At 62.0% G+C, this 56,522-nt stretch carries 52 protein-coding genes (2 of these 52 cut by a window edge); 26 read left to right on the top strand and 26 right to left on the bottom strand.

Annotation, left to right across the window (positions count from 1 at the left end; translation table 11 throughout):
• From hflK to cfaB, 6 genes are all read left to right on the top strand, one after another.
• Positions 1-807: the 3' portion of a protease modulator HflK gene (hflK, locus tag HX873_RS04380; protein WP_003213508.1), read on the top strand. It extends 228 nt beyond the left edge of the window; only the last 807 of its 1,035 coding nucleotides appear in the window; the start codon falls outside the window, past its left edge; it ends in the stop codon at positions 805-807.
• Complete coding sequence (locus HX873_RS04385; protein WP_177122417.1) at positions 804-2,699, top strand: cation-translocating P-type ATPase; 1,896 nt, start codon at positions 804-806, stop codon at positions 2,697-2,699. The genes hflK and HX873_RS04385 overlap by 4 nt, the downstream gene beginning before the upstream one ends.
• 107 nt (positions 2,700-2,806) lie before the next feature.
• Positions 2,807-3,058: a hypothetical protein gene (locus tag HX873_RS04390; RefSeq protein ID WP_003213503.1), complete on the top strand. Its 252-nt coding sequence runs from the start codon at positions 2,807-2,809 to the stop codon at positions 3,056-3,058.
• Positions 3,059-3,124: 66 nt separating this feature from the next.
• On the top strand, positions 3,125-3,970 hold the full coding sequence (locus HX873_RS04395) for a DUF692 domain-containing protein (protein WP_087694584.1): 846 nt from the start codon (positions 3,125-3,127) through the stop codon (positions 3,968-3,970).
• Positions 3,961-4,746 carry a DNA-binding domain-containing protein gene (locus HX873_RS04400; RefSeq protein WP_177022406.1) on the top strand — a complete coding sequence of 262 codons (786 nt, stop codon included), beginning with the start codon at positions 3,961-3,963 and terminating at the stop codon, positions 4,744-4,746. The genes HX873_RS04395 and HX873_RS04400 overlap by 10 nt, the downstream gene beginning before the upstream one ends.
• Positions 4,747-4,833: 87 nt before the next feature.
• Positions 4,834-6,018 carry a C17 cyclopropane fatty acid synthase CfaB gene (gene cfaB, locus HX873_RS04405; RefSeq protein WP_003213498.1) on the top strand — a complete coding sequence of 395 codons (1,185 nt, stop codon included), beginning with the start codon at positions 4,834-4,836 and terminating at the stop codon, positions 6,016-6,018.
• A 145-nt stretch (positions 6,019-6,163) separates the two neighbouring features.
• On the opposite strand, the gene cls is transcribed toward cfaB, so the two are convergent.
• On the bottom strand, positions 6,164-7,603 hold the full coding sequence (gene cls / locus HX873_RS04410) for a cardiolipin synthase (protein ID WP_003213496.1): 1,440 nt from the start codon (positions 7,601-7,603) through the stop codon (positions 6,164-6,166).
• Positions 7,604-7,733: 130 nt separating this feature from the next.
• Between cls and HX873_RS04415 the strand changes: the two genes are divergently transcribed.
• A complete protein-coding gene (locus tag HX873_RS04415) occupies positions 7,734-8,255 on the top strand; it encodes a DUF3617 domain-containing protein (RefSeq protein WP_003213494.1) in 522 nt (173 codons plus the stop codon).
• 142 nt (positions 8,256-8,397) lie between these two features.
• Here HX873_RS04415 and HX873_RS04420 read toward each other — a convergent pair whose 3' ends face one another.
• From HX873_RS04420 to folE2, 7 genes are read right to left on the bottom strand one after another with little or no spacing between them, the layout of a single operon-like run.
• Entirely contained in the window at positions 8,398-9,735 is a 1,338-nt protein-coding gene (locus HX873_RS04420; RefSeq protein WP_177122418.1) for a dihydroorotase, read from the bottom strand.
• A 2-nt stretch (positions 9,736-9,737) separates the two neighbouring features.
• Positions 9,738-10,298, bottom strand: a complete 561-nt coding sequence (locus HX873_RS04425; protein WP_087694587.1) for a DapH/DapD/GlmU-related protein — start codon at positions 10,296-10,298, stop codon at positions 9,738-9,740.
• Positions 10,295-10,720: a phosphoribosyl-AMP cyclohydrolase gene (gene hisI, locus HX873_RS04430; RefSeq protein WP_177009033.1), complete on the bottom strand. Its 426-nt coding sequence runs from the start codon at positions 10,718-10,720 to the stop codon at positions 10,295-10,297. Before hisI ends, HX873_RS04425 begins: the two co-directional genes overlap by 4 nt.
• A complete protein-coding gene (locus tag HX873_RS04435) occupies positions 10,717-11,601 on the bottom strand; it encodes a metal ABC transporter substrate-binding protein (protein WP_102604031.1) in 885 nt (294 codons plus the stop codon). Before HX873_RS04435 ends, hisI begins: the two co-directional genes overlap by 4 nt.
• Positions 11,602-11,612: 11 nt before the next feature.
• Entirely contained in the window at positions 11,613-12,479 is an 867-nt protein-coding gene (locus HX873_RS04440; protein WP_003213483.1) for a metal ABC transporter permease, read from the bottom strand.
• Positions 12,479-13,147 (bottom strand): metal ABC transporter ATP-binding protein, encoded by a 669-nt coding sequence (locus HX873_RS04445; RefSeq protein WP_177048288.1) that lies wholly within the window; start codon positions 13,145-13,147, stop codon positions 12,479-12,481. Before HX873_RS04445 ends, HX873_RS04440 begins: the two co-directional genes overlap by 1 nt.
• Positions 13,144-14,040 (bottom strand): GTP cyclohydrolase FolE2, encoded by an 897-nt coding sequence (gene folE2 / locus HX873_RS04450; protein WP_003213480.1) that lies wholly within the window; start codon positions 14,038-14,040, stop codon positions 13,144-13,146. Before folE2 ends, HX873_RS04445 begins: the two co-directional genes overlap by 4 nt.
• A gap of 128 nt (positions 14,041-14,168) precedes the next feature.
• Between folE2 and HX873_RS04455 the strand changes: the two genes are divergently transcribed.
• Positions 14,169-15,392, top strand: a complete 1,224-nt coding sequence (locus tag HX873_RS04455; protein ID WP_003213478.1) for an N-acetylmuramoyl-L-alanine amidase — start codon at positions 14,169-14,171, stop codon at positions 15,390-15,392.
• On the opposite strand, the gene HX873_RS04460 is transcribed toward HX873_RS04455, so the two are convergent.
• Positions 15,389-15,757, bottom strand: a complete 369-nt coding sequence (locus HX873_RS04460) for a hypothetical protein (protein ID WP_003213476.1) — start codon at positions 15,755-15,757, stop codon at positions 15,389-15,391. The two genes, HX873_RS04455 and HX873_RS04460, sit on opposite strands and share 4 nt — an antisense overlap.
• 127 nt (positions 15,758-15,884) lie before the next feature.
• Between HX873_RS04460 and dksA the strand changes: the two genes are divergently transcribed.
• The 4 genes from dksA to HX873_RS04480 are packed head-to-tail and all read left to right on the top strand — an operon-like array spanning position 15,885 to position 19,174.
• Entirely contained in the window at positions 15,885-16,289 is a 405-nt protein-coding gene (dksA, locus tag HX873_RS04465) for an RNA polymerase-binding protein DksA (protein WP_003213474.1), read from the top strand.
• Between the two features lie 27 nt (positions 16,290-16,316).
• Positions 16,317-17,522: a zinc metallochaperone GTPase ZigA gene (gene zigA / locus HX873_RS04470; protein ID WP_177122419.1), complete on the top strand. Its 1,206-nt coding sequence runs from the start codon at positions 16,317-16,319 to the stop codon at positions 17,520-17,522.
• Complete coding sequence (locus tag HX873_RS04475; protein WP_177122420.1) at positions 17,522-18,166, top strand: DUF1826 domain-containing protein; 645 nt, start codon at positions 17,522-17,524, stop codon at positions 18,164-18,166. The genes zigA and HX873_RS04475 overlap by 1 nt, the downstream gene beginning before the upstream one ends.
• Before the next feature lie 45 nt (positions 18,167-18,211).
• Positions 18,212-19,174 carry a GTP-binding protein gene (locus tag HX873_RS04480; RefSeq protein ID WP_177122421.1) on the top strand — a complete coding sequence of 321 codons (963 nt, stop codon included), beginning with the start codon at positions 18,212-18,214 and terminating at the stop codon, positions 19,172-19,174.
• On the opposite strand, the gene HX873_RS04485 is transcribed toward HX873_RS04480, so the two are convergent.
• Positions 19,168-19,566 (bottom strand): DUF3301 domain-containing protein, encoded by a 399-nt coding sequence (locus HX873_RS04485; RefSeq protein ID WP_003213466.1) that lies wholly within the window; start codon positions 19,564-19,566, stop codon positions 19,168-19,170. The genes HX873_RS04480 and HX873_RS04485 overlap by 7 nt on opposite strands.
• A gap of 117 nt (positions 19,567-19,683) precedes the next feature.
• Here HX873_RS04485 and pdxY point away from each other — a divergent pair, with 117 nt between their 5' ends.
• Both pdxY and HX873_RS04495 read left to right on the top strand, forming a co-directional pair.
• Positions 19,684-20,556 (top strand): pyridoxal kinase PdxY, encoded by an 873-nt coding sequence (pdxY, locus tag HX873_RS04490; RefSeq protein WP_003213465.1) that lies wholly within the window; start codon positions 19,684-19,686, stop codon positions 20,554-20,556.
• Positions 20,557-20,637: 81 nt separating this feature from the next.
• On the top strand, positions 20,638-21,684 hold the full coding sequence (locus HX873_RS04495; RefSeq protein ID WP_177050695.1) for a hypothetical protein: 1,047 nt from the start codon (positions 20,638-20,640) through the stop codon (positions 21,682-21,684).
• A 27-nt stretch (positions 21,685-21,711) separates the two neighbouring features.
• Here the strand turns inward: HX873_RS04495 and HX873_RS04500 are convergent, their stop codons facing one another.
• Positions 21,712-22,197, bottom strand: coding sequence for an acyl-CoA thioesterase (locus HX873_RS04500; protein WP_003213461.1), 486 nt, complete (start codon positions 22,195-22,197; stop codon positions 21,712-21,714).
• Positions 22,198-22,492: 295 nt separating this feature from the next.
• Here HX873_RS04500 and HX873_RS04505 point away from each other — a divergent pair, with 295 nt between their 5' ends.
• Positions 22,493-24,256 (top strand): cation:proton antiporter, encoded by a 1,764-nt coding sequence (locus tag HX873_RS04505; RefSeq protein WP_003213459.1) that lies wholly within the window; start codon positions 22,493-22,495, stop codon positions 24,254-24,256.
• Positions 24,257-24,336: 80 nt separating this feature from the next.
• Here the strand turns inward: HX873_RS04505 and HX873_RS04510 are convergent, their stop codons facing one another.
• From HX873_RS04510 to uvrD, 3 genes are all read right to left on the bottom strand, one after another.
• Positions 24,337-24,744 (bottom strand): SMI1/KNR4 family protein, encoded by a 408-nt coding sequence (locus HX873_RS04510; RefSeq protein WP_003213456.1) that lies wholly within the window; start codon positions 24,742-24,744, stop codon positions 24,337-24,339.
• A gap of 136 nt (positions 24,745-24,880) precedes the next feature.
• The gene (locus HX873_RS04515; RefSeq protein WP_003213454.1) at positions 24,881-25,756 is read right to left on the bottom strand and encodes a Tim44 domain-containing protein; all 876 of its coding nucleotides are present in this window, start codon (positions 25,754-25,756) and stop codon (positions 24,881-24,883) included.
• Between the two features lie 191 nt (positions 25,757-25,947).
• Positions 25,948-28,131: a DNA helicase II gene (gene uvrD, locus HX873_RS04520; protein ID WP_003213452.1), complete on the bottom strand. Its 2,184-nt coding sequence runs from the start codon at positions 28,129-28,131 to the stop codon at positions 25,948-25,950.
• Between the two features lie 279 nt (positions 28,132-28,410).
• Here uvrD and HX873_RS04525 point away from each other — a divergent pair, with 279 nt between their 5' ends.
• The 3 genes from HX873_RS04525 (at position 28,411) to HX873_RS31705 (ending at position 32,733) form a co-directional block, all read left to right on the top strand.
• On the top strand, positions 28,411-31,284 hold the full coding sequence (locus tag HX873_RS04525; RefSeq protein ID WP_177122422.1) for a GGDEF domain-containing phosphodiesterase: 2,874 nt from the start codon (positions 28,411-28,413) through the stop codon (positions 31,282-31,284).
• A 162-nt stretch (positions 31,285-31,446) separates the two neighbouring features.
• On the top strand, positions 31,447-32,313 hold the full coding sequence (hexR, locus tag HX873_RS04530; protein ID WP_003213447.1) for a transcriptional regulator HexR: 867 nt from the start codon (positions 31,447-31,449) through the stop codon (positions 32,311-32,313).
• A 222-nt stretch (positions 32,314-32,535) separates the two neighbouring features.
• Positions 32,536-32,733: a PA3496 family putative envelope integrity protein gene (locus tag HX873_RS31705; protein ID WP_003213445.1), complete on the top strand. Its 198-nt coding sequence runs from the start codon at positions 32,536-32,538 to the stop codon at positions 32,731-32,733.
• Here the strand turns inward: HX873_RS31705 and HX873_RS04535 are convergent.
• Positions 32,663-33,637: a LysR family transcriptional regulator gene (locus tag HX873_RS04535; protein WP_003213443.1), complete on the bottom strand. Its 975-nt coding sequence runs from the start codon at positions 33,635-33,637 to the stop codon at positions 32,663-32,665. The two genes, HX873_RS31705 and HX873_RS04535, sit on opposite strands and share 71 nt — an antisense overlap.
• Before the next feature lie 194 nt (positions 33,638-33,831).
• Between HX873_RS04535 and HX873_RS04540 the strand changes: the two genes are divergently transcribed.
• Positions 33,832-35,247, top strand: coding sequence for an acetyl-CoA carboxylase biotin carboxylase subunit (locus HX873_RS04540; RefSeq protein WP_003213442.1), 1,416 nt, complete (start codon positions 33,832-33,834; stop codon positions 35,245-35,247).
• Positions 35,248-35,258: 11 nt separating this feature from the next.
• A complete protein-coding gene (gene oadA, locus HX873_RS04545) occupies positions 35,259-37,067 on the top strand; it encodes a sodium-extruding oxaloacetate decarboxylase subunit alpha (protein WP_177122423.1) in 1,809 nt (602 codons plus the stop codon).
• A gap of 69 nt (positions 37,068-37,136) precedes the next feature.
• Here oadA and HX873_RS04550 read toward each other — a convergent pair whose 3' ends face one another.
• Together HX873_RS04550 and HX873_RS04555 are read right to left on the bottom strand one after the other, a co-directional pair.
• Complete coding sequence (locus tag HX873_RS04550) at positions 37,137-38,465, bottom strand: autotransporter domain-containing protein (RefSeq protein ID WP_003213438.1); 1,329 nt, start codon at positions 38,463-38,465, stop codon at positions 37,137-37,139.
• Between the two features lie 111 nt (positions 38,466-38,576).
• Positions 38,577-41,549 (bottom strand): autotransporter domain-containing protein, encoded by a 2,973-nt coding sequence (locus HX873_RS04555; RefSeq protein WP_177122424.1) that lies wholly within the window; start codon positions 41,547-41,549, stop codon positions 38,577-38,579.
• A gap of 87 nt (positions 41,550-41,636) precedes the next feature.
• Here HX873_RS04555 and HX873_RS04560 point away from each other — a divergent pair, with 87 nt between their 5' ends.
• A complete protein-coding gene (locus HX873_RS04560) occupies positions 41,637-41,912 on the top strand; it encodes a helix-turn-helix domain-containing protein (protein ID WP_087694596.1) in 276 nt (91 codons plus the stop codon).
• 199 nt (positions 41,913-42,111) lie between these two features.
• Here the strand turns inward: HX873_RS04560 and HX873_RS04565 are convergent, their stop codons facing one another.
• The 3 genes from HX873_RS04565 to HX873_RS04575 are packed head-to-tail and all read right to left on the bottom strand — an operon-like array spanning position 42,112 to position 43,875.
• Complete coding sequence (locus HX873_RS04565) at positions 42,112-42,783, bottom strand: GNAT family N-acetyltransferase (protein WP_102370186.1); 672 nt, start codon at positions 42,781-42,783, stop codon at positions 42,112-42,114.
• A 13-nt stretch (positions 42,784-42,796) separates the two neighbouring features.
• Complete coding sequence (locus HX873_RS04570) at positions 42,797-43,243, bottom strand: GNAT family N-acetyltransferase (protein ID WP_003213433.1); 447 nt, start codon at positions 43,241-43,243, stop codon at positions 42,797-42,799.
• Positions 43,240-43,875 carry an FMN-binding negative transcriptional regulator gene (locus tag HX873_RS04575; RefSeq protein WP_177020310.1) on the bottom strand — a complete coding sequence of 212 codons (636 nt, stop codon included), beginning with the start codon at positions 43,873-43,875 and terminating at the stop codon, positions 43,240-43,242. Before HX873_RS04575 ends, HX873_RS04570 begins: the two co-directional genes overlap by 4 nt.
• A gap of 90 nt (positions 43,876-43,965) precedes the next feature.
• Between HX873_RS04575 and HX873_RS04580 the strand changes: the two genes are divergently transcribed.
• On the top strand, positions 43,966-45,528 hold the full coding sequence (locus HX873_RS04580; protein ID WP_177054865.1) for a PLP-dependent aminotransferase family protein: 1,563 nt from the start codon (positions 43,966-43,968) through the stop codon (positions 45,526-45,528).
• Between the two features lie 21 nt (positions 45,529-45,549).
• Here HX873_RS04580 and HX873_RS04585 read toward each other — a convergent pair whose 3' ends face one another.
• From HX873_RS04585 to aspA, 6 genes are all read right to left on the bottom strand, one after another.
• Positions 45,550-46,641, bottom strand: coding sequence for a polyamine ABC transporter substrate-binding protein (locus tag HX873_RS04585; protein WP_093203570.1), 1,092 nt, complete (start codon positions 46,639-46,641; stop codon positions 45,550-45,552).
• Positions 46,638-47,672 (bottom strand): histone deacetylase family protein, encoded by a 1,035-nt coding sequence (locus HX873_RS04590; RefSeq protein WP_177068618.1) that lies wholly within the window; start codon positions 47,670-47,672, stop codon positions 46,638-46,640. Before HX873_RS04590 ends, HX873_RS04585 begins: the two co-directional genes overlap by 4 nt.
• A 154-nt stretch (positions 47,673-47,826) precedes the next feature.
• Positions 47,827-48,819: an AraC family transcriptional regulator gene (locus HX873_RS04595; RefSeq protein ID WP_102604046.1), complete on the bottom strand. Its 993-nt coding sequence runs from the start codon at positions 48,817-48,819 to the stop codon at positions 47,827-47,829.
• Positions 48,820-48,869: 50 nt separating this feature from the next.
• Positions 48,870-49,847, bottom strand: coding sequence for an asparaginase (locus HX873_RS04600; protein ID WP_177122425.1), 978 nt, complete (start codon positions 49,845-49,847; stop codon positions 48,870-48,872).
• A 77-nt stretch (positions 49,848-49,924) separates the two neighbouring features.
• Positions 49,925-51,376, bottom strand: coding sequence for a sodium:alanine symporter family protein (locus HX873_RS04605; protein WP_003213417.1), 1,452 nt, complete (start codon positions 51,374-51,376; stop codon positions 49,925-49,927).
• Positions 51,377-51,768: 392 nt separating this feature from the next.
• A complete protein-coding gene (gene aspA / locus HX873_RS04610) occupies positions 51,769-53,193 on the bottom strand; it encodes an aspartate ammonia-lyase (protein ID WP_003213415.1) in 1,425 nt (474 codons plus the stop codon).
• A gap of 181 nt (positions 53,194-53,374) precedes the next feature.
• On the opposite strand from aspA, the gene HX873_RS04615 reads away from it, so the two are divergent.
• From HX873_RS04615 to HX873_RS04630, 4 genes are all read left to right on the top strand, one after another.
• The gene (locus HX873_RS04615) at positions 53,375-54,283 is read left to right on the top strand and encodes a LysR substrate-binding domain-containing protein (RefSeq protein WP_003213413.1); all 909 of its coding nucleotides are present in this window, start codon (positions 53,375-53,377) and stop codon (positions 54,281-54,283) included.
• A 332-nt stretch (positions 54,284-54,615) separates the two neighbouring features.
• Entirely contained in the window at positions 54,616-55,107 is a 492-nt protein-coding gene (gene purE, locus HX873_RS04620) for a 5-(carboxyamino)imidazole ribonucleotide mutase (protein WP_177122426.1), read from the top strand.
• Between the two features lie 12 nt (positions 55,108-55,119).
• Positions 55,120-56,205, top strand: a complete 1,086-nt coding sequence (locus HX873_RS04625; RefSeq protein WP_017476761.1) for a 5-(carboxyamino)imidazole ribonucleotide synthase — start codon at positions 55,120-55,122, stop codon at positions 56,203-56,205.
• A 103-nt stretch (positions 56,206-56,308) separates the two neighbouring features.
• Positions 56,309-56,522, top strand: the 5' portion of a protein-coding gene (locus HX873_RS04630; RefSeq protein ID WP_003213408.1) for a GlsB/YeaQ/YmgE family stress response membrane protein. The gene runs 32 nt beyond the window's last position; 214 of the gene's 246 nt are visible here — the first part of the coding sequence; it begins with the start codon at positions 56,309-56,311; its stop codon lies beyond the right edge, outside the window.

Genomic DNA, 56,522 nt, shown 5'->3' on the forward strand with positions numbered 1-56,522 from the left:
TTGCCCGCCGCGGACCGGGTGATTGAGCGCCGGGTGGAAAACCTGCTGCGTTCCGATGCGGCCACCCAAGCCGATCGCGTGGCCAGTTTTGCCACACCGCTGAGCGATGCCCTGGCCGGCTCCGGTTACCTGCTGACCGGCGATGCCGGCGTGGTGCAACTGGATGTGCGGGTCTTCTACAAGGTCACCGAGCCCTACGCGTTTGTGTTGCAGGGCGATCACGTGCTACCCGCGCTGGATCGACTGGTCACCCGCAGCGCCGTGGTGCTGACTGCGGCGCGGGATCTGGATACGATTCTGGTGGCGCGCCCCGAGTTGATCGGCGCCGACAACCAGGCCGCCGAACGCCGCGAACGGCTGCGTGGCGACCTGGTGCGCGGCATCAATCAACGCCTGGCTGACCTGGCGTCCACCGGCCTTGGCCTGGGCATCGAAGTCACCCGGGTCGACGTGCAATCGAGCTTGCCGGGCCCGGCGGTCAATGCCTTCAACGCAGTGCTGACCGCCAGCCAGCAAGCCGACAAGGCGGTGGCCAATGCGCGCACCGACGCCGAAAAACTTACCCAGACCGCCAACCAGGACGCCGACCGCGCCGTGCAAGTGGCTCACGCCCAGGCCAGCGAACGGCTGTCCAACGCCCAGGCGCAAACCGCTACCGTCGCCAGCCTGGCCCAGGTCCAAGACCCCGGCCTGTTGCTGCGCCTGTACCGCGAACGCCTGCCGAAGATTCTCGGGCAGGCCGGCTCCGTGACCACGGTTGACCCTAAAGACGATTCCCGCCTGATCATTCAGGGAGCCGAACAATGACCGCCCACGCAGCCCCGATGCTCTCGTCGGCCGAACAACGCAGCGCCGCCCGGCAACTGACCCTGGCGATGCTCGCCCTGGGCCTGCTCAGCCTGGGCCTGGTATGGCGCTGGCTGGCGCCGGACCAGACCGGCGTGAGCCAACTGCTGTTGGGCGTCGCCTCATTGCTGGTGGCCGTGCCCGTGATGCGCTCGGCCTGGTACAGCCTGCGGTATCCAAGTTTGCATGGCATCACCGACCAACTCATTGCGCTGGCGATGCTCGGCGCCTGGGCTACCGGTGACCTGCTGACCGCCGCGCTGCTGCCGATCATCATGATCTTCGGCCATGTGCTGGAAGAGCGCAGCGTCATCGGCTCCCAGGAAGCGATTCATGCCCTGGGCAAGCTGACCCGTAGCCACGCACGGTTGGTGCAGGCGGACGGGACGATCCTGGAAGTGGACAACGGCATCCTGAAGACCGGCGATATCGTCGAAGTGCGTGCCGGTGACCGCGTGCCCGCCGACGGCGTGGTGCTGTCGGGCCAGGCCAGCCTCGACACCGCGCCGATTACCGGTGAATCGGTGCCGCTGGAAGCGAGTGTCGGCGTGCAGGTGTTTGGTGGCGCGATCAACCTCGACGGTTTGCTGCGCCTGGGAGTGACCCGCACCGGCAATGAGTCGACGCTGGGCAAAGTCATCGCCCTGATGCAGAGCGCCGAACGTTCGAAGCCGCCGATCACCCGATTGCTGGAGCGCTACGCCGGCAGCTACATGGTGCTGGTGCTGTTGCTGGCGGCGGTCACCTGGTTTGTCACCAATGACGCCCAGGCGATGCTCGCGGTGCTGGTGGCGGCGTGCCCGTGTGCTTTGGTGTTGTCGGCGCCGGCCACGGCGATTGCGGGCATTGCGGTGGCGGCGCGTCACGGCATTCTGATTCGCAGCTCGGCGTTTCTCGAAGAGCTGGCGGACCTGACGTCGCTGGTGGTCGACAAGACCGGCACCCTGACGTTTGGCACCCTGCGTTTGCAGTCCATCGACACCCGTGAGCCGGATCGGCAAGCACTGCTCAATCTGGCGGCCAGCCTCGGCTCGGCCAGCAGCCACCCGGTCAGCCGGGCATTGGCGGGGCTGGCGACTCAAGAGCAGATGCTGGTGTTGTCGGATATTCGCGAGCGCCAGGGCCTCGGTGTCGTCGCCCAGACCGGGCAGGGCGAAGCCGCCCTCGGCCGGCCGGAATTGTTTGAGCAACTGGGCATCACGACCACGGCGGTCCCCAATCACGACGGCCCGATTGCCGGGCTCGCGTTGAACGGGCAGTTCCTCGCTTGGTTGCTGCTGGCGGACAGCGTGAAACCTGAAGCGCGCCAGGCGATGAAAGAGCTGCGTGAATTGGGCCTGGGGCGCCAACTGCTGCTGACCGGCGACCGCCAGAGCGTGGCCGACAGCCTGGCGTTGGAAGTGGGCATCAGCGACGTCGAAGCCCAGGCTTTGCCGGAGGACAAACTCAACCGCGTGCTGGGGGAAATTGGCAGCGGTTTCCGGCCGATGGTGGTGGGCGACGGGATCAACGATTCGTTGGCGCTCAAGGCGGGTGTGGTCGGTGTGGCGATGGGCGCGGGCGGGGCGGATATCGCCTTGGCGTCGGCGGACGTGGTGCTGATCGGCAGCGACCTGCGGCGCCTGGGCACCTGTGTGCGCTTGAGTCGCCAGTGCCGGCACACGTTGCAGGTCAACGTGATCATCGGTCTGGGCTGGACGCTGGCGATCGTGGTGTTCGCCGCATTTGGCTGGCTGGGCGCGGCGGGCGCGATGATTGCGGCGGTGCTGCACAACCTCAGTACGCTGCTGGTGCTGGGGAATGCGGGGCGCTTGTTGCGGTTCCAGGAGCCGTTATTGAAACTCGAGGAATAAATTTTTCAGTCGTGCTGTAACGCCATGGGGGTACCTCACTCTAGTGCTATGTCGAGACTGAACAATCCGTTCAGACCGGCTCCACTACCGATCATGAGGAATACACAATGAACATCAAATCCGCTGCTGCTGGTGCCGCCCTCGCTATCGCCGCTGCTGGCATGTTTGCCGGTGTTGCCACCCAGGTACAGGCAGCAGACGCCCAGGTCCATTGCTATGGCGTCAACGCCTGCAAAGGCCAGAACGACTGCAAAACCAAAGACCACGCCTGCAAAGGCATGGGTTCTTGCAAAGGCCAGGGCTTCCTGTCGATGAGCAAGGCGATGTGCGATCAGAAAGGCGGCAAAGTCGGCGAATAACCGACAACCGAGTGCAACCGCAGCGGGCCCCCCTCCGCTGCGGACACTTTCCCCAGGAGTGTTTTTATGTCCGCTTCCCTTCCGAGTCTGGGTTACGGCCTGGGTTTACGCAGCGAGTACTACCAGCAGATCCTTGAACAATCGCCGGCCGTGGATTGGTTCGAAGTGATCTCCGAGAATTATCTGGTGCAGGGCGGCAAGGCCTTGTACTACCTGGATGCGATAGCCGAGCGTTATCCCCTGGTGATGCATGGCGTGTCCCTGTCTATCGGCGGGCCCCATGCCCTCGATACCGATTACCTGAAACAACTCAAGCAGCTCTCCGAGCGCATCCGGCCGGCGTGGATTTCCGATCACCTGTGCTGGAGCCGTGGCAACGCGCACCAGTTGCATGACTTGCTGCCGCTGCCCTACACCGAAGAAAGCCTGTACCACGTCGCCGCTCGCGTGCGGCAGGTGCAGGATGTGTTGCAGCGCCCGTTCGTGCTGGAAAACGTCTCCAGCTACGTGCGCTCCAAGGCGGATGAGTTTACCGAGTGGGAATTTCTCAACGCCCTGAGCCACCTCACCGGCTGCCAGTTGCTGCTGGACGTGAATAACGTCTACGTCAGCTCGCGCAATCACGGGTTCGACGCCTGGGAATTTATCCGCAACCTGCCGCCCGAAAGCATCCGCCAACTGCACCTGGCCGGGCATATGGATTACGGCGACTACGTGATCGACACCCATGACCATCCGGTATGCGATCCGGTGTGGGCGCTGTATCAGCGGACCCTGGAGCACCTTGGGCCAGTCTCGACCTTGCTCGAACGCGATGACCATTTCCCGCCGTTCCAGGAGCTGCTCGACGAGTTGAACAAGGCCCGCGAGCTGGGCGCGAGCGCGCTGGACAGGAGAGCGTTATGCGCCTGATCGATTGGCAATTGGCCTTTGAGCGGCATTTGCTGGCCGAGTCTTCCACTGCCAGCAACAGCTTCAGCGCCACCTTGATCGGCGGCCCGACCCTGGATGTCGAGACGGGCCTGGCGATTTACCACAACGCCTATCACGCCCGATTGCAGGAAGTGCTGCGCGATGACTTCAGCGCCGTCTGGTATTGGCTGGGGGACGAGGAGTTTGCAGCGTTGGGTTCGGCCTATATCTGCCGTTATCCCTCGGCCCATTACAGCCTGCGCTGGTTTGGCGAGCGGTTCCCCGGGTTTATCGTTGAGCATTATGGCGAGCAAGGTTTGGCGCCTGCCGAGCTGGCGCGGCTCGAATGGGCATTCACCCTGGCCTTTGATGCACCGCAGGGCGAGCCGTTGACCCTGCAAGACATGGCAACGCTGCCGCCCGAAGACTGGCCAGGGCTGCAGGTGCAGTTGGTGCCGTCGGTGCAGCAGGTGCTCTGTGATTTCAACAGCCTGGGCATCTGGCGTGCGAGCAAGGGCGAGTGGGACTTTCCCGGCAGCGAAGCCCTGCCGTTGGCGCAGGTGTGCCTGGTCTGGCGCCATCAGAATGTCTGCCAATATCGCAGCGTTGAACCGGCGCAAGCCTGCGCGCTGACAGGCATGGTCGCCAACGGTTGGAGTTTTTCCGAACTGTGTGCCGAGTTGGCAGTCACTTACCAGGAGGGCGCGCCATTGCAAGCGGTTACCTGGCTGAAACAGTGGGTCCAAGAGGGTTTGCTCCAGCGGCGGGCACCATAGAAAAGCGCTATTGTTTCGATAGCCTGCTAATTTTTCCGTGGATGGTCTACCCTCATTTCAGACGTCTGAAACAAGGGGGGACTACTCATGCTCGCGCAACTTCCACCGGCCTTACAGAATCTCAAGCTACCGCTGCGTCTTCGACTCTGGGACGGCCATGAATTCAACCTGGGCCCGGATCCCAGCGTCACCATTGTGGTCAAGGACCCCATGATGGTTTCAACGCTCAGCCATCCGACGCTCGACTCACTGGGCGAAGCTTTCGTCGAGGGCAAACTGGAGCTGGAAGGCTCCATTTCCGAAGTGATCAGGGTCGTTGACGAGTTGAGTCATGCCTTGGTTGATGACGACGAGGGGAGTCGTCCGGTGCGCTCGATCCACGACAAGGCCACCGACGCAGCGGCTATTTCCTACCATTACGACCTGTCCAACGAGTTCTACCAGCTGTGGCTGGACCGCGACATGGCCTATTCCTGCGGGTATTTCGAAACCGGCAGCGAATCCCTTGATCAAGCCCAACAAGACAAATTCCGCCACCTGTGCCGCAAATTGCGGCTGCAGCCGGGGGAGTATTTGCTCGACGTGGGCTGCGGTTGGGGTGGGCTGGCGCGGTATGCCGCGCGGGAATTCGGGGTCAAGGTGTTTGGTATCACCCTGAGCAAGGAACAGCTGGCGCTGGCCCAGGAGCGGGTGAAGGCCGAAGGCCTGGAAGACCAGGTAGAGCTGACGCTGCTCGACTACCGCGACTTGCCCCAGGATGGCCGGTTCGACAAGGTGGTGAGCGTGGGGATGTTTGAACACGTTGGCCACGCCAACCTGGCTGAGTACTGCAAGATTCTCTACGGCGCGGTGCGTGAGGGCGGCCTGGTGATGAACCACGGGATTACCGCCAAGCACATTGATGGCCGGCCCGTAGGCCGTGGCGCCGGGGATTTTATCGAGCGTTATGTGTTCCCCAACGGCGAGTTGCCGCATCTGTCGATGATGACCGCCGAGATCAGCGACGTGGGCCTGGAAGTAGTCGACGTCGAAAGCCTGCGCCTGCATTACGCGCGCACGCTGGATCACTGGAGCGAGCGCCTCGAAGACAACCTGGAAGCGGCGGGCAAGATGGTGCCGGAGCAAGCCTTGCGCATCTGGCGCCTGTACCTGGCCGGCTGTGCGTATGCGTTTGCCCGGGGCTGGATCAACCTGCATCAGATTCTGGCGGTGAAACCCCATGCCGATGGTAGCCATGAGCTGCCGTGGACGCGGGATGACCTGTACCAGTAAGCAATGGTACCGGTGATCTGAATGTGGGAGCGGGCTTGTGTGGGAGCGGGCTTGCTCGCGAAGGCGTTGGATCAGAAACACATTCAGTGACTGACACTCCGCTTTCGCGAGCAAGCCCGCTCCCACATTGGGTTCGGTGCAAGCCTTACAAGATTGGAGAAATCAGCCGCGCGATCCGCATGCCCAATTGTTGCAGGCGGTGGGTCTGGCGGTTTTCTTCCTGGCTGATTTCATGGGCCAGGGCGAAGTCTTCCAGCAGCATGTGCTCCACCTGGCTGGCGAAGGTGTCATCTACCGTCAGCAACATCACTTCGAAATTCAGCCGGAACGAGCGGTTATCCAGGTTCGCACTGCCGATGGCGCTGATTTCACGGTCGACCAACACCACTTTCTGATGCAGGAACCCTGGCGTATAGCGGAATACCCGCACCCCGGCGCGCACGGCTTCGATCGCATACAGGCTGGAAGCGGCGTAGACGATGCGGTGATCCGGCCGTGACGGCAGCAGCAGGCGCACGTCGACACCGCGCAATACCGCCAACCTCAAAGCCGCAAACACCGCCTCATCGGGAATGAAATACGGGCTGGTGATCCACACCCGCTCGGTCGCCGCATGAATGGCCTCGACGAAAAACAGCGAGCAGGTTTCGTAGGGATCCGCCGGGCCGCTGGCCAGCAATTGGCAGAGTACGCCGTCGTCCGGGTAGGTATCCGGCAGCAGCAGCGGCGGCAGCTCACGCGAGGCCCAGAACCAGTCCTCGGCAAACGACTCCTGCAAGCACGCTACTACCGGGCCGCTGACTTGCACATGGGTGTCACGCCATGGCGCCAGCGGCGGTTTCTTGCCCAGGTACTCATCGCCGACGTTATGCCCGCCGACGAACCCGGTAATGCCATCCACCACCACGATCTTGCGGTGGTTGCGGAAGTTGACCTGGAAGCGATTGAGCCAGCCGCTGCGTGTGGCGAAGGCCTTGACCTGCACCCCGGCGTCTCGTAGCGACTGCACATAACGATGGGGCAGGGCATGGCTGCCGATACGGTCGTACAGCACGAAAATGGCTACGCCTTCGGCGGCTTTTTCCTTGAGCAAGGTGTGCAGTTGGCGGCCAAGTTCGTCGTCATGAATGATGAAGAACTGGAACAGCACGGCGGTCTTTGCCGAGCGAATCGCCTCGAAAATCGCGCTGAACGTAGCCTCGCCATTGATCAGCAAACGCACCTGATTATTCGCCAGGCACGGCATGCGCCCCAGCTTGGGCATGGCCCGTAGCGAAGCGTAGGCCTGGGAGTTGCGCGCGGCCAATGCCTCTTCAACCCATGGGCGCCAGTTCAGCTCGGTGATCGCCTTGTGCATTTCCTGGTTGGCCTGGCGCCGCGCCTGAATGTAGGCGTCGAAAGTGCTCCGGCCAAAGATCAGGTAGGGAATCAGCGTCAGGTAGGGGATGAACATCAGCGACAATGCCCAGGCAATCGAGCCTTGGGCGGTCCTGACGGTCAGCACCGCATGGATGGCGGCGAGGGTGCCCAGAAAATGCAGGGTGGCAATGAAATAGGCGAGCAGGTGCGGGCCAAAGAAATCCATGGACAACGGTACTCCTGACGAACAAGTGCCTAACAGACCATGTTCGGCCACGAATGTCGCTATTTTATTTGCTGTGCAACACTGGCGCTTTTGCGGCGTCTAACGCCGACAATTGCCCAGGAGTTACCCGATGAATGCTCGTCTGCTTGGTTTGGCCATGGTTGTTGGTTTGACGCTGCCTGTGGCGGCGCAAGCGCAGATGTTGGCGCCGGGCTTGTGGGAGTTGACCACCAGCAACATGAAGGTCGATAACCAGGACCTGCCGGACTTGTCGCTGATCCTCGGTCAGCTCAAGCAACAGATGACCCCGGAACAACGCGCGATGCTTGAGAAGCAAGGCATCACCATGGCCGGCAAAGGCGTACAGGTGTGCCTGACCCCGGCCCAGGTGGCGTCCGATTCCATCCCGCTGACCGACCCGCAATCGGGTTGCAAGCAGGAAGTGACGGACAAGACCGGCAACCAATGGAAATTCCGTTTCAGCTGCCCGAAAGCCCAGGGCACTGGCGTGGCGACGTTCCAGAGCCAGCAGGAATTCACCACTACGGTTAACGGTACCTTCAACGCCACCGGCGTACAGCAGAAGGGCAGCCTGGACACCCACGCGCAGTGGTTGGGCAGCAACTGCGGTACGGTCAAACCCCGCGCTTAACCTAAGACATACCCCGATCAAAATGTGGGAGCGGGCTTGCTCGCGAATGCGGTGAATCAGTCACAGGTGTATTGGCTGACCCACCGCATTCGCGAGCAAGCCCGCTCCCACATTTGATTGGATTGCCAGGTACAGAGTCTCTTCAACGCTGGAAATGCAGCGGCAACCCCTGGCAACTGTCGTGCACGCGCCCGTCGTGCCAGGCCAGGTGGCCGGACACAAGCGTGGTGCTGACGCTGTGCCGGAAGCTGCGCCCCGCAAAGGGCGTCCAGCCGCAACGGGCCAGGATCGGCTGGCTGCTGACGGGTTTGCCGTGAGGCTCGGGTTGGATCAGCACCAGGTCGGCCCAATAGCCTTCGCGCAGGTAGCCACGGTCGGGGATCGCAAACAGGTCCGCGACCCGATGGCTGGTTTTCGCCACCAGCGTGGTCAGCGGCAGCAGGCCGTCGGCGACCAATTCCAGCAGCGCCGGCAGGGCGTGTTGCACCAGCGGCAAGCCTGACGGCGCCTCGCGATACGGCAGTTGTTTTTGCGCCCAGGTGTGCGGCGCATGGTCACTGCCAATTACATCCAGACGATCACTCAACAATGCCAGGCGCAGGGCGTTGCGGTCGGCGCGTGTCTTGATCGCCGGGTTGCATTTGATCTGGTGGCCGAGGCGGGCGTAGTCGCGGTCATCGAACAAGAGGTGATGCAGGCAGACCTCCGCCGTGATGCGTTTTTGCGCCAGGGGTTTATCTTCGAACAGCACCAATTCCCGGGCGCTGGTGATGTGCAACACATGCAGGCGCGTGCCGTGCCGCTTGGCCAGTTCCACCGCCAGGGACGAGGAGCGATAGCAGGCCTCGGCATCGCGGATCAGCGGGTGTGCCACGGCAGGAATGTGCTCACCGAAACGCTCGCGGATCCTTTGCTCGCGGGCCAGGATGCTGGGGGTGTGCTCGCAGTGGGCCAGGAGAATGGTCGGCACCTCGGCGAACAGACGCTCGAGGATCTTCGGATCATCCACCAGCATATTGCCGGTAGACGCACCCATGAACACTTTGACCCCGGCGACTTCCCGCGGGTCCAGCGCGGCGACGGTGTCGAGGTTGTCGTTACTCACTCCGAAGTGAAAACCATAGTTGGCCACCGAATGCAGCGCCGCGCGGCGCTTTTTGTCGGCCAGGGCATCCAGGTTCAGGGTCGCCGGGTTGGTGTTGGGCATGTCCATGAAACTGGTGATGCCACCGGCCACCGCCGCACGGGACTCGCTGTAGAAGCTGCCTTTGTCCGGCGCGCCGGGCTCTCGGAAGTGCACCTGGTCGTCGATCATTCCCGGCAGCAGCCACTGGCCTTGGGCGTCGATTTCCACGGTGGCGTTGGCGTTGTCGATGCTGCCGGCGATCTTCTCGATACGGCCATTGGCGACCAGCAGGTCAGCCTCGAATTCCTCGCCTTCGTTCACCAGGCGGGCGTTGCGGATCAGCAGGCGGCTCATGCTCAGAACTCGTTTTGCAGGGCTTTGTAACCCAGTACCAGGTCGACGTTGGTGCGTGCCACGTCTTCGGAAAACTCCGAAGCGCTGACACTCACCGGCGGGAACTGGGACAGGTCGGTGTTGGGGCCGATGCGGGTGGTGGAGGGCACGTAGAACGCGTCGGGCAAATCGCGGCCGTCGACTACAGAGTTGTGCCGCACCACGCAGCCATCGCCGACGACGCAATTGAACAGCACGCTGTTGAAGCCGATGAACACCCGGTCACCAACGGTGCAGGGCCCGTGGACGATGGAGCGGTGGGCGATGGAGGTGAACTCGCCGATGGTTACGGCGGCGCCGGATTTGGAGTGGATCACCACGCCGTCCTGGATATTCGAATTGGCACCGATGGTGATCGGGTCCATGTCACCGTTGGCGTCGACTTCGTCGGCGCGGATCACCGCGTAAGGGCCGACAAATACGTTTTCGCCGATGATCACCTTGCCGCAGATGATTGCGGTTTTGTCGACGTAGGCCGATTCGGCAATCACGGGCAGATCGCCGGAAGGGTTCTTGCGGATCATGGGTCAGGTTCCTTGAGAGGCGCGGTGATGATGTTTACGTGATGGCCGTCGATGGCGTTGTAGAAGCAGGTGGGCCGGCCGGTGTGGCAGGCCGGGCCTTGCTGGTCGACGATCAGCAATACCGCGTCGCCGTCGCAATCCAGGCGGGCCTCCACCAGCAGTTGCCGGTGGCCGGAGGTTTCGCCCTTGCGCCACAGTTGCTGGCGCGAACGGGACCAGTAGCAGACGTGCCTGGTGGCCAGGGTTTCGTCGAGGGCCTGGCGGTTCATCCAGGCCAGCATCAACACTTCGCCGCTGCCGTGTTGCTGGGCGATGGCGGCGATCAGGCCATCGCTGGTCCACGGCAGGGCGTCGAGCACGCTATCGAGTGGAAAGCGGCTGCCGATGGCAGCCTCTTCCAGGTCAAGCATGCTCAGGCTCATGGCTTGCTCAGGGCCGCGCACAGGGTGTTGAGGTTGTATTCGAACAGGCCGGTAAAGGTGCTGGCCGGACCTTCTGCAGCCAGGGCGTCCGAGTACAGCGTGCCGCCGATCTGCGCGCCGCTCTCATCAGCGATCTGCTGGAGCAGACGCGAGTCCTTGATGTTTTCCATGAACACGGCCTTGACCTTGTCCTTGCGGATCTGGGTGATCAGCGTGGCGACTTCGGCGGCCGACGGTTCACGTTCGGTGGACAGGCCTTGAGGCGACAGGAACTCGATACCGTAGGCCTGGCCCAGGTAGCCGAAGGCGTCATGAGAGGTGACGATGCGACGGTTACCCGGTGGCAGCGCGCCAAACTTGGCCTTGGCTTCAGCCAGCAGGCGGTAGATTTCTTTCAGGTACACCTGGCTGTTGTGCTCGTAGTCGGCCTTGTTGGCCGGGTCGGCAGCGATCAGCGCCTTGGTGATGTTGTTCACGTAGATAACGGTGTTGGCCAGGTTGTGCCAGGCGTGCGGGTCGGGGATGGTTTCGCCGTCCTCTTCCATGGTGTGGGAAAGCACGCCTTTACTCGCAGTGACCACAGTGGCCTTGGTCTCGGTGCTGGTGATCAGGCGATCCAGCCACGGCTCGAAGCCCAGGCCGTTCTTGATGATCACCTTGGCCTTGAGCAGGGCCTTGGCATCGTCTGGTGTTGGTTCGTAAGTGTGGGCGTCGGCGTCGGGGCCGACCATGTTGCTGATCTGGATATGATCGCCACCGACCTGGTGGGTCATGTCGTCAAGAATACTGAAGCTGGTAACCACCTGAAGCTTGTCGGCAGCCTGGGCCGTCGCGAACGACAGCGGCAGCAACACACTGAACAGCACGAGTAGAGCGCGCATCGGGAAACACCTCATTGGGATGTAAGCAAAGGCGGGCGGCGCAGCAAGCCGTGCACCGGACCGAAGACCACGGACAGCAGGTACCAGCCGCCAGCCACCAGCACAATTGCCGGGCCGCTGGGCAGCGAGTAGTAGAACGACAGCAACAAGCCAAGCCATACCGACAGGCATCCCAGCACCGCTGATATGGCGATCAACACCGGCAGGCGCCGGCTCCAGAAACGTGAAGCAATCGCCGGCAACATCATCAGGCCGACCACCATCAACGCGCCGATGGCCTGGAAACCGATCACCAGGTTCAGCACCACCAGGGTCAGGAACAGGCCGTGGGCCAGCGGGCCGAGGCGGCTGACGGTTTGCAGGAACAGCGGGTCGAGGGTGTCCAGCAGCAGCGGTTTGTAGATCACCACCATGGCGATCAGGCTGAAGCCCGAGACCCAGAGCATGCCGGTGAGGGTCGGGCCGTCTACCGCCAGGGCCGAGCCGAACAGCAGGTGCAGCAGGTCCAGGCGTTTGCCGGCGAGGCCAAGAATCAGCACGCCGCTGGCCAGGGAGATCGGGTAGATGGCGGCGAGGCTGGCGTCTTCCTTCAGCCCGGTGCGACGGGTAATCCAGGCGGCGAGGCCGGCCATGCTCAGGCCGGCGCCCAGGCCGCCGATGGTCAGCGCGGGCAAACTCAGTCCGGCAAACCAGAAGCCCAGTGCGGCGCCGGGCAGGATGCCGTGGGACACCGCGTCACCGATCAGGCTCATGCGGCGCAGGATCAGGAACACCCCGAGCGGCGCCGTGCTGCATGCCAATACCAGACCGCCGACGAGCGCGCGGCGCATGAAAACGAAATCGAGAAACGGCATCCACAGGTGGGCGGCGAAGTGCATCAGGCCACCTGCATTTGCGGCTGCGGGCGGATCAGTTCTTTGCTGGAGCCGAACACGCAGCCACTGCTTTTGATCTGCACCACTTGCTGGGTGTGTTGGCGTACGGAGCCGAGGTCATGGCACACCACGACCACCGTGCGGCCTGCGTCGTGCCAGGCGTGGATGTGTTTCCAGCACAGCGCCTGGCCGTCTTCGTCGAGGGCGGCGTGGGGTTCGTCCAGCAGCAATATCGGCGACTCGGCCAAACTCATGCGGGCGAGCAGGGCGCGTTGCAGTTCGCCGCCCGACAAGGCCATCAACGGCCGATGCTCCAGGCCACTGAGGCACCAGTCTTCGAGCACGGCGCTCAGGCGTTCGGTACGTTGTTGCGGGGTTTGCTTGCTGCCCCAAAAACCGGCGGCCACCAATTCTTCGAGGCTGATAGGAAACTGGCGATCGAGGTTCTGTTGCTGGGGCAAAAACGACAGGCCACCTCGGCGTGGAACATCGATCGTCACTTTCCCCGCCAGTGGCTTCTGCAATCCGGCGATAACTTTCAGCAGGCTGCTTTTGCCGGTGCCGTTGGCGCCGATGATGCCGGTAAGGCTGCCTTTTTCCAGGGTGAAATCCACGGCGGGGGTCAGTGGTTGGCCGGGAGCGCCCCAGCGCAAAGCGGTGCAGGTGATCATTCGGAAGGTCTCGTCCATCGGCTTTCGGCCACGGCATCGTGCGCGTGAAGGCTTTCGGCGTGGATCACTTTCAAGTGGAAGGCATTGACCGCATCCGAGCGTTTCAAGGCGAGGTTCAGGCGGCGGGCGGCGTCTTCGCAGAACATCAGGTTCTGCCCGTTGGCCAGGGCGAAGGCTTGTTCGTCTGCACGCTTTACGGCGGTTTGCACGGCAGTGCCGAGGGCGGCTTCGGTTTCGTCGATCAACTGGGTCAGCGGCAGTGTTGGCTGATCGCCTTGAAGCCGGACCTGCAACAGCGCGCTGCTGCGCTGGCTGTGGGGCGTGGCGACGATGCCGTTTGCGCTGCCGAGCCAGGTCAGTACGTCTTCGTGCTGCAGCGGTGTGCCGGCAAAGTCCTCGATAAATTGCTGCTGAATCAATTGCCTGGCGAGGGCAGCGGAGCAAGGGCAGGTTGAAGAGTAAGTAACGTCAATTTTTAGTTCCACGTGGAACATCTGGTTTTCCAGGCGCGCCTCGATGCTTACCGGATAGCTTTTCCAGCCGGCCAACGGGCTGACCAGCGCCGGGCGTTTCAGCAGCAGACCTGCATGAATCCGCAGGTAGGCATTTGTGGATAAACCTTCATGACTGTCGAGAAAACGTTGCAATACACTGCGCAGCAGTGCTGGCGAAAGCGGTTGCTGTTCAAGCATTTCCAGCGCCAGGTAAAGCCGTGACATATGAATGCCACGGGCCTCGCCGTCGTCCAGGCTGACGCCGGCATCAGCCGTGGCGCTAAGGCTTTGGCCGTCGATCAGAATGGGCAGGGCAATGCCGCACATGCCCACCCAATCGAGCGGCAAGGCTTGGCGTGAAGCCTGCGCGGCGATATCGGGCAGAGTCAGCGCGTTCATGAGCAGGTCCATCGTTGGAAATAAAAAGACATGTTATATTATTACAATTGAAACGACGAAATTTTTTCTGTTCTGTCTTTTATTCAGTCATGTCGAGTACGGAAGCTCCTTTATTTGCGGTGTAAGTCATGCACAGACGTCAACTCCTCAACCTGCTGCTGGCCAGTGCGGTGTTCACCTTGCCCTTGGGCGTGTCTGCCGCGCAGATCCGCAATGCACGGCTGTGGCGGTCGGATAACAAGCTGCGGCTGGTGCTGGACCTCAGCGGCCCGGTGCAATACAAGACCTTCACCCTGACCGCGCCGGAGCGGTTGATCATCGATTTGAGCGGCGCGAAGCTGACCGGTGATTTCAGCCAACTGGCCCTGACCAACAGCGGCATTACCTCGATTCGCTCGGGGCATTTCGGGCAGGGCGATACGCGGATCGTGCTGGATTTGAAGGCGCCGATGCAGCTCAACAGCTTTCTCCTGCCGCCACAGGATGGCCAGGGCCACCGCCTTGTGCTGGACCTGACAAGCGCTACTCATGCACCTATGCAAATCGCTGCGGCACCGGCCGCGTTGGCTGCACCCGTGCCGGCGCCGGTGGACAGGGCTCATCCGAAACGCGACATCATCGTGGTGGTCGACCCTGGGCACGGCGGCAAGGACCCCGGCGCGATTGGCTCAAAGGGCCAGCGCGAAAAAGACGTGGTGCTGTCCATCGCCCAATTGCTGGCCAAGCGTCTGAAGCGCGAGAAGGGCTTCGATGTGAAGCTGGTGCGCAACGACGACTTCTTCGTGCCGCTGCGTAAACGTGTGGACATCGCCCGTCAGCACAAAGCCGACATGTTTATCTCGGTACACGCCGATGCCGCGCCACGGCTTACGGCGTCCGGCGCCTCTGTCTATGCGCTGTCTGAAGGCGGCGCCACCTCCGCCACCGCACGGTTCATGGCGCAGCGGGAAAACGGCGCCGACCTCTTGGGCGCCACCACCTTGCTCAATCTCAAGGACAAGGACCCGATGCTCGCCGGGGTGATTCTCGACATGTCGATGAACGCCACCATCGCCTCCAGCCTGCAACTGGGCAGCTCGGTACTGGGCAGCCTGCAAAGCATCACCACGCTGCATCAAAAACGCGTGGAACAGGCCGGCTTTGCGGTGCTCAAGTCGCCGGACGTGCCGTCGATCCTGGTGGAAACCGGGTTTATCTCCAACACCCAGGACGCCCAGCGACTGGTCACCGCACGCCATCAACAGGCGGTGGCAGACGGTTTATTTGAAGGGTTGAAGAACTACTTCCAGAAGAACCCGCCGATGAACAGCTACATGGCCTGGGTTCAGGAACAGAAAACCGGCCAGGTCTAACAGCCGGTGATTCGACTACAGGTGAACTTGGCGCTGGCACCACCGGAACTGGAAAACCGGTTGAGGGTGGTCCAGCCCACTCGCCGCGTGTAGCCCACCCACGCCTCACCATCGGAAGCCAACCCGGTAAAGAACGTCAGTTGCCCGTAGCGGCTGCTGGTCTGTGCCCAATAGCGTTTTCCGATCACTTCAAAGCCCCGCAAATACGTAGTGCTGCCTGCCGTCGCGACGCTGTAGGCATTGCCCTGGGCGTCGACGCACGCCAGCAGGTTGGCGCTGCGGGTGCAGTTGGCCAGCAGGCTGGGCACCTGGGCGTTGGCCAGGCTCGCCAGCATCAGCAACACAGCACACAGCAGGTATTTCATAGAGGCTCTCGGGGGGTTATTCGGCTGCCAGCATTGCGCCCTTCGTCGTCACGAGCAAGGGGGATTGGCTTATTTGTATTGTTATACTATAACATTAAAAAACAGCCTGACCCGTGAACCACCTCCGATGACCGAACAAGACCTTCTCGCCCAACCCTGCGCCGACTACATGAATGAAGCCCAGCAAGGTTTCTTCCGCGAGCTGCTGCTGGCCCAGCGCAACGAGCTGCAAGCGCGTATCGACGCTGAATTCATGGTGCTGCGCGAACAGGAGCCCAACAGCGATCCCGCCGATGTCGGCAGCGCCGAAGAACAGCGCCAATGGCAACTGCGCCTGCTGGAACGCGAAAAAAAGCTGTTGGACAAGATCGACGAAGCCCTGGAACGCCTGGCCCGCGGTGAATACGGCTGGTGCCGTGAAACCTGCGAACCCATCGGCCTCAAGCGCCTGCTGCTGCGCCCCACGGCCACCCTGTGTATCGAAGCCAAAGAACGTGAAGAGCTGCGCGAACGCCATCAACGGGCGATTTGACCGGCCAACCCTGATGAGGAATACCTGATGCCCAATCGTCTCCCCGTTACTGTGCTGTCCGGATTCCTCGGCGCCGGCAAAAGCACGCTGCTCAACTACGTCCTGCGCAACCGCGAAAACCTGCGGGTGGCGGTGATCGTCAACGACATGAGCGAAATCAACATCGATGGCAGTGAGGTCCAGCGCGACGTCACCCTCAATCGCTCCGAAGAAAAACTGGTGGAGATGAGCAACGGCTGCATCTGCTGCACCTTGCGCGAAGACTTGCTGGAAGAAGTCGGAAAGCTCGCCAAGGAAGGTCGGTTCGATTACCTGTTGATCGAGTCCACCGGTATCTCCGAGCCGTTGCCGGTGGCGGAAACCTTCACCTTTCGCGATGAAGAAGGCCAGAGCCTGGCGGACATTGCCCGGCTCGACACCATGGTCACCGTGGTCGACGGCATGAACTTCCTGCTCGACTACCAGGCTGCCGAAAGCCTGGCGTCCCGGGGCGAAACCCTCGGTGAAGAGGACGAGCGCTCGATCACCGACCTGCTGATCGAGCAGATCGAATTTGCGGATGTGATCCTCATCAGCAAGATCGACCTGATCAGCAGCAGTGAGCGCGAGGAGTTGATGGCGATCCTGGAGCGCTTGAACTCCCAGGCTGAAATCATCCCGATGGTCATGGGCGAAGTGCCGTTGGCGAAGATCCTCAACACCGGCCGTTTCGACTTCGAGCGTGCTTCCCGGGCGCCGGGCTGGTTGCAGGAACTGCGTGGCGAACACCTGCCGGAAACCGAAGAGTACGGCATCGCCTCCACCGCCTATCGCGCCCGCCGCCCGTTCCACCCGCAGCGGTTTTTCGACTTTATCGACCGGCCTTGGGTGAATGGAAAACTGCTGCGTTCCAAGGGCTTTTTCTGGCTGGCCAGCAAACACCAGGACGCCGGTAGCTGGTCCCAGGCTGGCGGCCTGATGCGCCATGGGTTTGCCGGGCGCTGGTGGCGTTTCGTGCCGAAAACCCAGTGGCCCCAGGACGAGGAAGGCATCGCCGCAATCATGAAAAACTGGCAACTGAGCACCGGCGATTGCCGGCAGGAGCTGGTGTTTATCGGCCAGAACATCGACTTCGCCCAGATGACCGCCGAGCTGGACGCTTGTTTGCTGACCGACGATGAAATGGCCACGGGTGTCGAAGGCTGGCGCTTGTTGGCCGATCCCTTTGGCCCTTGGTTCGAAGAGGCTGCCTGATGCTGGCACCGACCCTGAAACTGCGCCCGGTGGTTCGCCAGACCCACGGCGAAACCCCGGCCGTGCTCACTGATATCCTTGAGGACGGCGTGAACCTAGCGGTGTGGCAGCGTCAGTTGCCCCTGCACATCGCCGAGTTCGGCGCGTTACTGGTGGCACTCAATGAGCCATTGGCCGAGTCGCTGGTGGTTGAACTGAACAGCGAAGACGCCGAGCCAAACCTGCAGGAATTTGCATCAGGTTGCCGTGATCTTGAAGGCTACGAAGGCTTTATCGCCGATGTGTCGTGGCTGGTCAGCGCCTTTGCCTGTTTGCTCGGAGCCAAGCGTATCGGCGTGCGTTTGCGGCTATTGGACAAGGCCATGTGCCCGCGTTTTCATGTGGATCATGTGCCGGTGCGGCTGATCACCACCTACGCCGGCATCGGCAGCCAGTGGTTGCGCGAAGGTGTGATGGAGCGGCGGCACCTGAGCCAGGCGAGTGCTGAGCCAGAAGAACGCATTGAGCAAATCCACTGCGGTGAAGTGGCGTTGCTCAAGGGCGAAAAATGGCACGGCAACGAAGGCTTTGGCCTGATCCACCGCTCGCCGCAACTGCAAGCGGATGAGCGACGGTTGATCCTGACGCTGGATTGGTTGGCGTAACCGGGTAGGATCGAACCTCTCTACACGGTCTGAATGATGTCCACCATGCTGCAGAACATTCCCACCCATGTGATTGCCGGGCCCCTGGGCGCCGGCAAGACCAGCCTGATCAAGCACCTGCTGGCCCAGCGCCCGGCCAACGAGCGTTGGGCGGTGTTGATCAATGAGTTCGGGCAGATTGGCCTGGATGCCGCGTTGCTCACCCGTGATGACGACGGGATTGCCCTCGGTGAAGTGGCGGGTGGCTGCCTGTGTTGCGTCAACGGGGCGCCGTTTCAGGTAGGACTGGGGCGTTTGTTGCGTAAGGCCAGGCCCGACCGGCTGTTTATCGAGCCGTCCGGGCTTGGGCACCCGGCTCAATTGCTCAAGCAGCTGCGGGAAGCACCCTGGCAGCAGGTACTGGCGGTGCAGCCGTGCGTGCTGGTACTGGATGCCCAGGCGTTGGCGGCGGGTAAACCTTTACCCAATGCCCAACGGGAGGCATTAGCCAGCGCCGGGCTGTTGGTATTGAACAAGAATGAAGCCTTAAGTGATGCGCAGCGCCTGTTGATTCAAGGACAACTGCCCGACCGGCCGATCTATTGGACGCAGCAGGCGCAACTGCCCTTGGCCCGGTTACCGGGTGTGAATGCTCAAGCGGCAGCGGCTGTGGATAACTTCGAGTTGCCCAAAGGCCTGGGGCAAATGCCGGCCATCTGGACGGAGCCGGCATCGCCGATCTGCCTCAGCCAGGGCCAGGAGGATGGCTGGAGCATTGGCTGGCGCTGGCATCCGAGTCAGCGATTCGACGCGCGGCGCATTCAGCAATGGCTGCAATCGTTGGACTGGCGACGGGCAAAACTGGTTATCCACAGCCTGGATGGCTGGGCATCGGCCAACGCTGTGGATAACGCAGCATTGGCCTGGCAGCCCAGCGAATGGCGGCGGGATTCGCGTATCGAATTGATCTTCAGCGAAGTGCAGGACGTTGCGCAGTTACAGGGTGGGTTAACCGCTTGCCGTCAGTGACGGGTCTTGCTGTTGCCATGCTCCTGGCGCCACTGGCTTAGCTCAATGATCTCGGCGCTGGGCAATGGCGTCTTGATCTCGAACGGGTAGGGCGCCAACTCGATTTGCGCGCTGTGGGCGCCGAATTGGGTGATGGTCCCCGGGTGCCGCGTTTCGCCGGTCACGGTGAATTCGAAGTTGTAGATCCGTGCCAGGCGCCGCCGCCCGCTGGCATCTTTCACAAAACCGATGCGCTTCAACGCCACGGCGCCATCGAGCAGCTCGATGTCGAGCTTGGCGCAGTGCTGCTTGACCCGTTCCAGCGCCCGCTCGCGCAGGCCGTGGTTGTGCCACAGCCAGGCGGCACCTGTCGCCAGCAGCATCAGCACGAAGATATTTCCGAGGGTCAGCATTCGATGAACTCCAACAAAGTAGGGCCAGCTTAACTGCGTCTCCGGTCTGTCGTACAGGCCGCGTTTAGTCGCATACTGCGCAGCCAGAATATCAACGGCTTTACGGAAATCCTCTGCATGAAACGTACGCCCCATCTGCTTGCGATCCAGTCTCATGTGGTCTTCGGCCACGCCGGAAACAGCGCCGCCGTGTTCCCCATGCAACGGGTCGGGGTGAACGTGTGGCCGCTCAATACGGTGCAGTTCTCCAACCACACTCAGTATGGTCAGTGGGCGGGAGAAGTGTTGGCGCCGCAGCAAATTCCTGCGCTGGTGGAAGGCATCGCGGCGATTGGCGAGCTGGGCAACTGTGATGCAGTGCTGTCGGGCTACCTGGGCAGTGCGGCCCAGGGCCGGGCGATCCTCACCGGCGTGGCGCGGATCAAGGCGATCAACCCCAAGGCTCTTTACCTGTGTGACCCGGTGATGGGGCATCCGGAAAAAGGCTGCATCGTCCCCCAGGAGGTCAGCGACTTCCTGCTGGAGGAAGCGGCGGCGATGGCCGACTTTCTGTGCCCCAACCAGCTGGAGCTGGACAGCTTTGCCGGGCGCAAGCCGCAGTCGCTGTTCGATTGCCTGGGGATGGCCCGTGCGTTACTGGCCCGCGGGCCGAAAGCGGTGTTGGTCAAGCACCTGGATTATCCCGGCAAGCTGCCGGACGGCTTCGAAATGCTGTTGGTGACGGCTGAAGGCAGCTGGCACCTGCGTCGGCCACTGCTGGCATTCCCGCGTCAGCCGGTGGGCGTGGGCGACCTGACGTCGGGCCTGTTCCTGGCGCGGGTGTTGTTGGGCGATAGCCTGGTGGCGGCCTTTGAGTTCACTGCTGCAGCGGTGCATGAAGTACTGCTGGAAACCCAGGCGTGCGCCAGCTATGAGCTGGAACTGGTGCGCGCCCAGGACCGGATTGCCCATCCGCGAGTTCGCTTCGAGGCAACCCCAATCGGGCTGTAGGACTATTCCTGATTGAGCGACGCAAAGGGCGTCCGTTACTACCGGCCGTCTTTTTGCCCTCTGCGTTCATCAAGGAAGATCATGTCGTTATCCCTGCTCCATTCGCCACGGGCATTTATCGCATTGGCCCTGGTTACGCTGCTCAGTGGTTGCAGCGTCCACGGTACCTATCCTGACGCAACCGAGCCCGATGCGGCGAAGCTGCGGTTCATCTCCAACACCACCAACAGCACCCTTTTTGTCTATGACGCACAGCATTGCATGGGTGAGACCACAGGCATTCTCAACAACATGTTCCTGGTGGACACCAAGCGGCGGGTAGACATGCTTGTGCCGCCACCGCCCACGGCTCGTGGGCTGCTGGAGATCAAGCTGGCGCCCGGAAAGGACACTATGTTGATGATCAACACCAACGGCAGCTCCTATGTCTGTGGCAAAGCGTTCAATCTAACGCCCAAGGCGGGTGAAGAGTACGAAGTGACCTTCGAATTGCAGGGCCGCCAATGCAGCACGCTGCTCCAGCGTCTTACGCGATTGGACGGCAAGGACGTGCGGATCCCGCAGCCGCTGTTCGAGACCGGCATGCCGTCTTGCGAGGGCAAAGGTCCGATATTCGGCAAGTTGTTACCGGATACTCCGCAGCGAATGGTGTTGATTGATCGCATTCTTGACGAGCGTGCGCAGTCGATCACGGCCATCGTGTCAGAGAATAAAGTCGACCGAATGCAAACCTCGCCTCAAGAGCTTGATGAGTTGATCAGCAAGCGCAAGGCGTTGATGGGCTCGTATACCTTGCCGCCGGATTATTGGAACCAGTTTCGGCAGAACTACGAACTGTCGAATCAAGAGTCTGCCGGTCGTCTGGCCCGGGCTCTGGGGTTTTACACTGAGGTGTACCGCCAGCGCCTGCGGGGAACTGAGGATGCCGTCCTGGAGCAATGGATGCAGCCTACGGACAGTGCGATCAAATCGCGCGTAGCGGAGAACGACAAGCTTATGGTGCAGTACTACGTGAATACCCGAAAGAGCGTGACGATGGAGGTGGTCAATCACCATATGGAGCGCATGGCCCAGTTGGACCAGCGCTTTGATGTGTGTGCGCACTTTGACAAGTGCTCGCGTTACTAAGCGGTCATCCAGAAACCTGGCGGGCTCTTACGGGCCGTCTGCCTTGATTTCCTGATAGCGCTTTTCCAGCTCCTGGCGAATCTGCCGGCGCTGTTGAGCCTGCACAAACCGTCGCTTGTCTTCGCTGTTCTGCGGTTGCAGCGGCGGCACGGCGGCCGGTTTGCGCTGGTCATCCACCGCGACCATCGTGAAGAAGCAGCTATTGGTGTGGCGTACCGAACGCTCACGGATGTTCTCGGTGACCACCTTGATCCCCACTTCCATCGATGTGTTGCCGGTGTAGTTGACCGAGGCCAGGAAGGTCACCAGCTCGCCGACATGGATCGGCTCGCGAAAAATCACCTGGTCCACCGACAACGTCACCACATAGCGCCCGGCATAACGGCTGGCGCAGGCGTAGGCCACTTCGTCGAGGTACTTGAGCAGCGTGCCGCCGTGCACATTGCCAGAGAAGTTGGCCATGTCAGGGGTCATCAATACTGTCATCGACAGCTGGGCGTTTCCGGGTTCCATAGCACACTCACGGGTTGTAGGCATTGGGTGGGGAGGCACCTCTGCGGGTGCTGGAATCTTTGCAGAGCCATTCATAACGGGACGCTGGGCCCCGGCTTGCCGTCACGCCTGGGGCGATCTGTTTCCATATATTGCACCGGCTTTCTGCCGCAAGTCGCGGTGTTACCCTTCAAAAGCCCGTCTCAAAGGCAATTCTTACGATCAAGGCAGACTTTTCTTTCCGTTCATTGCGACCTTTCGGGGTGCATGCGTGGAAATGGGAAAAGCGCCAGTACCCCTCAAGGAGCCCCTCGCCATGCACGCCATCAGCTTTATCCAGGACCTGGCCGTGATCATGCTGGTGGCCGGGGTGGTGACGATCCTGTTCCATCGGCTCAAGCAGCCGGTGGTGTTGGGGTATATCGTCGCCGGCTTCATCATCGGCCCGCACACCCCACCGTTTGGCCTGATCCACGACGAAGACACGATCAAGACCCTGGCCGAGCTTGGGGTGATCTTCCTGATGTTCTGCCTGGGCCTTGAGTTCAGCCTGCGCAAGCTGTTCAAGGTTGGCGCCACCGCCTTTATCGCGGCGTTCCTCGAAATCATCCTGATGATCTGGATCGGCTACGAAATCGGCCGCTGGTTCGACTGGAACACCATGGACTCGCTGTTCCTGGGCGCGATCCTGGCGATTTCCTCGACCACCATCATCGTCAAGGCGCTCAATGACCTGAAGATGAAAAACCAGCGCTTTGCCCAGCTGATTTTCGGGGTGCTGATCGTCGAAGACATCCTCGGCATCGGCATCATCGCCTTGCTGTCGAGCATTGCCGTCAGCGGCACGGTCAGCTCCGGCGAGGTGTTCTCCACCGTCGGCAAGCTCTCGCTGTTCATGATTGTCGCACTGGTGATCGGGATTTTGCTGGTGCCACGCCTGCTGGAGTACGTGGCCAAATTCGAAAGCAACGAGATGCTGCTGATCACCGTGCTGGGCCTGTGCTTCGGTTTCTGTCTGCTGGTGGTCAAGCTGGAATACAGCATGGTGCTGGGGGCATTCCTGATCGGCGCGATCATGGCCGAATCCCGGCAATTGCTGAAGATTGAGCGCCTAATCGAACCGGTTCGCGACATGTTCAGCGCGATCTTCTTTGTCGCCATTGGCTTGATGATCGACCCGCAGATCCTCCTGCAATACGCCTGGCCGATTGCGGTGATTACCGTGGCCGTGGTGCTGGGCAAGATGTTGTCCTGTGGGTTGGGGGCGTTTATTGCGGGTAACGATGGCCGCACTTCATTGCGAGTGGGGATGGGGCTGTCACAGATCGGCGAATTTTCATTCATCATCGCCGCGCTGGGGATGACGTTGCAGGTCACCAGCGACTTCCTGTATCCGGTGGCGGTGGCTGTTTCTGCGATTACCACACTGCTCACACCCTATCTGATCCGTGGCGCAGACCCGCTGTCGCTGAAGATTGCCGCAGTGATGCCCAAGCGCATGAGCCGGGTGTTCGGGATGTATGGCGAGTGGCTGCGCAGCATTCAGCCCCAGGGCGAGGGTGCGATGCTGGCGTCGATGATCCGCAAGATCATTCTGCAGGTGGGGGTGAACCTGGCGCTGGTGGTGGCGATCTTCTTTGCCGGCAGCTTTTTCGCGGCGCGTATTGGCAGCTACCTGGAAGGCTGGGTCAGCGATCCGAGCTGGCAGAAGGCATTGATCTGGGGTGGGGCGTTGCTGCTGTCGCTGCCGTTTTTGATTGCGGCGTACCGCAAGCTCAAGGCGCTGTCGATGCTGCTGGCGGAGATGAGCGTGAAGCCGGAAATGGCCGGGCGCCACACTCAGCGCGTGCGCCGGGTGATCGCCGAAGTGATCCCGATTCTTTCGCTGCTGGTGATTTTCCTGCTATTGGCAGCCTTGTCGGCCAGTATCCTGCCGACCAACAAGTTGCTGGTGCTGATCGCCGTGGTGACGGCCGCGGTGGCCGCCGTGCTGTGGCGCTGGTTCATCCGCGTGCATACGCGGATGCAGGTCGCCTTGCTGGAGACCCTGGATAACCATAAGGATACGCCGGAGCACTGAGTGGGTCGCAGAGGGCTGCTTCGCAGCCCAGCGCGAGCAAGCTCGCTCGCCACAACAAGCGCCCTCGGCACACAGGGGTCTCAGCTTTCCAGCCAGACGTCCCGTGCCCAGTGCCACACCGATTCCCAGGTTTCTTCGGTGACGAGTTCTTCTTCGCCGGACCACAGCACCACGGTGCCGTCTTCCTCGACGCAGTAGTAGTCGTCGCCGTCCTGGCAGATCGGGATCATGCTGCGGTCAACACCGGCATCCCAGGCGTTGGCGGCAACGTCCGGCAGGTAGGTGTGGGACTGTGGGTCGGTGACGGTCACCGGCTCCAGGCTGCCGTAGACCACATCGCTGACGGTCAGCAGAAATTCACGGAAGACGAACGGAATATCGATGAAAAGTTGTTCCTCGATTTCCACCAGTTGATCTTCGTCAGGCAGCTCCAGAGGAACCGGTACCGGTTCGTTGGCTTCACGCAATTGTTCGATAACTTCTTCCACGGCCGGGATCCTCTTGCTAGATGGCGCGGTTTATAGGGGCGTTTTATACAGTAGCTCGCTATAAGTGCAACCGTGAAATAGAAAACCCCGGACAAGTCCGGGGTTTTTGTTACTGCGTACTCAAAGCGGGCAGGGATCAGCCGTTCTGGCGGATACCGGCGACCAGCCAAGGCTGGTTTTCGCCTTGTGGGCGTTCCATGTTCCAGCTTTCGCTGAACACTTCGCCCTGGTCGAAACGCGAGGTCTTCGACACACCGCTGAAGGTCAGGGTGGCGATGGTCTTGTCGGCGCGGTCATCCACACCTTCAAGCTGCACTTTCAGGTCGTCGATGTAGGTCGACTGGAAGCCGTCGCCCAGGTCGGCACGTTCGCGCTTGAGGAACTCCAGGAGTTGCGGGGTCACGAACTCGGCGATCTTGTCCATTTCGTTGGCGTCCCAGTGTTGCTGCAGGGACTGGAAGTGGCTGCGGGCCGCTTCGACGAAGCGCTCTTCGTTGAACCAGGCGGGTGCGTTGATCACCGGACGAGCGGCAGCAGGAGCAGCCGAACCGCCGAAGATCGAACCCATGGCAGCAGGCTTTTGCTCGAACACTTCACGCTGCATCGGCGCGCCGGCTGGAGCCATGTGCTCCTGTTGCTTGCGGCGACGGGCGGCGATAAAGCGGAAGATCAGGAAGGCGATGACCGCCATGATCAGGATGTCGAAGATCTGCATGCCCTGGAAGCCGCCGCCCATGAACATGGAGGCGAGCAGGCCGCCGGCCGCGATACCGGCCAGAGGGCCCAACCAGCGCGAAGCACCGCCAGCCTTGGCAGCAGCGCCTGCGGCACCGGCAGCGCCAGCGGTCGCAGCTGCGCCGCCCATGCCGCCGCCGGATGGGGCCATTTGGCTGGTCTGGTGGCTCGGCGCCGAGCCCATGGATTTGCCGCCACCGAAGCGCTTGGCGTTGGCGTCGAGGCTCATCGTCAGGCCGATGCACAACGCCATGGCGATGCTAAGAAAACGTTTCATAAAGGGAATTCCCATTTGTGGATTGCACGCGCGCCATGTTGCACAGGTGTGATGTCAGTGGCTAGCGGCATAGTGTTTCGGGCTTTTGCGTAGGGCCAATACCGAATCGTCTGTAGGACTTATTACAGATATTGGCCCCACCGCTGCCAAATACAAGGGTGGGGCAACATCCTTCATGTTCTACAGTTGTTTCAGATTGCTTCGAGCTTGGCGTAGCCCATCATCAGCCACTTGCTGCCTTCGGCGAAGTTCACCTGCACCCTGGCCTGGGCACCGGCGCCTTCGAAGTTGAGTATCACGCCTTCGCCGAAGATCGCGTGCTTGACCTGCTGGCCAAGGCTGAACGGCGTCTCGGGGATTTCCGAACCAGCGAACATGCTGCTGGAGTTCTGCTGCTGGCCGCCGCCGAACGGTCGGCTGACGCTGTTGGACAAGCGCACTTCCTGAATCAGCCCTTTCGGCACCTCGCGTACGAAGCGCGACACCTTGTTGTAGGTCTCGCTGCCGTACAGGCGTCGGGTTTCGGCGTAGGTCATCACCAGGTTCTGCATCGCCCGGGTGATGCCCACGTAGGCCAGGCGGCGTTCCTCCTCAAGGCGGCCGGGTTCTTCCAGGCTCATCTTGTGGGGGAACAGGCCTTCTTCCATGCCCACCAGGAACACGTAGGGGAATTCCAGGCCCTTGGCACTGTGCAAGGTCATCAGCTGAATGCTGTCTTCATGCTCATCAGCCTGGGTGTCGCCGGCTTCCAGGGACGCGTGGCCGAGGAATGCCGCCAATGGCGTCAGGTCTTCGTCTTCTTCGGTGTTTTCGAACGCGCGGGCGGCGCTGACCAGTTCCTCAAGGTTTTCTACCCGGGCCTGGCCTTTCTCGCCTTTTTCCGCTTCGTGGTAGGCGATCAGGCCGGACTGCTCGATCACGGTCTGGGTCATCAGGTGCAGGGGCATTTCCATGCACTTGGCGGCCAGGTTCTCGATCAGCTCGACAAACACGCTCAAGGCACCGGCCGCACGGCCGGTCAGGCCCTTGTTGGCGATCAGCAGGCGCATCGCTTCCCACATCGACACATCGCTGTGGCGTGCGTGGTCGCGAATCGCCTCGACGGTCTTCTCGCCGATGCCGCGGGCCGGAATGTTGATCACCCGTTCCAGCGCCGCATCGTTGCCGCGACCTTCCAGCAAGCGCAGGTAGGCCATGGCGTTCTTGATTTCGGCACGTTCGAAGAAGCGCTGGCCACCATAGATGCGATACGGAATGCGCTCGCGCAGCAGGGCCTCTTCCAATACCCGTGATTGGGCGTTGGAGCGGTAGAGAATCGCGATATCGCTGCGGGCCAGGCCGGTTTTCAGGGCGCTTTCGATGGTTTCCACCACGTAGCGCGCTTCATCGTGTTCGTTGAAGGCGGCGTACAGGTTGATCGCTTCGCCTTCGCCGCCGTCGGTCCACAGCTCTTTGCCCAGGCGCCCGGTGTTGTTGGCGATCAAGGCGTTGGCGGCCTTGAGGATCCCGGCGGTGGAGCGGTAGTTCTGTTCCAGGCGGATGGTTTCGGCGTCCGGGAAGTCGTCGCTGTACTGGTAGATGTTCTCGATTTTCGCGCCGCGCCAGCCGTAGATCGACTGGTCGTCGTCGCCCACCACCATCAGGCTGTCGCCGCCCTTGGCCAGCAGGCGCAACCAGGCGTACTGCACGGCGTTGGTATCCTGGAACTCGTCCACCAGGATGTGGCGGAAGCGTTTCTGGTAGTGCGCCAGCAAGCCCGGGTTGTCGCGCCACAAGTCGAGGGCTCGCAGCAGCAGTTCGGAGAAGTCGATGACGCCGGCGCGCTGGCAGGCCACTTCATAGGCTTCATAAATGCTGCGCATGGTGGCCAGGAACAGGTCGCCGCTGGCCTGGATATGTTGCGGGCGCAGGCCTTCATCTTTCTGGCCATTGATGAACCACTGGGCCTGACGGACCGGCCAGCGTTGTTCATCCAGGCCCAGCTCGCGGATCACCCGCTTGACCAGGCGTTGCTGGTCGTCGCTGTCGAGAATCTGGAAGGTCTGGCTCAGGCCGGCTTCCTGCCAATGCGCCCGCAACAGGCGGTGCGCCAGGCCGTGGAAGGTGCCCACCCACATGCCGGCCGGGCTGATGCCCATCAACTGCTCGATGCGATGACGCATCTCGGCAGCGGCCTTGTTGGTGAAGGTCACCGACAGGATGGAATGCGGTGAGGCGTTCTCGACCTGGATCAACCAGGCGATACGGTGCACCAGCACTCGGGTTTTACCGGAGCCAGCACCGGCCAGGACCAACTGACGGCCAACGGGGGCCGCTACGGCCTGGCGTTGGGCATCGTTGAGGGAGTTCAGCAAAAGAGAGAGATCATCGCGCATCGGCGCATTCTAGGGTGCCCGGGGGAGTCGGGCAAATCCCAATGCCGGGTGGTCACGGGAAAACTTCTGCGTCGACACAGGATAAGGCAACAATCTATTCACGGTGATGACCGGTCGGTCATCGCCCACAGCCCGCGCCCTGTCTCACTCAAGCTGTCTGGCTCCAAGGTTTGCGCCTGATTGTCGCGCTGTTTTTATGACTTGGGGCAGTTTGGCCCGAGCGTTTGCTTGTGTATGCTCCGTCGACGTTTCGGGCTCACCATTATAAGAACACTGCCTATGACCCTTAGCATTGACCTGGCGGGACCCTCCGTGGCGCCGGCGCAGGTTATCCGCAAGCACTACGCCATGGAGATGGCGGTGGAGCGCACGCGCCTGCTTTACCAAGGCTCCCTGCTGCCTACTTTATTAATGCTGGTGAATGGACTGGTCTGCGCCTGGTTGCTCTGGAGCCCGCAGCGCTATCTGCTGGACAGCATTTGGCTGGTATGGCTGCTGGCGCTGGTGGCCTTGCGGGTAATTCAGGTGGCGGCGTTCGATTCCGCCATGCCCAGCCGCCAGGCGCAACCGATCTGGCGACGCATGTTCCTGCTGGGCTCGGCCGTCAGCGGCTTGACGCTGGCCAGTGCTGCCATCGCCCTGGTACCGGTGGACAGCTTTGCGCAGCAGGCCTGGGTGTTCGGCCTGCTCGGCGCGGCGACCTTGTCCGCCAGTGTGGCCTATGCCGTCAGCCTGCCGGCTTTCCTGTCGTTTGCCGCGCCCTGCCTGGTGCCGGCCATCCTCTATTTATTCTGGAGCGGCGACCCGCAACAGCAAGGCTGGGGTTGCCTGGGCCTGATTCTGCTGGCATCCCTGAGCCTGGTGGCATGGCAGGTCAATCGCCTGATCCAGCGCGGGCTGCTCAGGCGCTTCCAGAACCAGGCGTTGATCGAGCACCTGCAGCAAGCGCAGCAACGCAGCGAGCAACTGAACCAGGAACTGGTGCGTGAGGTGGAGCAGCGGCGCCAGGTCGAACAAGAGTTGCGCGAAGCACAGATCGGCCTGCAGCAACGCGTCGATCAGCGCAGTCAGGAACTGGACGCGGCGAGCCTGGCCCTGAGCAAAAGCGAGGCGCGTCTGGCCATGGCGTTGCAGGCCAGCGAACTGGGTCTGTGGGACTGGAACCTGCAAACCGATGAGGTCCACCACACGCAGCTCAAGGAGTTGTTCGGCCTGGAGCCGGAATACGTCACGGCGATGCTCAGCCACCTCAAGCCACGCCTGCACCCGGACGACTTGCCGCTGCTCAAGCGCGCGCTGGTGGAGCACCTTAAAGGCCGCAGCGAGGACTACCTGGTGGAATACCGGGTGCGCCATGGCGATGGCCATTGGGTATGGATCCAGGACCGTGGCCGCGCCGTGGAGCGCTCGGCAGGCGGGCGCGTCACGCGGATGCTCGGTACCCGCCGCGACATCAGCGCCGGCAAGGTCCTGGAAGAACAGCAGCGCCTGGCATCGACGGTGTTTGAGGCGGCCAGCGAAGGCATTGTGATCCTCGACCCGGACTACGTGCTGATAGCCGTCAACCAGGCATTCAGCCGCGTTACCGGCTTCGACATTGACGACATGATCGGGCGCAATGTCGTGGAGCTGCCCAGCAGCCGCGACGCACGGCGCCACTTCCCGGTGATCCGCCAGGCGTTGCTCAGCCACGGCACCTGGCAGGGCGAGCTCGTGGAGACCCGCAAGAACGGCGAACTCTACCCGCAATGGCTACAACTGAATGTAGTCCGGGATATTCGGGGAAACGTCAGCCATATCGTGGGCTTCTTCGCCGATCTGTCTGCGCGCCGCGAATCCGAAGAGCGCATGCGCTATCTCACGCACTACGACGAATTGACCGGGCTGGCCAACCGCTCGCTGTTCCGCGAGCGGTTGCGCGAAGCCCATCAGCGGGTGCGCCAGGGTGGCCGCAGCCTGGCTTTACTGCATATCAACCTGGACCGTTTCAAGCTGCTCAACGACAGCCTCGGGCATGAAGTGGCCGACCAGTTGTTGCAGAAAATGGCCCGCCGCTTGATCAACGCCTTGCCTGAGGCCGACACCATCGCGCGGCTCTCTGGCGATGAATTCGCCGTGCTGTTCGACGCCTACGGCAACCTGTCGAGCCTGGCGCGGGTGGCCACGCGGTTGCTGGCCAAGTTGCGGGTGCCGGTGACGGTGGAAGGGCACGAGCTGGTGGTCAGTGCCTCAATGGGCGTCAGCCTGTTGCCCGACAATGCGCGGGAAATATCCGCGCTGGTCAGCCAGTCGAACATGGCCATGCAGCACGCCAAGCACCTGGGCGGTAATAACTTCCAGTTCTACACCGACAGCCTGCAGGCCAGCACCCTGGAACGTTTGCAGCTGGAAAACCAGCTGCGCAAGGCGATTGATGAGCGCCAGCTTACGGTGTTCTACCAACCCAAACTGTGCCTGGCCAGTGGCAAGCTGAATGCGGCCGAAGCATTGATTCGTTGGGAACATCCGCAGTGGGGCATGGTGCCGCCCGGCGACTTTATCGGGCTGGCCGAAGAAACCGGCCTGATCGTGCCGCTGGGGGAGTTCGTGTTGCGCCAGGCGTGCTGGCAGGCTTGTGAATGGCAACGCCAGGGGCTGGCGCCGATTCGGGTGTCGGTCAACCTGTCGGTGCACCAACTGCGCCAGGGCAAGCTGATCAGCCTGGTGCGCCAGGTGCTGGAAGAAACCGGGCTCGATCCGCAATACCTGGAGCTGGAACTGACCGAAAGCCAGCTGCTCGACAGCGTCGAGCACATCATCTCGACCTTCCAGCAACTGCGCGACCTGGGAGTGAAGCTGGCGATTGATGATTTCGGCACCGGTTACTCATCCCTCAGTTACCTCAAGCGCATCCCCGTGGACTACGTGAAGATCGACCAGACGTTCATTCGCGGCCTGGGCCAGGGACGCGAAGATGCCTCGATCACCCGCGCCATCATTGCCATGGCCCACGGGCTGTCGCTCAAGGTGGTGGCCGAGGGTGTGGAAGATCAGCAGCAGCTGGACTTTTTGCGGGATGAGCAATGCGACGAGGTGCAAGGCTATTTGATCAGTCGGCCGGTGGAAGCGGATGGCTTGGCGGATTTGTTACGAAAAAATGCCGATTTTCCATAGTTGAGCCCAAGCCGCACGCGGGGCTACATCGAGCCTGCCCGCTGAATCAGCGGGCAGCAGCGTGATTAAGTGATGCATCGAACGGGCAAATCGGTAATTCTTGTAGTATAACTACAAGCTTGCTACATCCCTGGCGTCTGCCAATAACAAGAGTCCAGCCCTTTGAACCTGTTGCAACATATCGCCCAGTCGCGCCACCTGTTACGCAAATCGGAACTCAAGGTTGCCGATCACGTGCTGCTTGACCCTGCGGCCGTGATGCACAGTTCCATGGCCGACCTGGCCCACAGCGTGGGCATCAGCGAGCCGACCATCGTGCGCTTCTGCCGCGCCATCGGTTGCTCCGGTTTCCAGGACTTGAAGCTCAAGCTGGCCCAGAGCCTGGCAGCGGGTGCGAGCTTTGGCCAGTTTGCGATCCACGAAGACGATTCCGTCGCCGACTACAGCCTGAAAATCTTCGACACCACCCTGCACACCCTGATGGAAGTGCGCGAAAAGCTCGACCCGGTGGAGCTGCAAAAAGCCGTGACCGCCATGTCCCAGGCCCAGCGCGTGGAGTTCTATGGTTTCGGCGCGTCCGGCGCGGTGGCGGCCGATGCCCAGCACAAGTTCTTCCGTCTGCTGCTGACGGCGGCGGCCTACAGCGACCCCCACATGCAGGCGATGTCGGCGGTGACGTTGAAGCCCAGCGACGTGGCGATCTGCATTTCCCAGTCCGGCCGCTCCAAGGATTTGCTGATCACCGCCAACCTGGTGCGTGAAAGCGGCGCGACCCTGATTACCCTGTGCCCGAGCCAGACGCCATTGGCAGAGCTGTCGACCGTCAACCTGGCGATCGATGTACACGAGGACACCGAGATCTACACGCCGCTGACCTCGCGTATCGCCCACCTGGTGGTGATCGACGTGCTGGCGATGGGCGTGGCCATGGCGCGCGGCCCGAGCCTGGTCAACCACCTCAAGAGCGTGAAGCGCAGCTTGCGCAGCCTTCGGTTGTCACCCAAGTCCGTAAAAGCCCTCGACGACTGATAGTTTGTACGCGGACCAATTGTGGGAGCGGGCTTGCTCGCGAATGCGAAGTGTCAGTCACTGAATATGCTGGCTGGCCCACCGCATTCGCGAGCAAGCCCGCTCCCACATTTTGATTGGGTCCTGCCCCGCAAGATTCATCGTCCTGTCATCCCCGTGCCGCCAAACCGTCATTGCCCGAGCCCATCCTGAACTCCCCTTACTCGCATTGGGAGACTCGAAATGGCTCGGCAATACGAAGAAAGCAACAGCACCGTCAAGACCCGCCGCCAGCAGGAAGACCAGCGCCGCATGGCCTTCCGTCGCGCAATTGAAGACCGCTGCGATCAGCGTCAATTGCAACAGAGCATCAGTGACTATCCGGAACTCCACTGGCAGGCACCCGCGGCTGCCCAGCGAAGCGTTCAGCCAGCGCGCTGATCTGCAGTCGCTCGCTGCGGATAAAGCCCAGGAATGCATGGGCCACCGGTGACAGGCGCTTGGCCTTGGCCTGCACCAGGCACCAACTGCGGTACAGCGGCAGTTCTTCCACCGGCAGCTCCCTGAGCCCGCCGGTGGCCAGTTCCAGGTTGACCGCGTGGCGCGTCAGCAGCGCCACGCCCAACCCGGCGGTCACGCACTCGCGCTGCGCCTCGGCCGAAGACACTTCCACCGTCTGGGTGAAGTGCACGCGCTTCTCCTTGAAATACTCTTCGCACGCCATCCGCGTCCCGGACCCCGGCTCGCGCAACAGCAGCGTGTAAGGCTCAAGGTCCTGCAGGCGCAACGGCCCTTGATGGCTCAGCGGATGATCGTGGGGTGCCACCGCGACAATCGGGTTGTTCAGGAACGGCAGGAATTCCAGGCCCATGTCCTGGGGCACCATCGACATGATCACCAGGTCGTCGCGGTTGTCTGAAAGCCGGCGAATCACCTGGGCGCGGTTGACCACCGTCAGGTGCAGGTTGACCTCCGGATGCTGGCGCTTGAAGGCGGCAAACAGGTGCGGCACGAAGTACTTGGCGCTGGATTCCACCGCCAGTTTCAGCTGGCCCTGCAACGAGCCCTGCATGTCGGAGAGCTGCATATCGAGGTTTTCCAGGCGGCCGAAAATGTCCCGGCTGGCCCGTTGCAAGGCTTCAGCAGCTTCAGTCATATAGAGCTTTTTGCCGACGTAATCGAACAATGGCTGGCCCAGCAGCTCCTCCAGCTGCTTGATTTGTAGGCTAACTGCCGGTTGCGTGAGGGACATTTCCTCGGCTGCGCGGCTGTAGGAACGCAAATCACAGACTTCATTGAAAATCTGCAATTGACGCAATGTCATACGCATCAATGACTTACGCATAGTTCAAGCACTCCCGCCGACCCTTGATGCGACGACTATAAGTCTTTGCTTATACACAACCCAATAATTATTGATTTTTGTTAATCCCTGCAGGGGCATAGTGTGTGTCACGCGACTGCCATGAAACATTTGGTCACGCGCCGACCCGCTTCCAGGGTCGAAGTAGGTAGCAATCGGCTCAAGGGAATTTCCAAGTGATAAAAAAGATCCTGATCGCCAACCGTGGTGAGATTGCCGTACGTATCGTGCGTGCCTGCGCCGAGATGGGCATTCGTTCGGTCGCGGTCTATTCCGATGCCGATCGCCATGCCCTGCATGTAAAGCGTGCAGATGAAGCCCACAGCATCGGTGCCGAGCCATTGGCCGGTTACCTGAACCCGCGCAAGCTGGTGAACCTGGCGGTGGAAACCGGTTGCGACGCGCTACACCCCGGCTACGGCTTCCTCTCGGAAAACGCCGAGCTGGCAGATATTTGCGCCGAACGTGGGATCAAGTTCATCGGCCCATCGGCCGAAGTGATTCGCCGCATGGGCGACAAGACCGAAGCCCGCCGCAGCATGATCAAGGCCGGTGTGCCGGTGACCCCGGGCACCGAAGGCAACGTTGCCGACATCGCTGAAGCCCTCACCGAAGGCGACCGCATTGGTTACCCGGTGATGCTCAAGGCCACCTCCGGTGGTGGCGGTCGCGGTATCCGTCGCTGCAACAGCCGTGAAGAACTCGAACAAGCCTTCCCCCGGGTAATTTCCGAAGCCACCAAGGCCTTCGGTTCGGCGGAAGTGTTCCTGGAAAAATGCATCGTCAATCCCAAGCACATCGAGGCGCAGATCCTCGGTGACAGCTTCGGCAATGTGGTGCACCTGTTCGAGCGCGATTGCTCGATCCAGCGCCGTAACCAGAAGCTGATCGAGATCGCCCCTAGCCCCCAGCTGACCCCTGAACAGCGTGCCTACATCGGCGACCTGTCGGTGCGCGCGGCCAAGGCCGTGGGCTACGAGAACGCCGGCACCGTGGAGTTCCTGCTCGCCGAGGGCGAGGTGTACTTCATGGAGATGAACACCCGGGTGCAGGTGGAACACACCATTACCGAAGAAATCACCGGCATCGACATTGTGCGTGAGCAGATCCGCATTGCGTCGGGCCTGCCGCTGTCGGTCAAGCAGGAAGACATTCAGCACCGGGGTTTTGCGTTGCAGTTCCGCATCAACGCCGAAGACCCGAAGAACAACTTCCTGCCCAGCTTCGGCAAGATCACCCGTTACTACGCACCCGGCGGTCCCGGCGTGCGTACCGACACGGCGATCTACACCGGCTACACCATCCCACCGTTCTACGACTCGATGTGCCTGAAGCTGGTGGTGTGGGCGTTGACCTGGGAAGAAGCCATGGACCGCGGCCTGCGCGCCCTGGACGACATGCGCCTGCAAGGCGTGAAGACCACCGCCGCCTATTACCAGGAAATCCTGCGCAACCCGGAATTCCGCAGCGGCCAGTTCAACACCAGTTTTGTGGAAAGCCACCCTGAGCTGACCAACTACTCGATCAAGCGCAAACCCGAAGAGCTGGCCCTGGCCATCGCCGCCGCCATCGCCGCCCACGCAGGCCTGTGAGGAATATAAGAATGAGCAAGAAGATCTTCGTAACCGACACCATCCTGCGCGACGCCCACCAATCGTTGCTGGCGACCCGCATGCGCACCGACGACATGCTGCCGATCTGCGACAAGCTCGACAAAGTCGGCTACTGGTCCCTGGAAGTCTGGGGCGGCGCGACCTTCGACGCCTGCGTACGCTTCCTGAAAGAAGACCCGTGGGAGCGCCTGCGCAAACTGCGCGCGGCGTTGCCCAACACGCGCCTGCAAATGCTGCTGCGTGGCCAGAATCTGTTGGGCTACCGCCACTACAGCGACGATGTGGTCAAAGCCTTCGTCGCCAAGGCCGCTGTCAACGGTATCGACGTGTTCCGCATCTTCGACGCGATGAACGACGTGCGTAACCTGCGAGTGGCCATCGAAGCGGTAAAAGCCGCCGGCAAACATGCCCAGGGCACCATCGCCTACACCACCAGCCCGGTGCACACCATCGAGGCGTTCGTGGCCCAGGCCAAGCAAATGGAAGCCATGGGTTGCGACTCGGTGGCGATCAAGGACATGGCCGGCCTGCTGACACCATACGCCACCGGCGAGCTGGTCAAGGCGCTGAAGGCCGAGCAGAGCCTGCCGATCTTCATCCACTCCCACGACACTGCGGGCCTGGCTTCGATGTGCCAGCTCAAGGCCATTGAAAACGGTGCCGACCATATCGACACCGCCATCTCCAGCTTCGCCTGGGGCACCAGCCACCCGGGTACCGAGTCGATGGTCGCGGCCCTCAAAGGCAGCGAATTCGACACCGGCCTCAGCCTGGAACTGCTGCAGGAAATCGGTTTGTACTTCTACGCCGTGCGCAAGAAGTACCATCAGTTCGAAAGCGAATTCACCGCCGTCGACACCCGCGTGCAAGTCAACCAGGTACCGGGCGGGATGATTTCCAACCTGGCCAACCAGCTGAAAGAGCAGGGCGCGCTGAACCGCATGAGCGAAGTGCTGGCCGAAATCCCGCGGGTTCGTGAAGACCTTGGCTTCCCGCCGCTGGTCACCCCGACTTCGCAGATCGTCGGTACCCAGGCGTTCTTCAACGTGCTGGCCGGCGAGCGCTACAAGACCATCACCAACGAAGTGAAGCTGTACCTGCAAGGCGGCTACGGCAAGGCGCCGGGCACCGTGAATGAAAAACTGCGGCGCCAGGCCATCGGCAGCGAAGAGGTGATCGATGTCCGTCCGGCAGACCTGCTGAAGCCGGAAATGACCAAGTTGCGCGGCGAAATCGGCGCGTTGGCCAAGTCCGAAGAAGACGTACTGACCTACGCGATGTTCCCGGACATCGGGCGCAAATTCCTTGAAGAGCGCGACGCTGGCACCTTGAGCCCTGAAGTGCTGTTGCCGATTCCTGAAGCCGGCGGCGTGGCCCGTGCCGGTGGTGAAGGTGTGCCGACCGAGTTCGTGATCGACGTGCACGGCGAAAGCTATCGCGTGGACATCACCGGGGTGGGCGTCAAGGCCGAAGGCAAGCGCCACTTCTACCTGTCCATCGACGGCATGCCGGAAGAAGTGGTGTTCGAGCCGCTCAACGAGTTTGTCAGCAGTGGCGGCAGCAAGCGCAAGCACGCCACCGCGCCAGGCCATGTCAGCACGGCGATGCCGGGCAACATCGTCGACGTGCTGGTCAAGGAAGGCGACGTGGTGAAGGCCGGCCAGGCTGTGTTGATCACTGAAGCGATGAAGATGGAGACCGAAGTACAGGCGTCGATCGCCGGCAAGGTCACCGCCGTACACGTGGCCAAGGGCGACCGGGTCAACCCGGGTGAAATCCTGATTGAAATCGAAGGCTGATCAACAGCCTTCGAAACTACCGCTTAAACCTCGGGGGGGCATGTGCCCCCTTTTTTTTGCCCGCAATAATCAGAACGCCAGGGTCCACTGGCCCAGCAAACCCTGGTTACGGCTGTGGGTGCCGACCTCGGCGGTATAGGCCAGGCCCACGGTGTGCCGGGTCGACAGCGCCAGGTCCACCCCGGTGTGCAGCGCCAGGCTGTCGCGGTCCAGGGAGGTGCCTTCGATGGTGAAGTCACTGTTGAAGCCCGGCCGTTTTACCCACGCGGAGGACTGGCGCACGGTGCTGCTCACGTCACCGTAGAGGTGCTTCCAGCCTGTGCTCAGGTGCGGCTTGAGGGCCATCTGGTTGTCCAGCGTAAAGGCACTGGCCAGGCGCAAGCCGAAGGTGCTGCTGAGGTTTTCCTGGGTCTGGGCGCCGACATTCAGCGCTGTAAAGCCGCCTTTTTCCTTGTAGCGGTCGCGGTGATAGCGCTGGTAGCCGATCCCCGCATAGGGTTCGACGCTGAAACTGCCCTTGTCCAGTTGATAGCCCAGCTCGGCGAAAGCGTTCTGGCTTTGGGCGTTGTATTTGCCTTTGGACTGCTCGCGGCGCTCAACGAAATCAAAGTCTACGGTGCGTTGGGTTTGGCCGGCATGGCTGCTGTAGATCGCCCCCAGGCGCAATGCAAGGGGGCCGTCCTGACGCACGGCGTAACCGCCGAGGTGCCAGCTGTCCAATTCGCCCTTGAAGCGTTTGGCGTTCAGGTCGCTGGCGGACTTGGCGCCCATCACACCCACCCGCCAGGCATCGTCCACTGCCCAGTCGCCGCCCAGCATCAGGCCTTGGGTGTGTTGCTGCAGGCCCACGCTACCGTGCTGTCCTTCAAGCTTGCCAGCGTTGCCCAGGGCCTGGAACCATACGTGGCCATTGCCTTCGGCATCCGTAAGGTTGCGTTCGTCGCCTGTCCGGCGCATGACTGAAAGCAGGCTGCTGTTGAGCTGTTTCATGCTGTCTTGAGTGGCGGCGCCAAGGTTGGCGTTCTGGCTGCCTGCCAGTTGCTCCAGAACTGCACCCACACGGCCCGGTGCCAGCCTGCCAAGTTCCCGGGCGATATTGTCCAGTTCGTACTCTTGCCACTCATTGAGTTCGCCCGACTTGATGAGGGTGTCCACGGCAGAGTCCAGTACGCGGGCAACCTGCTGGCCGTTACGGGTGGTGGCGTGGTCGGTAAAGTTAAAGTCGGGAGTGGGCTTGGGTGGCTTGGGGCGCTGGTGGCCTTGCTGGCCGGCCTCTGGCGCCGGGATGAACCACTCGCTGTCTGGATCGATGTCCCCTCGCGCCTGGACGAATTGAGCGTTGGTGGCACCCAGCGCGAAGGTGATGGCGAGTGCGAGTTGTTTCTGAAGGAGTGGCATGCAGGTCCGACCTCTTGATGTATGAGGTCGGGAAATCTAGCGGGGTAAAGGGCGGATAAATGTCAGGCCATCCACCCTTTGCCTGCCAGAGATGTCTCTAGTGGGCCGCGATTAAAAACTCATCTGCCATTGCCCGATCAGCCCGTGATTGCGGCTGTTACTGCCTATTTCGCCGCTGTAGCCCACGCCGAGGGTATGGCGTGCCGACAGGCCTACATCCAGCCCGGCTTCCAGCAACAGGCTGTCGCGGTCCAGGGCGCTGCCTTCGACGTTGAACGCGGTGCCGCCCATCAGGAAGGCCTGGCGGGTGCTGCTGTCCACGTCGCCGTAGGTGTGTTTCCAGCCGGCGCTGACCCGCGGTGTGAGACTGATGCCGTTGTCCAGCTGGCTCAAGTGCGCCAGGCGCAGGCCGAAGGTGCTGCTGAAATTGTCCTGGGTTTGCCCGTCGACATGCAGGGCGGCGGCGCCGCCTTTTTCGTTGTAGCTGTCGCGGTGGTAGCGCTGGTAGCCGAGGTTGGCGAACGGCTCGGCGCTCAGGCGCCCGCTGCCCATGGCATAACCCAGTTCGGCGAAGGCTTGTTGGCTGTTGGCGTCGTAGTCACCTTTGGGCCGATCGTTGAAACCGTCAAAGGCCACCGTACGTTTACTGTCTCCCTGGTGCCCGCTGTACGCAGCACCCAGGCGCAAGGCCAGCGGTCCGCTCTGGCGCATGGCGTAGACGCCGGCGTGCCAGCTGTCGACGCTGCCGTCGACGCCGGTGGTGTCCAGGTCGGTCTTCGAATAACCGCCCAGCACGCCCACGCGCCAGTCCGAATCGAGCGCCCAGTCGGCCCCCAGCACGCTGCCTTTGGTGCGCTGGGTCAGGCCATTGCTGCCGTGGTCGCCGTCGAGCTTGCCGTAGCTGCCGATACCTTGCAGCCACAGGCGGCCCCGGGCATTGGGGTCGTTGAGGTTACGGGCTTCGGCGGGTACGCCGGTGGCGGCCAGTACGGGTGTGTCTTTTTGATCAAGGCCCACCAGCAGTCCGGCACCGCCGCCCAGTTGGTGCATGGCGTTCAACATGCTGTTGCCGACCTGGGCGCTGGCACCGAGGGTGGCACTGGTCAGGTTGGCGGTGCTGCTGCCGGCCAATTGCTCGATGGCGGCACCGGCGCTGCTGTTGGTGGTGTTGAGCAAGGCGTTGTACAACGCGTTGTTCTTGCCCAGGCTCGCCAGGGCGTTGGCGGCGCGGGTGCCGTTGCCGGTGTTGGCGAACTGATTGAACGCCACGTCATTGCGGGAATAGGTCAGGCCGACCTGGGTAGGGCTGTAATCCAGGGTGGGGGTGAGGAAGGCATAGTCGCTGGTGACCTTGCCGAACGTGCCATTGATGCTGCCGGCCTGCAGTACCGTGTAGTGGCTCTGCCACGGGTAGGTGCCGGTGCCGGGATTGACCGCCAGGGTCGCGCCATTCAGGTACGCGGTGCCGCCGACCTGGACCGGTGCGCTGCTGCCGTCGGCATTCACGCCATAGGCCAGGGTCGAGCCGCTGGTCATCGTCAGGTCGCGGGTGATGCTGGCGGTGCCGAGGGCGGTGTTGGTCTGCAAGGTGCCTTTGACCAACAGGCTGCCGACACTGCCGCCACCGGCATAAATACCGCCTTCATCGACGGTCAGGTTGCCAGCGATCCCACCCTGGTTGATCAGCTTGGCGCCGCTGAAAATCTCGCCGCCGTCGCTGAAGTCGCCGCTGCCGGTGAGGGTCCAGGTGCCTTGCTTCACGTCCAGCCATTCGAAGTTGCGGCTGTCGCCGAAACTGCCGCCGGCGGCGTCGTCCATGATCACGCGGTCATATCCGGTGCCGCCATCCACCACGCCGACAAAGCGGCTGCCGCCGAGCAGGGTCAGCGTGTCATCGCCGCCGCCCAAATCCAGGGCCAGGCCGTTGCTGCCGCTGATCACGCCGGCGTTGACCACCGTGTCGGCAAACTCGCCGACGAACTTCACGCCAAAGCCGTTCAGGCCCTGAATGGTGCCATGGTTGATCAGGGTGGTTGCAGCGAGTCCCGGGCCGTCGCTGCCGTCGTCCACCAGCACCGCGTTGTTGGCACCGCTTACCAATGCACCCACGCCGTTGAACACGTAGCCACCGCCGAGGGCGATGCCTTCGCTGCCGTTGGCAAAGCCGTTCTTGTCGACACCGCCGGCGCCGACGCCCTGGATGATGCCGTAGTTTTCAATGTGGGCGATCTTGTCGATGTCCACGCCGTCACCGTCGCCGTCCGGCTGCAGTCCGGAAAATGCGCCGGTAATAGTGCCATGGTTGATCACCGTGCCATCGCCGTCGGAACCAAAACCCGAGCCGTTGCGGCCGATTACCGTGCCGTAGTTGGTCAGCGTGGCGCCCAGGTCGGTGGTGATGCCGTGGCGGCCGCCGGAGATGAGGCCGTAGTTGGTGACGGTCACGCCAGTAGCGGAGTCGATGTCGACGCCGTCGAATTTGTCATCGCGCGAGTGGGTGTCGCCGGTGGAAATCTCGCCGTAGTTGGTGATCGTAGCGTTGCCGCCGGTCTTCATGCCGTCGCTGGCGTCACCGCGAATCAGCCCGCCCTGGCGGTTGATGATAGTGGTGGTGACGTTGGAGCTGCGGATCGCATCCAGGTCCAGACCTTGGCCGGTGGCGGAGCGAATGGTGCCGCTGTTGTCGATCAACAGGCTGCCGCTGGCGAAGTTGCTGTCGATGCGCAGCGCGTCGTTGGCGCCCTGGATCACGCCACCGGCGCGGTTGTAGATGCTGTAGTTGCGCGCGCCGGTGAGGCTGCCGCTGCTGTCGATGGCCCGGCCACCCGTGGAGGTAATGCTGCCGGAGTTGTCGATCACCACGCCATTACCGGTGGTGCCGTCCTTCAAGGTCACCGCGACTTTGGAGGTGGTGATACTGCCCGGTGCCGAAATCGTCAGCGAGTCGCTACCGCCCAGGGTTTGCCCGGTGGTGGTGGGCGTGTCGATCTGCAGCGTCTTGGTTGGCGCGGGCGCCGCATCGACAAAACCGCTGCTGACCAGCAGGCCGAGGGTGAGCGCAAGGCGCTGGGGCGAAGGGGGCATGGCGGGCGACCTTGTTTTTGGAAAAGAGTCGACCTGTATAGCGGAGGTTTTTTACAGAATGATGGCGGGGAGGTGACGGGGATTGAAATGAGCCTGACGGTTGAAGAACGAACCCGGTTGATCGAAAGCATTCAGGATGCATTGGCCGAGGGAACGCTGGAAATAGCCGAGGCGGTACGCCGGCTGCGAACGGAAGTCACTGGGTTGCATCAGAGCCAGTTTGCCAAGATGTGCAAAATCTCCGTACGCACGCTGGTGCATATCGAACATGGCGAGGGCAATCAGACGCTGAAGTCGTTGAACGCAGTGTTCAGGCCGTTTGGGTTGAAGATGGGAGTGGTGAAGGTTCGCAGAAGCTTGTAGGAAAAGGCGATGGCGTGGTGTTTGATATAGATGCTCGCCTATTCGCCTCGGCTGAGCACAAGGCCCGGATACGCTGAAGATACAATGTGGGAGCCGGGCTTGCCCGCGATGACGGTGGGTCAGTTGATACATTTGTGACTGATACGCCGCTTTCGCGAGCAAGCCCGCTCCCACATTTGTCAGGGGGTGGCAGGGTGGCTTAGGTACGGCATTCCACCAGCGTTTTCAACTGTCCCGAACCGGTCTGGTTGGCATCTGACAGCCACCGCTCAAACCCCGCCCCAATCGCCGGCCATTCCCCATCCAGGATCGAGTACCACGCCGTATCCCGGTTGCGGCCCTTGACCACGGTGTGCTGGCGAAACACCCCTTCAAAACTGAAACCCAAACGCTCGGCGGCGTTTTTGGAGCGGGCGTTGGCGTTGTTGCACTTCCACTCCAGGCGGCGATTGCCCAGCTCAAACGAGTGCCTGGCCAGCAGGTACACCGCCTCGGTGCTTTTCGGTGAGCGCTGCATCGGTGCGCCGAAGGTCACGTGGCCGATTTCAATGCGGCCTTGCTCGGGCACGATGGACATCAGGCTGAGGATGCCTTGCACCTCGCCGCTGGCCTTGTCGATCACACTGAAGAAGTACGGGTCGCTGTGGGACGCGTGGTTGTTCAGCCAGGCATCGAAGGCGGCGCGCTCGGGGAATGGGCCGTAAGGCAAATAGTCCCACAGCTTCGGATCCGCGCCGGGGCCTTGCAGGGCGTTGAACAGGTCATCGCCGTGGCGGGCGGGGTCGAGTTTTTCCAGGCGCACGAAGCGCCCTTCGATAAGGGTGACGGTGGGCGCCGGGACACCTTTCCAGTCGGCCAATGATGTCGTCATGCTGTGCTTCTCCTTAAAGACCTTTGCGAAACTGGATAAAGCCGGGGCGTTCGGCGATGCGTTCGTACAGCTGGATGGCGGTGGCGTTGGTCTCGTGGGTCAGCCAGTGGACCTTGCAGCAACCGTCGGCCTTGGCGGTGGCGTAGACGAATTCGATCAGCTTGCGGCCGACGCCGGTGCCGCGCTGGGCCGGATCTACCAGCAAATCCTGCAGGTAGCAGGAGTTCTCGATGCTCCAGTTGGAACGGTGGTAGATGAAATTGACCATGCCTACGGCCTTGCCGTCCTGCCAGGCCAGGGCCGAGTGGGTCGGCTCATTGGCGTCGATCAAGCGTTGCCAGGTGTTCTGGCTGACGGCGTCGGGCAGTTCGGTGTTGTAGAAGCGCAGGTAGGCTTGCCACAGGGGCAACCAAGCGGCGTGGTCGGCGGCGCTGACCTGGCGGATTTCGATCTGGCTCATGATGGCTCCTTGGGAATAAAGCGGGCGAGGGTCTGGTCGCGTACGTCGGTGCTGGCAGCCAGGCCGTCGCGAACACCGGCGATGTCCGCCGGGCTGCGGTTCTGGCTGAGTTTGCGTTTGCCTTCCAGGCGTTGGATCGGCAGGGCAAAGCCGACGATGGCCTTGAGCATGCCGTCGATGTAGTCGGCCGGGGCGTCGCTGACTTTCCAGGGTTGGGCGCGATTGCCTTCATGGCGGTCGGTGAGGGCGCTGACCAGTTCGAGCAGGCGCTCGGCGTCGGTGAACACTTCGCCGGTGCCGTATGCGTGTACCGCGATGTAATTCCAGGTCGGCACCACTTTGCCGTGTTCGGCCTTGGCCGGGTAGAACGACGGACTGACGTAGGCCTCGGCGCCGGCAAAAATCACCAGGGCCTCGCCGCCATTTTGCAGGTCCTGCCATTGGCGATTGGCCTTGGCCATGTGCCCGTAAAGGGTGCCGTTGGGCCCTTCATCCGGGTTGAGCAGCAGCGGCAAATGGCTGGCTTGCAGGCCTTGTTCGCCCAAGGTCACCAGTTGCGCCAGGCGCGTGTGCTGGATCAGTTGCTGGATTTCGGGCAAGTCATCGAGGGCAAAGGCGCGTGGTGTGTACATGAAGATTTTCCTTGGCGAATGCCTGCATCCTAGGCAGGCTATTGGTTCGTTGTAAGAGCCATCTACAGTCAATTTTATAGGTCCAATTCCATGCCTGCGTTAGAACCACCGCTCTCGTTCAACCCGGCGGGTATCGAGTTGGACCGCCGCCAGGGACTCACCCGCCAGCTCTATCAGGCGCTGCGCCAGCGGGTACTGGATGGCCGGTTGGTCAGTGGCACCCGGCTCCCCGCCAGCCGTGACCTGGCGGCGGCGCTATCGATCTCGCGCAACAGTGTGGTTCGCGCCTACGACCAACTGTACGCCGAAGGATTTATTGAGGGCCGCGTGGGTGATGGCACCTATGTGGCGCAATTGCCGCAGACGCCGACGCCCGCAAAAAAACTATCCACAAAAGTGTCCACAGGGTTATCAACAGGCTTATCCCCAGGTTTATCCACAAAGCGGCCGGATTTACCTGTGTTTTCGTCCAGTCAAGTTATCCACAGCGGTGCGCTGGCGCGGGTGGAAAACAACCATTTGGCGCTTCCGCCCAGCGGTCCGCCGAGGGCCTTCCGGGTGGGCGTACCGGCTTTCGATCTGTTCCCGTTTGACGTGTGGGCCAAGCTGAATGCGGCTTTCTGGCGCAAGCCGGACTTGCAGCAGTTGTGTTACGGCGACCCGGCGGGCGACGCGCGCCTGCGTGGATTGATTGCGGCCTATCTACGCAGTTCTCGCGGCATGCAGTGCACGGCTGAGCAAATAGTGATCACCAGTGGCGCGCAGCAGGCAATCAGCCTTTGTGCACAGCTGCTTGTGGAGCCCGGCGATGAGGTTGCCATCGAGAATCCGGGGTATCGGGCAGCAGGCCATGCGTTCGCGGTGGCGGGCGGCCAATTGCATGGCGTGACGGTGGACAGCGAGGGCATCGACTGCGCAGCCTTGAACCGCCTCGGCGGTTGCCGCCTGGCCTACGTCACCCCGTCCCATCAATACCCCACCGGCGTGGTGATGAGCCTGGCCCGGCGCCTGGAACTGCTGGCCTGGGCCGAGCGTACGGGCGGCTGGATCGTCGAGGATGACTACGACGGTGAGTACCGCTACAGCGGCGCGCCCCTGGCGCCACTGGCGGCCCTCGATCGCACGGGGCGGGTGCTGTATGTCGGGACTTTCGGCAAGGTGGCCTTTCCGGCGCTGCGCCTGGGTTACCTGGTGTTGCCGGCCGGCCTGGTCCAGGCCTTTGCCCGGCGCCGCGCGGTGGACGTGCGCCACTCGGAAGTCAGCACTCAGGCGGTGATGGCGGAGTTCATGGCGACCGGGCATTTTCAGCGCCATGTACGCCGCATGCGCCGCGCCGCGCAGAGCCGGCTCAATGCGCTATTGGCCGAATGGCCTGCCGACATTGAAGGCGTTGGCCGCCTGCCGTCGGTGGCGGCCGGGCTGCACCTGACCGTGCGGGTCGACAGCCTGGCGCGGGAACAGGCGCTGATCCAACAGGCGGCGGCAGTGGGTGTGGAGGTCAATGGCTTGAGCAGCTATTGGTTGCCGGAGTCACTCACGCCGCAGGATCAGCGTGCCGGATTGGTATTGGGGTTTGCTGCCGTGCCCGAGGCACAGATCAGCCAGGCGTTGAAGCGCTTGGGCCAGGTTTGGCGCGCGCCGGTTGCGCACTGAGGCGCAACCGGCGGCAACCGATCAGGTGCCGGACTTGATCTTGGTCCAGGCGCGGGTCCTGGCTCGTTCGGCGTCACGTCCCAGGGGCTTGAGGGTATACAGCGTGGCCATGGCCGCCTCGGTCGGGTACAGGTTGGGGTTGTTGCGAATCGCCGGATCCACCAACCCGGTGGCGTCCTTGTTGGGGTTGGGGTAACCGACAAAATCGCTGATCGGCGCGATCACGCCCGGTTGCAGCAGGTAGTTGATAAAGGCGTAGGCGTCTTCCGGGTCCTTGGCGCCTTTGGGGATGGCAAGCATGTCGAACCAGATCGGCGCGCCTTCTTTGGGTAGCCGCATGTCCACGGTCACACCGTTCTTGGCTTCCTTGGCGCGGTTGGCGGCCTGGGAGAAGCTGCCGGAATAGCCGACCGCCACGCAGATGTCGCCGTTGGCAATGTCAGCCATGTACTTGGACGAGTGGAAATAGGTGATGTACGGGCGGATCTTCATCAGCAATGCTTCGGCTTTGACATAGTCCGCCGGGTTGCTGCTGTTGGGGTCCAGGCCCAGGTGTTGCAAGGCCAGGGGCAGGATTTCCGACGGCGAATCCAGCAGCGCCACGCCGCATTGCTTGAGCTTGCTGATGTTCTCGACGTTGAAGATCAGGTCCCAGCTGTCCACGGGGGCGTTGGCCCCCAGCGCGGCCTTGACCTTGTCCGGGTTGAAGCCGATCAGGATGGTGCCGTACATGTAGGGCACGGCGAATTTATTGCCGGGGTCGTTGGCCTCGATCAGCTTCATCAACTTGGGATCGAGGTGGTTCCAGTTGGGCAGTTTGCTGCGGTCCAGCGGCTGGAACACCGAGGCTTCGATCTGCTTGGCCAGGAACACGTTGGACGGCACCACCACGTCATAGCCGGAGTTGCCGGTCAGCAGCTTGGCCTCCAGGGCTTCGTTGGTGTCGAAGATGTCGTAGACCAGCTTGACGCTGGGGTTCTGCGCCTTGAAATCCTCCAGGGCCTTGGGCGTGATGTAGTCGAACCAGTTGTAGACCCGCAGGGTTCTTTCTTCGGCGTGCGCGGCCCCGCTCAGCACGGCGGCGCAGAGGACGAGATGCTTGAGCATGTTCATTGGGCGAATCCCTCAAAACCTTCGAGAACGTTGACGGCATTGATGCCGATTTCTTCCACGGCGTAGCCGCCTTCCATCACAAACAGCGTCGGTTTGCCGAGGCGGGCGATTCGCGCGCCCATCGCCAGGTAGTCGGGGCTGTCGAGCTTGAACTGGGAGATAGGGTCGTCCTTGAAGGTGTCGACGCCCAGCGAGACCACGATGATGTCGGCGCCGTAGCGCTCGATGTCCCCGCAGGCCTGCTCCAGGGCGGCGCTCCAGCGGTCCCAGCCAGAACCTGCGGGCAACGGATAGTTGAAGTTGAAACCCTCACCGGCGCCTTCGCCCAGCTCGTCGGCGTAGCCCAGGAAGAACGGAAATTCCGCCTCCGGATGGCCGTGGATCGAGGTGAACAGCACATCGTCGCGCTCGTAGAAAATCGACTGGGTACCGTTGCCGTGGTGGTAGTCCACGTCGAGGATGGCCACCTTTGTGTGGCCTTGGTCGAGAAACGCCTGGGCTGCGATCGCCGCGTTGTTGAGGTAGCAATATCCGCCCATCAAGTCGCTGGCGGCGTGGTGCCCGGGCGGACGGCACAGGGCGAAGGCACTGCGGGCGCCTTGCTGGATCGCCTGTTGCGCGGTGAGAGCGACTTGCGCCGCGCTGTAGGCCGCTTGCCAGGTACCGGCGGTGATCGGTGCGCCGCCGTCGAAACTGTAATAGCCGAGCTGGCCGTGCAGGCTGGAGGGGATGACCCGGCGCAAGGTGCGTGCGGGCCAGGTGTAGGGCAGCAAGTCTCCGTCCTGGCCAAATGCCGTCCAGCGTTGCCAGGCGCCTTTGAAGAAGTCCAGGTACGCGGGGCTGTGAATACGTTGCAGCGGCGCCAGGCCAAAATCCTCAGGCGCTTGCACCGGGCCCAGTTCGCGGTCCTTGACCCGTTGCAATACATGGTCGGCGCGCGAGGGCATTTCAAAACAGGGCATCAGTTGCCCGTCCATCAACTCGCACCGGCCATGGTGCAGGTGGTGATCGTCCGAGTAGATCGTCAGCATATTGTTGTTCTCCGCAGGCTGAATCGGTGAGTCCAGTCTTGCGGCGGGTGGGATTAATGAGAATGGCAGGAGCGGCCAAAAGGGGATAAATATGGCCAAAGTGTGTGACCGCAATTCGCCCCGAAATGGCGCGGCCGTGCCCCAGCAAGTGGCTTCAGGGGCGGAACTGGCTAGGTGCGACGCCGCTCCAGCGAACAAAGGCGTGACGGAAACTCGCGGTTTCGCTGAAGCCCAGCGCCTCGGCAATTCGGTAAATGGGCAGCTCATCCTCGCCCAGCAATCGCTTGGCCCGCTCGAAGCGTAGCTCGTCCAGCAACTCCTGATAGCTGCAGCCCAAGTCATGCAGGTGCCGGCGTAGCGTGCGCGGGGAGCAGTTCATCTGCTCGGCCAGGCCGTCGAGGCCCGGCGCGGCGCTGAGTTGGCTGGCGAGCAGGTGGCGAATCTTGCCCAGCCAGGCCTGGCGCCCGGTGAACTCGGTGTTTTGCTTGCGGCAGCGCTCGGCCATGGCCTGGTGGGTGACGGCGTCGGCTAGTGGCAGGGGCTGGTCCAGCCAGCTTCGGTCGAAGGCAAACGCGTTGGCGATGGCGCCGAATTGCAGCGGGCAGGCAAAGATTTCGGCGTACCGTGCGCGGTAATCCGGGGCGTCGTGTTCAAAGCGCGCCCCCAGCAGCGGCAGGGCATGCCCCAGCAGGTCGTCGCAGATCACCTTCAACGAGGCCAGGCAGAGTTCGACGTTGAACATTTCCAGCGCCGGATTTTCCCGGTAATCCGCGGCGCTGAACCAGATGCGCGTGCCGTCTTCCTCAAGGTCCAGCTCGAAAAGTGTTCCCAGCAGCGCCGGATACCGCAGCGCCAGGCGCAAAGCGTCACCGAAGGTGGCACTGGTGAGCAGTGCGTAACCGAGCATGCCATAGGAAGAAACGTGCATTTGCCGGCCCAGCTCCAGGCCGATATCCCGGCGCAGGGCCACGGCGTTGGCGCACACGCGCATCTCCTGGTTGGTAGTGATGCGGGTGTCGGCGCGGCTCAAGTCCGCCGCGCAAATACCGCTGCCGGCCAGCAAGGCCTCGGCGGGTTGGCCTTCGGCCTTGAAGGTATTGAGCACCAACGAGACGGCATTGAGGGTGGTGAGGTGGGAGTGCAACATGGGTGCTTCCAGCCAGGGGATGGCTGGAAGAGGAGCAAGTTATATGCCGGTCAGCTCAGTTCGCCGCACAGGTCGAGTTCGACCAGGCGGCGGATTTCGGCGGTGTCCAGCCCGGCGCCGATCAACGCATTGAGCTTGCCGAACGCGGCTTCACGGGTCATCCCGCCACCCGACAACACCCCGACGCCCCGCAGGCGGCTGCCGGCTTCGTACACGTCCAGCTCCACACCGCCTTCATGGCATTGGGTGATTGCCACCACGACCACGCCGTTATCCTGCGCGCGCTGGAGGCTGGCGAGGAACTGCGGGTTGTCGCTCGGTCCGGTGCCGCTGCCGAAGCATTCCAGCACCAGCGCCTGGATGCCGCTGTCGATCAACGCGTCCAATTGCGCGGCGGCGATGCCCGGCACCAGTGGCAGCACACCCACATTGGCCAGCGCCTTGGCCTGGCGGTAATGCAGCGCCGCCGGAACCAACTCGGCTTGGGCGACGCCGCCGTTACGCTGCAACGCGGCAAACGGGTGGCGACCAAAACTGCGGATTTTCGCGCAACGGGTCGGGGCCATCAGTGCACCGTGGAAGTACAGTTGCACGCCAGGCGCCAGGCCTTGGCCCAGGGCTGCCAACGCACCGCTGACGTTTTCCCAGGCATCGCTGTCGGGCACACCGGCCGGCAGCATCGAGCCGGTAAACAGCACCGGCGCGGGCAGGCCCAGCAGTTGGAAACTCATGGCCGCAGCGCTGTAGGCCAGGGTGTCGGTGCCGTGCAGCACCAGTACGGCGTCGCAACCCTCGTCCACCGCCTCGATCACGGCGACGCGCAGGCGCTGCCAATAGGCGGGGGTCATGTTCGCACTGTCGATCAGCGGGGACATTTCCCGAAAGCGCCAGGCTGGCATATTCAGTTGGGCGAGGGCTTCGCTCATGCGCGCTTCAAACCCCGAAGCGGGGGCCAGGCCGTTGGCGCTGGCCTGCATGCCGATGGTGCCGCCGGTGTAGAGCACCATGACGTTGTTGGCTGGTTGCATTGAAGAATCTCCTGAACGAAAAACGCCGCCGGGCCCAGAGCATGCCCAAGGCCGGGCGGCGTGTCATCTATCTAGGTTTAGCGTTGCGCTTGAGCGTTCAGTTCTGCGGTCGCTTGAGCGGCTGGCTCAGGCTTCACCGGATTTGCCGGCCAGGCCTTGCGGTCCAGGTCCAGGTCCGGGAACTTGCTGGAATCAAACACCGGGGTCTTGATGCCCGCAGCACGCTGGCCGTCGTAGTCATTCAGGATGCGCATGGCGATCTTGAACAGGAACGCCAGGGCGAACAGGTTGACGAACGCCAGCATGGTCATGGTGATGTCGGCGAAGGCAAACACGGTGCTCAGGTTCTCGATGGAACCCCAGAAAATCAGCACCAGCACCAGCGCACGGTAGCCCATCAGCACCTTGCGGTTGTCGCCCACGATGAAGCGCAGGTTGCTCTCGCCGAGGTAGTAGTTGTACATGATCGAGGTGAACACGAACAACGCCAGGGCCACCGAGATGAACATCCGGCCCCAGTCACCCACCACCGCCGCCAGGGAGTTCTGGGTCAGGGCAATGCCGTCGCCTTCAAAGCCCGGGGTGTAGAAGCCCGAGAGCAGGATCAGCAGCGCGGTGCAGGTGCAGATGACGAAGGTGTCGAGGAACACGCTGAACGCCTGAACCACGCCTTGGGCGATCGGGTGTTCAACCGAGGCGACTGCCGCCACGTTAGGCGCACTGCCCAGGCCGGCTTCGTTGGCGAACACGCCGCGTTTCACACCCATGATGATCGCGCTGCCCACCAGGCCACCGAAGGCCTGGTCGAGGCCGAAAGCGCTCTTGACGATGGTCGCGAGCATGGCCGGCACGTGGTCGAATTGCAGCACGATCACGTACAGGGTCACCGCGATGTAGACCAGGGTCTTGACCGGTACCAGCAGGTCGGCGATCGAGGCGATACGCTTGATCCCGCCGATGAACACCAGGCCCAGCAACACCGCCAGGGCCAGGCCGGTGTAGGTGGTGTCGAGGCCAAACGCGTTGTTCAGCGAGTGGGTGACGGCGTGGGCTTGCAGGCCATTGAAGGCGAAGCCGAAAGTCACCAGCAGCAGGAACGCCATCACCATGCCCAGCCAGCGTTTGTGCAGGCCGTGCTGGATGTAATACGCCGGGCCACCACGGTAGGTGCCTTCAGCGTCGGTGCGTTTGTACAGTTGGCCGAGGGAGCACTCGATAAAGCTCGAAGACATGCCCACCAGTGCGGTGACCCACATCCAGAATACGGCGCCCGGGCCACCCAGGGTCACGGCAATGCCGACGCCTGCGATGTTGCCGGCACCCACGCGCCCGGCGAGGCTGAGCATCAGCGCCTGGAACGAACTGAGCTGGCCGGCGCTGCTTTTCAGGCTGTCGCGAAACACCGAAAACATGTGGAAAAAGTGACGCAACTGAACGAAACGCGAGCGGATCGTGAAGTAACCACCGAGCCCGACAATGAGCACGATCAATACTTTCCCTGAGAGGAAGTCGTTGATGACTTCTAGCATGGAGTGTTCCTCGCTGATTTTTCTAATGGCAAACGCAGGACGGTCCGACGCATCGCTCGGCACCAGGCAGTGCACGACGCTTCGACCCCAATCCTTTTGCGGGTGTTGTTATTCATGCGGTTTCGCGCTTCCCAGGGTCTCGTTACCGACGACCGCTGACGCGAAGAGGGGCGGCACTATACCTAGGAGTGGGTGATCCGTCTGCACGAGGCGATTAAAGGTTTCAGCCAAGGCGTTACGGGCAAGGCGGGTTTGTTGGGCGATCTTGGAGTTTTTATTGGCGTCATTTCACAACCTTGAGGCAAAAAAAAGGGCCTGAAGAACGAGCCTTCAGGCCCTCAAAAGGTGAGAGGTGTCTAGTCCCTCAACCTGGTGAGCGGTGCAACAAACGCTTAGGCCTTCAGAGGCACCAAGCGTGGGGCAATCATGTTTTCGGGGCGCAGGATGTCGTCGAGCATGGCGTCGTCGAGCAAGCCTTCTTCGCGCACCAGTTCCAGCACGCCGCGGCCGCTTTCAAGGGCGATACGGGCGATGCGGGTGGCGTTTTCATAGCCGATGTACGGGTTCAGCGCGGTGACCAGGCCGATGGAGTGTTCCACCAGCTCGCGGCAGCGGGCTTCGTTGGCAGTGATGCCGACGATGCAGTGCTCGCGCAGCATGTCCATGGCGCGTTGCAACAGGCGGATCGAGTCGAAGATCTTGTAGGCGATCAGCGGCTCCATCACGTTCAGTTGCAGCTGGCCGCCTTCGGCCGCGATGGTCAGCGCCAAATCGTTACCGATGATTTGGAACGCCACCTGGTTCACGGCTTCCGGGATCACCGGGTTGACCTTGCCGGGCATGATCGAGCTGCCTGGCTGACGCGCCGGCAGGTTGATTTCGTTGATGCCGGTGCGCGGGCCGCTGGACAGCAGGCGCAGGTCGTTGCAGATCTTCGACAGCTTCACCGCGGTACGCTTGAGCATGCCGGAGAACAGCACGAAAGCGCCCATGTCGGAGGTGGCTTCGATCAGGTCGGCAGCCGGTACCAGCGGCTGGCCGCTGATGGTCGCCAGGCGCTGGACGGCCAGGGCCTGGTAACGCGGGTCGGCGTTGATGCCGGTACCGATGGCGGTGCCGCCCAGGTTCACTTCGGTCAGCAGCTCAGGCGCCAGGGTCTTCAGGCGGGCCAGGTCTTCACCGAGGGTGGTGGCGAAGGCACGGAATTCCTGGCCGAGGGTCATCGGCACGGCGTCTTGCAGCTGGGTACGGCCCATTTTCAGGACGTGGCTGAATTCTTCACCCTTGGCAGCGAACGCCTGGATCAGGCTGTCGAGGCTGGCCAACAGCGCGTCGTGGCCCAGCAGCAGACCCAGGCGGATCGCGGTCGGGTAGGCGTCGTTGGTCGACTGCGCCATGTTCACGTCGTTGTTGGGGTGCAGGTATTGGTATTCGCCCTTGCTGTGGCCCATGGCCTCCAGCGCGATGTTGGCGATGACTTCGTTGGCATTCATGTTGGTTGAAGTGCCAGCGCCGCCTTGAATCATGTCCACCACGAACTCTTCGTGGAAATCGCCGCGGATCAGACGGGCACAGGCTTCGCTGATGGCAGCGTGCTTGGCTTCGCTGAGTTGGCCCAGCTCGCGGTTGGCGTCAGCAGCTGCCTGCTTGACCATTGCCAGGCCGACCACCAATTTCGGGTAATGCGAAATCGGAACGCCCGAGAGACGGAAGTTGTTCACCGCTCGCAGGGTCTGGATGCCGTAATACGCTTGAGCGGGTACTTCGAGTACGCCAAGCAGGTCTTTTTCTGTGCGGAAAGATGCAGCGGAGGACATGACGGAAATCATCTCGATATGGACCCGGGCTAGGCCGGAACGCTGTGAATGCTAGGCTTGCAGGAGATTTTGGGCCAATGCTGTTAAACACTGGCCTATGCATAAACGGCATAATGTCGGTGTGACCCCGTTACCATGACGGACGTGTGTGCCAAAATGGTGCGTGCCCCGGGAGGATGTGATGAACCTTGAAAGCAAATGGCTGGAAGACTTTAGCGCCCTGGCTGCCACCCGCAGCTTCTCCCAGGCGGCTGAGCGGCGCTTCGTCACCCAGCCGGCGTTCAGTCGGCGCATCCGCAGCCTGGAGGCGGCGCTGGGGCTGACCCTGGTCAATCGCTCGCGCACGCCGGTCGAACTGACGGCGGCGGGGCAGTTGTTCCTGGTCACCGCGCGGACCGTGGTCGAGCAACTCGGCGAGGTGCTGCGCCACCTGCATCACCTGGAAGGCGGGCAGGGCGAAGTCATGCAAGTGGCGGCGGCGCACTCCCTGGCCCTGGGTTTCTTCCCGCGCTGGATCGCGCAGTTGCGCAACGAAGGGCTGAACATCGCCACGCGGTTGGTCGCCACCAACGTGGGCGACGCCGTGCATGCGCTGCGTGAAGGCGGTTGCGATTTGATGCTGGCGTTCTACGACCCGGATGCGGCGATGCAGATGGACCCGGAGATCTTCCCGTCGCTGCACCTGGGCAACACCGAGATGCTGCCGGTGTGCGCCGCCGATGCCGACGGCAAGCCGTTGTTCGACCTGGAAGGCGAGGGCAGCGTGCCGCTGCTGGCCTACAGCGCCGGAGCTTTCCTGGGGCGCTCGGTAAACCTGCTGCTGCGCCAGCGGGCGCTGCGCTTTACCACGATTTACGAAACGGCCATGGCCGACAGCCTGAAAAGCATGGCCCTTGAGGGCTTGGGCATTGCCTGGGTGCCGCAGTTGAGCGTGCGCGCCGAGCTGGCCCGGGGTGAACTGGTGGTGTGCGGCGGCCCGCAATGGCATGTGCCGCTGGAGATCCGGTTGTATCGCTGTGCGTTGGTGCGCAAGGCGAACGTGCGGTTGTTGTGGCGCAAGCTGGAAGGCGGCGCGGCGCAGAACACCTGAGCCCACACAGATCAAATGTGGGAGCGGGCTTGCTCGCGAAAGCGTAGTGTCAGTCAACCCATCTGTGGCTGATCCACCGCATTCGCGAGCAAGCCCGCTCCCACATTAGTTTTCTGGTGTGTTCGCTGACCTGGAAGTCAATAAAACCGCCTGTTTGCGGTGTAAGACAGATGGTCATTCCAGGGGCTGTTTATCTGCGTTATTACGGTATACTGCGCGGCCTTCGGCCGGTCCAACCGGCCTTAATTCGTACAACAAGCCACGCTGGATTTCCCGCGTGGCTTGTTGTTTTTTGACGCGCCTGCGGGCGCCCAGAGAGAAGAGGCACGACGATGAGTGCATTGGTTGGCGTGATCATGGGCTCCAAGTCCGATTGGTCCACCCTTAGCCACACCGCCGATATGCTGGAAAAACTCGGCATTCCCTACGAAGTGAAGGTGGTTTCCGCCCACCGCACTCCGGATTTGCTGTTCCAGTATGCCGATGAAGCAGAATCCCGTGGCATCGAGGTAATCATCGCCGGTGCCGGCGGCGCAGCTCACCTGCCAGGCATGTGTGCAGCCAAGACTCACCTGCCAGTGCTGGGCGTACCGGTGCAGTCGTCGATGCTCTCGGGCGTGGATTCGCTGTTGTCCATCGTGCAGATGCCCGCCGGTATTCCGGTGGCCACCCTGGCGATCGGCAAGGCCGGTGCGATCAATGCTGCCTTGTTGTCCGCCAGCATCCTCGGCGCCAAGTACCCGCAGTTCCACGCGGCGCTGAAAAAATTCCGTGCTGAGCAGACAGACAGCGTCCTGGACAATCCAGACCCACGCATTGCCTGAGGTGGTTGATTGATGAAAATCGGTGTAATCGGTGGCGGCCAACTGGGCCGCATGCTGGCCCTGGCGGGTACGCCGCTGGGGATGAACTTCGCTTTCCTGGATCCGGCACCAGATGCCTGTGCAGCTGCCCTGGGTGAACACCTGCGTGCGGACTACAGCGACCCGGATCACCTGCGCCAGCTGGCCGATGAAGTCGACCTGGTGACCTTCGAGTTTGAAAGCGTCCCGGCTGAAACCGTGGCCTTCCTGTCGCAGTTCGTGCCGGTATACCCGAGCGCCGAAGCCTTGCGCATCGCGCGTGACCGCTGGTTCGAGAAGAGCATGTTCAAGGACCTGGGCATCCCGACACCGGCTTTCGCCGACATCCAGTCCCAGGCTGACCTGGACGCCGCAGTCGCCTCCATCGGCCTGCCGGCCGTGTTGAAGACCCGCACCCTGGGTTACGACGGCAAGGGCCAGAAAGTCCTGCGCACCGCCGCCGACGTGGTCGGTACCTTCGCCGAACTGGGCAGCGTTGCCTGCCTGCTGGAAGGCTTCGTGCCGTTCACCGGTGAAGTCTCGCTGATTGCCGTGCGTGCCCGCGATGGCGAAACGCGTTTCTACCCGCTGGTGCACAACACCCACGACAGCGGCATCCTCAAGCTGTCCGTGGCCAGCACCGATCACCCGCTGCAAGCCCTGGCCGAAGATTATTCGAGCCGTGTGCTGAAGCAACTGGATTACGTCGGCGTGATGGCGTTCGAGTTCTTTGAAGTCGACGGTGGCCTCAAGGCCAACGAAATCGCCCCGCGCGTGCACAACTCCGGGCACTGGACCACCGAAGGTGCCGAGTGCAGCCAGTTCGAAAACCACCTGCGGGCGGTAGCGGGCTTGCCATTGGGCTCCACGGCAAAAGTCGGCGAGAGCGCCATGCTCAACTTCATCGGCGTGGTGCCGCCGGTTGATCGCGTGATCGCGATTGATGACTGCCATCTGCATCACTACGGCAAGGCGTTCAAGGCCGGGCGCAAGGTCGGCCACGCCAACCTGCGCTGCAAGGATCGCGCGACGCTGCAAGCGCAGATCCTCAAGGTCGAAGCGCTGATCGCCGAGCAATAACCCAAGGCCGGGCGGAACCATTGGTACCCGCCACCCTCTGATTGCAGGAAGCCAAAGTCTGACTAGGCTTTGACTGAATTCACTTCAATCAGAGGGAAATGCCATGGGTATCATTGGGACCATCTTTATCGGTTTGATCGTCGGCCTGCTGGCGCGTTTCCTGAAGCCAGGCGACGACAGCATGGGCTGGATCATGACCATCCTGCTGGGTATCGCCGGTTCGCTGGTTGCGACTTATGGTGGCCAGGCACTGGGCATCTATCAGGCTGGCCAGGGCGCAGGCTTCATTGGTGCGCTGGTGGGTGCCGTGGTGCTGC

The organism is Pseudomonas sp. P7758, from assembly GCF_013386485.1.
Taxonomy (GTDB): Bacteria; Pseudomonadota; Gammaproteobacteria; order Pseudomonadales; family Pseudomonadaceae; genus Aquipseudomonas.

Coding starts and splice junctions, on each gene's coding strand:
- HX873_RS31705 (WP_003213445.1), top strand. CDS start 32,536: ATGGCTCGGCAATACGAAGAAAGCAACAGCACCGTCAAGACCCGCCGC.
- HX873_RS04390 (WP_003213503.1), top strand. CDS start 2,807: ATGAACATCAAATCCGCTGCTGCTGGTGCCGCCCTCGCTATCGCCGCT.
- HX873_RS04400 (WP_177022406.1), top strand. CDS start 3,961: ATGCGCCTGATCGATTGGCAATTGGCCTTTGAGCGGCATTTGCTGGCC.
- HX873_RS04595 (WP_102604046.1), bottom strand. CDS start 48,819: ATGTTGCACTCCCACCTCACCACCCTCAATGCCGTCTCGTTGGTGCTC.
- HX873_RS04555 (WP_177122424.1), bottom strand. CDS start 41,549: ATGCCCCCTTCGCCCCAGCGCCTTGCGCTCACCCTCGGCCTGCTGGTC.
- aspA (WP_003213415.1), bottom strand. CDS start 53,193: ATGTCCTCCGCTGCATCTTTCCGCACAGAAAAAGACCTGCTTGGCGTA.
- HX873_RS04425 (WP_087694587.1), bottom strand. CDS start 10,298: ATGATCCGCAAGAACCCTTCCGGCGATCTGCCCGTGATTGCCGAATCG.
- HX873_RS04550 (WP_003213438.1), bottom strand. CDS start 38,465: ATGCCACTCCTTCAGAAACAACTCGCACTCGCCATCACCTTCGCGCTG.
- pdxY (WP_003213465.1), top strand. CDS start 19,684: ATGAAACGTACGCCCCATCTGCTTGCGATCCAGTCTCATGTGGTCTTC.
- HX873_RS04395 (WP_087694584.1), top strand. CDS start 3,125: ATGTCCGCTTCCCTTCCGAGTCTGGGTTACGGCCTGGGTTTACGCAGC.
- HX873_RS04500 (WP_003213461.1), bottom strand. CDS start 22,197: ATGGAACCCGGAAACGCCCAGCTGTCGATGACAGTATTGATGACCCCT.
- HX873_RS04495 (WP_177050695.1), top strand. CDS start 20,638: ATGTCGTTATCCCTGCTCCATTCGCCACGGGCATTTATCGCATTGGCC.
- HX873_RS04460 (WP_003213476.1), bottom strand. CDS start 15,757: ATGAAATACCTGCTGTGTGCTGTGTTGCTGATGCTGGCGAGCCTGGCC.
- HX873_RS04440 (WP_003213483.1), bottom strand. CDS start 12,479: ATGCACTTCGCCGCCCACCTGTGGATGCCGTTTCTCGATTTCGTTTTC.
- HX873_RS04600 (WP_177122425.1), bottom strand. CDS start 49,847: ATGCAACCAGCCAACAACGTCATGGTGCTCTACACCGGCGGCACCATC.
- dksA (WP_003213474.1), top strand. CDS start 15,885: ATGACCGAACAAGACCTTCTCGCCCAACCCTGCGCCGACTACATGAAT.
- HX873_RS04615 (WP_003213413.1), top strand. CDS start 53,375: ATGAACCTTGAAAGCAAATGGCTGGAAGACTTTAGCGCCCTGGCTGCC.
- HX873_RS04485 (WP_003213466.1), bottom strand. CDS start 19,566: ATGCTGACCCTCGGAAATATCTTCGTGCTGATGCTGCTGGCGACAGGT.
- HX873_RS04515 (WP_003213454.1), bottom strand. CDS start 25,756: ATGAAACGTTTTCTTAGCATCGCCATGGCGTTGTGCATCGGCCTGACG.
- oadA (WP_177122423.1), top strand. CDS start 35,259: ATGAGCAAGAAGATCTTCGTAACCGACACCATCCTGCGCGACGCCCAC.
- HX873_RS04625 (WP_017476761.1), top strand. CDS start 55,120: ATGAAAATCGGTGTAATCGGTGGCGGCCAACTGGGCCGCATGCTGGCC.
- purE (WP_177122426.1), top strand. CDS start 54,616: ATGAGTGCATTGGTTGGCGTGATCATGGGCTCCAAGTCCGATTGGTCC.
- HX873_RS04590 (WP_177068618.1), bottom strand. CDS start 47,672: ATGCTGACGATCTACTCGGACGATCACCACCTGCACCATGGCCGGTGC.
- HX873_RS04505 (WP_003213459.1), top strand. CDS start 22,493: ATGCACGCCATCAGCTTTATCCAGGACCTGGCCGTGATCATGCTGGTG.
- HX873_RS04585 (WP_093203570.1), bottom strand. CDS start 46,641: ATGAACATGCTCAAGCATCTCGTCCTCTGCGCCGCCGTGCTGAGCGGG.
- HX873_RS04435 (WP_102604031.1), bottom strand. CDS start 11,601: ATGCGCGCTCTACTCGTGCTGTTCAGTGTGTTGCTGCCGCTGTCGTTC.
- cls (WP_003213496.1), bottom strand. CDS start 7,603: ATGGATTTCTTTGGCCCGCACCTGCTCGCCTATTTCATTGCCACCCTG.
- HX873_RS04385 (WP_177122417.1), top strand. CDS start 804: ATGACCGCCCACGCAGCCCCGATGCTCTCGTCGGCCGAACAACGCAGC.
- HX873_RS04475 (WP_177122420.1), top strand. CDS start 17,522: ATGCTGGCACCGACCCTGAAACTGCGCCCGGTGGTTCGCCAGACCCAC.
- HX873_RS04565 (WP_102370186.1), bottom strand. CDS start 42,783: ATGACGACATCATTGGCCGACTGGAAAGGTGTCCCGGCGCCCACCGTC.
- HX873_RS04580 (WP_177054865.1), top strand. CDS start 43,966: ATGCCTGCGTTAGAACCACCGCTCTCGTTCAACCCGGCGGGTATCGAG.
- HX873_RS04560 (WP_087694596.1), top strand. CDS start 41,637: ATGAGCCTGACGGTTGAAGAACGAACCCGGTTGATCGAAAGCATTCAG.
- zigA (WP_177122419.1), top strand. CDS start 16,317: ATGCCCAATCGTCTCCCCGTTACTGTGCTGTCCGGATTCCTCGGCGCC.
- cfaB (WP_003213498.1), top strand. CDS start 4,834: ATGCTCGCGCAACTTCCACCGGCCTTACAGAATCTCAAGCTACCGCTG.
- HX873_RS04455 (WP_003213478.1), top strand. CDS start 14,169: ATGCACAGACGTCAACTCCTCAACCTGCTGCTGGCCAGTGCGGTGTTC.
- HX873_RS04480 (WP_177122421.1), top strand. CDS start 18,212: ATGCTGCAGAACATTCCCACCCATGTGATTGCCGGGCCCCTGGGCGCC.
- HX873_RS04445 (WP_177048288.1), bottom strand. CDS start 13,147: ATGATCACCTGCACCGCTTTGCGCTGGGGCGCTCCCGGCCAACCACTG.
- HX873_RS04420 (WP_177122418.1), bottom strand. CDS start 9,735: ATGAGCCGCCTGCTGATCCGCAACGCCCGCCTGGTGAACGAAGGCGAG.
- HX873_RS04575 (WP_177020310.1), bottom strand. CDS start 43,875: ATGTACACACCACGCGCCTTTGCCCTCGATGACTTGCCCGAAATCCAG.
- HX873_RS04570 (WP_003213433.1), bottom strand. CDS start 43,243: ATGAGCCAGATCGAAATCCGCCAGGTCAGCGCCGCCGACCACGCCGCT.
- HX873_RS04415 (WP_003213494.1), top strand. CDS start 7,734: ATGAATGCTCGTCTGCTTGGTTTGGCCATGGTTGTTGGTTTGACGCTG.
- HX873_RS04525 (WP_177122422.1), top strand. CDS start 28,411: ATGACCCTTAGCATTGACCTGGCGGGACCCTCCGTGGCGCCGGCGCAG.
- uvrD (WP_003213452.1), bottom strand. CDS start 28,131: ATGCGCGATGATCTCTCTCTTTTGCTGAACTCCCTCAACGATGCCCAA.
- HX873_RS04535 (WP_003213443.1), bottom strand. CDS start 33,637: ATGCGTAAGTCATTGATGCGTATGACATTGCGTCAATTGCAGATTTTC.
- HX873_RS04605 (WP_003213417.1), bottom strand. CDS start 51,376: ATGCTAGAAGTCATCAACGACTTCCTCTCAGGGAAAGTATTGATCGTG.
- hisI (WP_177009033.1), bottom strand. CDS start 10,720: ATGAGCCTGAGCATGCTTGACCTGGAAGAGGCTGCCATCGGCAGCCGC.
- folE2 (WP_003213480.1), bottom strand. CDS start 14,040: ATGAACGCGCTGACTCTGCCCGATATCGCCGCGCAGGCTTCACGCCAA.